Origin of the sequence: Bradyrhizobium sp. AUGA SZCCT0177, assembly GCF_018130125.1 — a bacterium.
In the GTDB taxonomy this organism is placed as follows: Bacteria; Pseudomonadota; Alphaproteobacteria; order Rhizobiales; family Xanthobacteraceae; genus Bradyrhizobium.
On the sequence record NZ_JAFCMA010000035.1, the window covers coordinates 1 to 54,942 of the forward strand.

Annotated in this window: 63 protein-coding genes (1 of these 63 only partly in view); 14 read left to right on the plus strand and 49 right to left on the minus strand. The window is 62.5% G+C overall.

Annotation, left to right across the window (positions count from 1 at the left end; translation table 11 throughout):
* Positions 1-219 precede the first annotated feature (219 nt).
* Both JQ597_RS30925 and JQ597_RS30930 read left to right on the plus strand, forming a co-directional pair.
* A complete protein-coding gene (locus JQ597_RS30925; RefSeq protein WP_212269258.1) occupies positions 220-768 on the plus strand; it encodes a hypothetical protein in 549 nt (182 codons plus the stop codon).
* A gap of 154 nt (positions 769-922) precedes the next feature.
* A complete protein-coding gene (locus JQ597_RS30930; protein ID WP_212269259.1) occupies positions 923-1,420 on the plus strand; it encodes a hypothetical protein in 498 nt (165 codons plus the stop codon).
* A gap of 48 nt (positions 1,421-1,468) precedes the next feature.
* On the opposite strand, the gene JQ597_RS30935 is transcribed toward JQ597_RS30930, so the two are convergent.
* Positions 1,469-1,816 (minus strand): hypothetical protein, encoded by a 348-nt coding sequence (locus tag JQ597_RS30935; RefSeq protein WP_212269260.1) that lies wholly within the window; start codon positions 1,814-1,816, stop codon positions 1,469-1,471.
* Between the two features lie 266 nt (positions 1,817-2,082).
* Between JQ597_RS30935 and JQ597_RS30940 the strand changes: the two genes are divergently transcribed.
* The gene (locus tag JQ597_RS30940; protein ID WP_212269261.1) at positions 2,083-3,087 is read left to right on the plus strand and encodes an alpha/beta fold hydrolase; all 1,005 of its coding nucleotides are present in this window, start codon (positions 2,083-2,085) and stop codon (positions 3,085-3,087) included.
* A gap of 73 nt (positions 3,088-3,160) precedes the next feature.
* On the opposite strand, the gene JQ597_RS30945 is transcribed toward JQ597_RS30940, so the two are convergent.
* Both JQ597_RS30945 and JQ597_RS30950 read right to left on the minus strand, forming a co-directional pair.
* Entirely contained in the window at positions 3,161-3,343 is a 183-nt protein-coding gene (locus JQ597_RS30945) for a hypothetical protein (protein ID WP_212269262.1), read from the minus strand.
* A 952-nt stretch (positions 3,344-4,295) separates the two neighbouring features.
* Positions 4,296-5,828 carry an acyl-CoA carboxylase subunit beta gene (locus tag JQ597_RS30950; protein ID WP_212269263.1) on the minus strand — a complete coding sequence of 511 codons (1,533 nt, stop codon included), beginning with the start codon at positions 5,826-5,828 and terminating at the stop codon, positions 4,296-4,298.
* A gap of 192 nt (positions 5,829-6,020) precedes the next feature.
* Here JQ597_RS30950 and JQ597_RS30955 point away from each other — a divergent pair, with 192 nt between their 5' ends.
* The 3 genes from JQ597_RS30955 to JQ597_RS30965 all read left to right on the plus strand — a co-directional run bounded on the left by JQ597_RS30955 (position 6,021) and on the right by JQ597_RS30965 (position 9,436).
* Positions 6,021-6,365 carry a DUF4260 domain-containing protein gene (locus JQ597_RS30955; protein ID WP_502754722.1) on the plus strand — a complete coding sequence of 115 codons (345 nt, stop codon included), beginning with the start codon at positions 6,021-6,023 and terminating at the stop codon, positions 6,363-6,365.
* Between the two features lie 130 nt (positions 6,366-6,495).
* The gene (locus tag JQ597_RS30960) at positions 6,496-8,367 is read left to right on the plus strand and encodes a caspase family protein (protein WP_212269265.1); all 1,872 of its coding nucleotides are present in this window, start codon (positions 6,496-6,498) and stop codon (positions 8,365-8,367) included.
* Positions 8,368-8,434: 67 nt separating this feature from the next.
* Positions 8,435-9,436, plus strand: a complete 1,002-nt coding sequence (locus JQ597_RS30965; RefSeq protein WP_212269266.1) for a dienelactone hydrolase family protein — start codon at positions 8,435-8,437, stop codon at positions 9,434-9,436.
* 155 nt (positions 9,437-9,591) lie between these two features.
* Here the strand turns inward: JQ597_RS30965 and JQ597_RS30970 are convergent, their stop codons facing one another.
* From JQ597_RS30970 to JQ597_RS30985, 4 genes are all read right to left on the minus strand, one after another.
* Entirely contained in the window at positions 9,592-10,410 is an 819-nt protein-coding gene (locus tag JQ597_RS30970; protein ID WP_212269267.1) for a penicillin-binding transpeptidase domain-containing protein, read from the minus strand.
* A gap of 216 nt (positions 10,411-10,626) precedes the next feature.
* Positions 10,627-10,893 (minus strand): EscU/YscU/HrcU family type III secretion system export apparatus switch protein, encoded by a 267-nt coding sequence (locus JQ597_RS30975; RefSeq protein WP_212269268.1) that lies wholly within the window; start codon positions 10,891-10,893, stop codon positions 10,627-10,629.
* Complete coding sequence (gene fliK, locus JQ597_RS30980) at positions 10,890-12,470, minus strand: flagellar hook-length control protein FliK (RefSeq protein ID WP_212269269.1); 1,581 nt, start codon at positions 12,468-12,470, stop codon at positions 10,890-10,892. The genes JQ597_RS30975 and fliK overlap by 4 nt, the downstream gene beginning before the upstream one ends.
* A 69-nt stretch (positions 12,471-12,539) precedes the next feature.
* Positions 12,540-13,316, minus strand: coding sequence for an ATP12 family chaperone protein (locus tag JQ597_RS30985; protein ID WP_212269270.1), 777 nt, complete (start codon positions 13,314-13,316; stop codon positions 12,540-12,542).
* 145 nt (positions 13,317-13,461) lie between these two features.
* On the opposite strand from JQ597_RS30985, the gene JQ597_RS30990 reads away from it, so the two are divergent.
* Entirely contained in the window at positions 13,462-13,917 is a 456-nt protein-coding gene (locus JQ597_RS30990; RefSeq protein ID WP_249133232.1) for a hypothetical protein, read from the plus strand.
* 4 nt (positions 13,918-13,921) lie between these two features.
* On the opposite strand, the gene JQ597_RS30995 is transcribed toward JQ597_RS30990, so the two are convergent.
* Both JQ597_RS30995 and JQ597_RS31000 read right to left on the minus strand, forming a co-directional pair.
* Entirely contained in the window at positions 13,922-15,037 is a 1,116-nt protein-coding gene (locus JQ597_RS30995) for an amidohydrolase family protein (protein ID WP_212269271.1), read from the minus strand.
* A 245-nt stretch (positions 15,038-15,282) separates the two neighbouring features.
* Positions 15,283-16,482, minus strand: a complete 1,200-nt coding sequence (locus tag JQ597_RS31000; RefSeq protein ID WP_212269272.1) for an RluA family pseudouridine synthase — start codon at positions 16,480-16,482, stop codon at positions 15,283-15,285.
* A 243-nt stretch (positions 16,483-16,725) separates the two neighbouring features.
* Here JQ597_RS31000 and JQ597_RS31005 point away from each other — a divergent pair, with 243 nt between their 5' ends.
* Together JQ597_RS31005 and JQ597_RS31010 are read left to right on the plus strand one after the other, a co-directional pair.
* A complete protein-coding gene (locus JQ597_RS31005; protein WP_212269273.1) occupies positions 16,726-17,679 on the plus strand; it encodes an alpha/beta hydrolase in 954 nt (317 codons plus the stop codon).
* 218 nt (positions 17,680-17,897) lie between these two features.
* On the plus strand, positions 17,898-18,230 hold the full coding sequence (locus JQ597_RS31010) for a hypothetical protein (protein WP_212269274.1): 333 nt from the start codon (positions 17,898-17,900) through the stop codon (positions 18,228-18,230).
* A 31-nt stretch (positions 18,231-18,261) separates the two neighbouring features.
* Here JQ597_RS31010 and JQ597_RS31015 read toward each other — a convergent pair whose 3' ends face one another.
* From JQ597_RS31015 to JQ597_RS31030, 4 genes are all read right to left on the minus strand, one after another.
* Positions 18,262-18,861 (minus strand): tetratricopeptide repeat protein, encoded by a 600-nt coding sequence (locus JQ597_RS31015; RefSeq protein ID WP_349628916.1) that lies wholly within the window; start codon positions 18,859-18,861, stop codon positions 18,262-18,264.
* Between the two features lie 107 nt (positions 18,862-18,968).
* The gene (locus tag JQ597_RS31020; protein ID WP_212269276.1) at positions 18,969-20,312 is read right to left on the minus strand and encodes a replication-associated recombination protein A; all 1,344 of its coding nucleotides are present in this window, start codon (positions 20,310-20,312) and stop codon (positions 18,969-18,971) included.
* Positions 20,309-21,700 (minus strand): DegQ family serine endoprotease, encoded by a 1,392-nt coding sequence (locus tag JQ597_RS31025; protein ID WP_212269277.1) that lies wholly within the window; start codon positions 21,698-21,700, stop codon positions 20,309-20,311. The genes JQ597_RS31020 and JQ597_RS31025 overlap by 4 nt, the downstream gene beginning before the upstream one ends.
* A gap of 74 nt (positions 21,701-21,774) precedes the next feature.
* On the minus strand, positions 21,775-22,152 hold the full coding sequence (locus tag JQ597_RS31030; RefSeq protein WP_212211758.1) for a winged helix-turn-helix transcriptional regulator: 378 nt from the start codon (positions 22,150-22,152) through the stop codon (positions 21,775-21,777).
* 205 nt (positions 22,153-22,357) lie between these two features.
* Here JQ597_RS31030 and JQ597_RS31035 point away from each other — a divergent pair, with 205 nt between their 5' ends.
* The 4 genes from JQ597_RS31035 to JQ597_RS31050 all read left to right on the plus strand — a co-directional run bounded on the left by JQ597_RS31035 (position 22,358) and on the right by JQ597_RS31050 (position 26,606).
* Positions 22,358-23,371, plus strand: coding sequence for a zinc-binding alcohol dehydrogenase family protein (locus tag JQ597_RS31035; RefSeq protein WP_212269278.1), 1,014 nt, complete (start codon positions 22,358-22,360; stop codon positions 23,369-23,371).
* A 130-nt stretch (positions 23,372-23,501) separates the two neighbouring features.
* Positions 23,502-24,479 (plus strand): Bug family tripartite tricarboxylate transporter substrate binding protein, encoded by a 978-nt coding sequence (locus JQ597_RS31040; protein ID WP_249148351.1) that lies wholly within the window; start codon positions 23,502-23,504, stop codon positions 24,477-24,479.
* Positions 24,480-24,486: 7 nt separating this feature from the next.
* Positions 24,487-25,980 carry an amidase gene (locus JQ597_RS31045; protein WP_212269279.1) on the plus strand — a complete coding sequence of 498 codons (1,494 nt, stop codon included), beginning with the start codon at positions 24,487-24,489 and terminating at the stop codon, positions 25,978-25,980.
* Between the two features lie 224 nt (positions 25,981-26,204).
* The gene (locus tag JQ597_RS31050; protein ID WP_212269280.1) at positions 26,205-26,606 is read left to right on the plus strand and encodes a hypothetical protein; all 402 of its coding nucleotides are present in this window, start codon (positions 26,205-26,207) and stop codon (positions 26,604-26,606) included.
* A gap of 105 nt (positions 26,607-26,711) precedes the next feature.
* On the opposite strand, the gene JQ597_RS31055 is transcribed toward JQ597_RS31050, so the two are convergent.
* The 33 genes from JQ597_RS31055 to rpsL form a co-directional block, all read right to left on the minus strand.
* A complete protein-coding gene (locus JQ597_RS31055) occupies positions 26,712-27,506 on the minus strand; it encodes an SDR family NAD(P)-dependent oxidoreductase (RefSeq protein ID WP_212269281.1) in 795 nt (264 codons plus the stop codon).
* Between the two features lie 307 nt (positions 27,507-27,813).
* Positions 27,814-28,230: a 50S ribosomal protein L17 gene (gene rplQ / locus JQ597_RS31060; RefSeq protein ID WP_192733846.1), complete on the minus strand. Its 417-nt coding sequence runs from the start codon at positions 28,228-28,230 to the stop codon at positions 27,814-27,816.
* 124 nt (positions 28,231-28,354) lie between these two features.
* Positions 28,355-29,386, minus strand: coding sequence for a DNA-directed RNA polymerase subunit alpha (locus JQ597_RS31065; protein WP_192733847.1), 1,032 nt, complete (start codon positions 29,384-29,386; stop codon positions 28,355-28,357).
* Between the two features lie 118 nt (positions 29,387-29,504).
* The gene (gene rpsK, locus JQ597_RS31070; RefSeq protein WP_192733848.1) at positions 29,505-29,894 is read right to left on the minus strand and encodes a 30S ribosomal protein S11; all 390 of its coding nucleotides are present in this window, start codon (positions 29,892-29,894) and stop codon (positions 29,505-29,507) included.
* A 121-nt stretch (positions 29,895-30,015) separates the two neighbouring features.
* Positions 30,016-30,384 (minus strand): 30S ribosomal protein S13, encoded by a 369-nt coding sequence (gene rpsM / locus JQ597_RS31075; protein ID WP_192733849.1) that lies wholly within the window; start codon positions 30,382-30,384, stop codon positions 30,016-30,018.
* Between the two features lie 184 nt (positions 30,385-30,568).
* Complete coding sequence (locus JQ597_RS31080) at positions 30,569-31,429, minus strand: adenylate kinase (protein ID WP_212269282.1); 861 nt, start codon at positions 31,427-31,429, stop codon at positions 30,569-30,571.
* Positions 31,426-32,634: a preprotein translocase subunit SecY gene (locus JQ597_RS31085; RefSeq protein WP_212269283.1), complete on the minus strand. Its 1,209-nt coding sequence runs from the start codon at positions 32,632-32,634 to the stop codon at positions 31,426-31,428. Before JQ597_RS31085 ends, JQ597_RS31080 begins: the two co-directional genes overlap by 4 nt.
* Positions 32,631-33,962: a preprotein translocase subunit SecY gene (gene secY, locus JQ597_RS31090; protein WP_192733852.1), complete on the minus strand. Its 1,332-nt coding sequence runs from the start codon at positions 33,960-33,962 to the stop codon at positions 32,631-32,633. The genes JQ597_RS31085 and secY overlap by 4 nt, the downstream gene beginning before the upstream one ends.
* A gap of 146 nt (positions 33,963-34,108) precedes the next feature.
* Positions 34,109-34,597, minus strand: a complete 489-nt coding sequence (rplO, locus tag JQ597_RS31095) for a 50S ribosomal protein L15 (RefSeq protein WP_212269284.1) — start codon at positions 34,595-34,597, stop codon at positions 34,109-34,111.
* Between the two features lie 83 nt (positions 34,598-34,680).
* Entirely contained in the window at positions 34,681-34,872 is a 192-nt protein-coding gene (gene rpmD, locus JQ597_RS31100; RefSeq protein ID WP_192733854.1) for a 50S ribosomal protein L30, read from the minus strand.
* Between the two features lie 41 nt (positions 34,873-34,913).
* A complete protein-coding gene (gene rpsE / locus JQ597_RS31105; protein WP_028349043.1) occupies positions 34,914-35,489 on the minus strand; it encodes a 30S ribosomal protein S5 in 576 nt (191 codons plus the stop codon).
* Positions 35,490-35,551: 62 nt separating this feature from the next.
* Positions 35,552-35,911 (minus strand): 50S ribosomal protein L18, encoded by a 360-nt coding sequence (gene rplR, locus JQ597_RS31110; protein ID WP_192733855.1) that lies wholly within the window; start codon positions 35,909-35,911, stop codon positions 35,552-35,554.
* 11 nt (positions 35,912-35,922) lie between these two features.
* The gene (gene rplF / locus JQ597_RS31115; RefSeq protein ID WP_192733856.1) at positions 35,923-36,456 is read right to left on the minus strand and encodes a 50S ribosomal protein L6; all 534 of its coding nucleotides are present in this window, start codon (positions 36,454-36,456) and stop codon (positions 35,923-35,925) included.
* 14 nt (positions 36,457-36,470) lie between these two features.
* Positions 36,471-36,869, minus strand: a complete 399-nt coding sequence (gene rpsH / locus JQ597_RS31120) for a 30S ribosomal protein S8 (RefSeq protein ID WP_192733857.1) — start codon at positions 36,867-36,869, stop codon at positions 36,471-36,473.
* A gap of 14 nt (positions 36,870-36,883) precedes the next feature.
* The gene (gene rpsN, locus JQ597_RS31125) at positions 36,884-37,189 is read right to left on the minus strand and encodes a 30S ribosomal protein S14 (RefSeq protein WP_192733858.1); all 306 of its coding nucleotides are present in this window, start codon (positions 37,187-37,189) and stop codon (positions 36,884-36,886) included.
* Positions 37,190-37,233: 44 nt separating this feature from the next.
* Complete coding sequence (rplE, locus tag JQ597_RS31130) at positions 37,234-37,791, minus strand: 50S ribosomal protein L5 (protein ID WP_212269285.1); 558 nt, start codon at positions 37,789-37,791, stop codon at positions 37,234-37,236.
* On the minus strand, positions 37,784-38,098 hold the full coding sequence (gene rplX, locus JQ597_RS31135) for a 50S ribosomal protein L24 (protein ID WP_212035207.1): 315 nt from the start codon (positions 38,096-38,098) through the stop codon (positions 37,784-37,786). Before rplX ends, rplE begins: the two co-directional genes overlap by 8 nt.
* Positions 38,098-38,466 carry a 50S ribosomal protein L14 gene (gene rplN / locus JQ597_RS31140; protein ID WP_011473865.1) on the minus strand — a complete coding sequence of 123 codons (369 nt, stop codon included), beginning with the start codon at positions 38,464-38,466 and terminating at the stop codon, positions 38,098-38,100. The genes rplX and rplN overlap by 1 nt, the downstream gene beginning before the upstream one ends.
* An 80-nt stretch (positions 38,467-38,546) precedes the next feature.
* A complete protein-coding gene (rpsQ, locus tag JQ597_RS31145) occupies positions 38,547-38,795 on the minus strand; it encodes a 30S ribosomal protein S17 (RefSeq protein WP_192733861.1) in 249 nt (82 codons plus the stop codon).
* 10 nt (positions 38,796-38,805) lie between these two features.
* Positions 38,806-39,012 (minus strand): 50S ribosomal protein L29, encoded by a 207-nt coding sequence (rpmC, locus tag JQ597_RS31150; protein ID WP_192733862.1) that lies wholly within the window; start codon positions 39,010-39,012, stop codon positions 38,806-38,808.
* A 5-nt stretch (positions 39,013-39,017) separates the two neighbouring features.
* Positions 39,018-39,431, minus strand: a complete 414-nt coding sequence (rplP, locus tag JQ597_RS31155; RefSeq protein WP_027536812.1) for a 50S ribosomal protein L16 — start codon at positions 39,429-39,431, stop codon at positions 39,018-39,020.
* Positions 39,432-39,461: 30 nt separating this feature from the next.
* Complete coding sequence (rpsC, locus tag JQ597_RS31160) at positions 39,462-40,160, minus strand: 30S ribosomal protein S3 (RefSeq protein WP_192733863.1); 699 nt, start codon at positions 40,158-40,160, stop codon at positions 39,462-39,464.
* Between the two features lie 17 nt (positions 40,161-40,177).
* On the minus strand, positions 40,178-40,564 hold the full coding sequence (gene rplV / locus JQ597_RS31165; RefSeq protein WP_212269286.1) for a 50S ribosomal protein L22: 387 nt from the start codon (positions 40,562-40,564) through the stop codon (positions 40,178-40,180).
* A 10-nt stretch (positions 40,565-40,574) separates the two neighbouring features.
* Positions 40,575-40,853: a 30S ribosomal protein S19 gene (rpsS, locus tag JQ597_RS31170; protein WP_027536815.1), complete on the minus strand. Its 279-nt coding sequence runs from the start codon at positions 40,851-40,853 to the stop codon at positions 40,575-40,577.
* Positions 40,854-40,865: 12 nt separating this feature from the next.
* Positions 40,866-41,699, minus strand: coding sequence for a 50S ribosomal protein L2 (gene rplB, locus JQ597_RS31175; RefSeq protein ID WP_212269287.1), 834 nt, complete (start codon positions 41,697-41,699; stop codon positions 40,866-40,868).
* A 12-nt stretch (positions 41,700-41,711) separates the two neighbouring features.
* Positions 41,712-42,011 carry a 50S ribosomal protein L23 gene (locus JQ597_RS31180; protein ID WP_192733866.1) on the minus strand — a complete coding sequence of 100 codons (300 nt, stop codon included), beginning with the start codon at positions 42,009-42,011 and terminating at the stop codon, positions 41,712-41,714.
* The gene (rplD, locus tag JQ597_RS31185; protein WP_192733867.1) at positions 42,008-42,628 is read right to left on the minus strand and encodes a 50S ribosomal protein L4; all 621 of its coding nucleotides are present in this window, start codon (positions 42,626-42,628) and stop codon (positions 42,008-42,010) included. Before rplD ends, JQ597_RS31180 begins: the two co-directional genes overlap by 4 nt.
* A 1-nt stretch (position 42,629) precedes the next feature.
* Positions 42,630-43,352: a 50S ribosomal protein L3 gene (rplC, locus tag JQ597_RS31190; RefSeq protein ID WP_212269288.1), complete on the minus strand. Its 723-nt coding sequence runs from the start codon at positions 43,350-43,352 to the stop codon at positions 42,630-42,632.
* A gap of 52 nt (positions 43,353-43,404) precedes the next feature.
* Positions 43,405-43,713: a 30S ribosomal protein S10 gene (gene rpsJ / locus JQ597_RS31195; RefSeq protein WP_002712302.1), complete on the minus strand. Its 309-nt coding sequence runs from the start codon at positions 43,711-43,713 to the stop codon at positions 43,405-43,407.
* A gap of 89 nt (positions 43,714-43,802) precedes the next feature.
* On the minus strand, positions 43,803-44,993 hold the full coding sequence (gene tuf / locus JQ597_RS31200) for an elongation factor Tu (protein ID WP_192733869.1): 1,191 nt from the start codon (positions 44,991-44,993) through the stop codon (positions 43,803-43,805).
* Positions 44,994-45,032: 39 nt separating this feature from the next.
* Entirely contained in the window at positions 45,033-47,105 is a 2,073-nt protein-coding gene (gene fusA, locus JQ597_RS31205) for an elongation factor G (protein WP_212035208.1), read from the minus strand.
* Positions 47,106-47,135: 30 nt separating this feature from the next.
* Positions 47,136-47,606 carry a 30S ribosomal protein S7 gene (gene rpsG / locus JQ597_RS31210; RefSeq protein WP_192733871.1) on the minus strand — a complete coding sequence of 157 codons (471 nt, stop codon included), beginning with the start codon at positions 47,604-47,606 and terminating at the stop codon, positions 47,136-47,138.
* Positions 47,607-47,621: 15 nt separating this feature from the next.
* On the minus strand, positions 47,622-47,993 hold the full coding sequence (gene rpsL / locus JQ597_RS31215; RefSeq protein WP_057849132.1) for a 30S ribosomal protein S12: 372 nt from the start codon (positions 47,991-47,993) through the stop codon (positions 47,622-47,624).
* A gap of 700 nt (positions 47,994-48,693) precedes the next feature.
* Here rpsL and JQ597_RS31220 point away from each other — a divergent pair.
* Positions 48,694-49,920 (plus strand): FAD-dependent oxidoreductase, encoded by a 1,227-nt coding sequence (locus JQ597_RS31220; protein ID WP_212269289.1) that lies wholly within the window; start codon positions 48,694-48,696, stop codon positions 49,918-49,920.
* On the opposite strand, the gene JQ597_RS31225 is transcribed toward JQ597_RS31220, so the two are convergent.
* From JQ597_RS31225 to JQ597_RS31235, 3 genes are all read right to left on the minus strand, one after another.
* Entirely contained in the window at positions 49,860-51,908 is a 2,049-nt protein-coding gene (locus JQ597_RS31225; RefSeq protein WP_212269290.1) for an ABC transporter ATP-binding protein, read from the minus strand. The genes JQ597_RS31220 and JQ597_RS31225 overlap by 61 nt on opposite strands.
* Positions 51,909-52,047: 139 nt before the next feature.
* Positions 52,048-54,102 carry an FAD-dependent oxidoreductase gene (locus JQ597_RS31230; RefSeq protein ID WP_212269291.1) on the minus strand — a complete coding sequence of 685 codons (2,055 nt, stop codon included), beginning with the start codon at positions 54,100-54,102 and terminating at the stop codon, positions 52,048-52,050.
* 309 nt (positions 54,103-54,411) lie between these two features.
* Positions 54,412-54,942, minus strand: partial view of a helix-turn-helix transcriptional regulator gene (locus JQ597_RS31235; protein ID WP_212269292.1) — the 3' portion only. The gene runs 537 nt beyond the window's last position; 531 of the gene's 1,068 nt are visible here — the last part of the coding sequence; the start codon falls outside the window, past its right edge; it ends in the stop codon at positions 54,412-54,414.

The following is a 54,942-nucleotide window of genomic DNA, read 5'->3' on the forward strand; positions in this document are numbered from 1 at the left end:
AACGACCTCCCATAAACCCCGCAACGCCCGCCTCGATCGCCCCATCTTAATCGAGGCACCGAGACTTACGACCCATAACCACCGATGCTCGTGGTTACGAGAAGTCGTCGAACACCGTTTTCTAATCGATGGGCCGCGGCGTATGGGTCCCGGCTCAAGGCCGGGACGACGAGAGATATGGGTCTGAACCTTCCAGCCGTTCACCTCGTCTAACTGCCCATGCAGCTGATTCAATCCAGTAAACAGGCTTTTCGCGCAGCCATGGCCCGCTTTGACGCCTGGACCAGCCAGCATCAGACGGCGCTCCGCACGCTTCGTCATGTGGTCTGCTCCGCCCTGCTGCTCGGCGGTGTGGCTCACGCCGCCTATCATTCCGCTTTGGCCCAATCCGCGCAGGTGTCGTGCGGTGAGATGTGTCAGGCCATGCCGGGCTTCTACGTCCTCGCCGCCACGGCCTGGGGCGGCGTGGCCGTATCAGTAGCACTGGCTTACGCAGCCGTGCTTCACGCCTTCAAACGAAAACCTCCCACGGACGGCGATATCGTCTGGGTTGCAACGGGCTTCATCCTCGCACTATTCGACACGCTGTTGGGCGCGCACAGCTATGCCCGGGCCGAGTTCTTTTTCGCATGGTGCGTGGGCGGCGTCGGCGTGGTGGATTTTTTCTGGTCGCGGCTTGCGAGCAGGCCAAACGGGAATCATGGCGCGGGCGTAGCCGTAGCTCCCTGGGGACGCTCCAGATTTAATTGGTGGATTTCAGTTAGCTGATCAAGCCTACCGCGCTTAGCGGCACTGTCCAAAGTCCGAAGGGCGCAGCGCTTGACGAGTGCGGCGAGACCGGCAAGTCTTGCCCGCAGATCGGCGCGCTATTTTGCCGATGGGTCCGGCCGCCAGGACCCTCTTCATTGGACACCAATTTATTATGCAAAACGTCATTCGATTTATTGTCAAAGCCGCCCTGCTGTCAGCCATAGTCGCCTTGCCTGATATGGCCCGTGCGCAATCAGGGAGCGCGGGCGGCAGCATCGGCAATGACGAAAAATCGCTGTCCGGTTCGCGCACGACGCCCCGGGCCGTTGAACCCGAAAAGCCGGCACGACGCAGCAAGCCCGAAGCGGAGGCACCGCGCCGGGCACCGCGAAGCAGCGGGGGCGGCGGTGGCAATCTGGATGGAGCATGGGTTCTTACCAGCGTCGGCACGCCCTGCGCCAGCTCCACCGACACGGTGGTCGTCACCAGCGGCAGGATGGTGGGGCAATACGGCACCGGTCAAGTCAGCTCGAACGGCTCGGTGTCCGGAACCGGCAGCGCCGGGAGCCTGAGTTGGACCATGTCCGGACGCCTCTCGGGCCGCAGCGGCTCCGGTTCGTTCCGGCGATCCGACGGATGCGTTGGAAGCTGGACCGGATCAAAACAGTAGTTGTTGGCCCGTACGGGCGGTTGCGTCCGTCAAGGCGACCGCCAGCCGTCAGGCCAGCTTCATCGGCGCATCACGAACCATCCGCAGGTCGATCCTGCTGATCAGATCGGAACGGAGCAGCTCTGCGGCGCCGATAGCCTCCTCCGTCTGCCGCAAGGTGCTGACATTCGATCCGAGCGAGACAATTCCGCCCAGGATCATCGCGATCGATCCGAGGGCTGCCGTTTGACCGGCCCCTAACAGGCCGAGCACCGTGACGAGCAGCAATGCGGCGCCGCCGGCGACGGCCGCCTTGGAGGCCAGGATATACTTCCGGCATCGCTCGGCGGCCTCGGCAAGCTCCTCAAGCCGCGCTTCGATCCGTGAAATCTCTTCGGTCGGGTCGTCTTCAATCATTGAACGGCAGATACCGGAATTGGTGGAAATTCACCCTACGCGCTGCGGGTGCCGGTGATCAAGGCATCGGGCTTCGAGCCTGCACGCAGGATCGGTGGCGCGATGCTGGCTCACGGTACGCGATCCCGATCAAGCGATGGTGACGTTTCGTGAAGGGCTTCCCCCTTCCACAGGAAACCATAACGTCGGTATGTCGTTGCCTGAAGTGGATATCGCGTCGTGATTCCGATGCCGCCACACACAGGCCAACGCCGTCGGAGTTCCCAATGAATCGTCTTTGTGTCGCGGCGCTGGCCAGCGCCCTGCTCGCTTCACTCTATGCACCGGCCAGCGCCGCCGCGCGCGAGCCCTATGGCATTGGGCTGGAAGGATTCGCCTATCCCTATCCGGTCAGCCTGCTGCCGCTCACCAACGACGGCGAGCAAGTGCGGATGGCCTATATGGATGTCGCCCCGGCGCAGCCGAACGGGCGCACCGTGGTGCTGCTGCACGGCCGCAATTTCCCGTCGAGCTATTGGGCGCCGGTCATCAAGACGCTCTCGGACGCAGGCTATCGCGTGGTGGTGCCGGACCAGATCGGCTTCGGCAAATCCTCCAAGCCGCAAGGCGAGCTGCATTTCGACACGCTGGCGCGCAACACGATGACGCTGCTGGATCATCTGCAAATCGCCAGGGCCGATATCGTCGCCCATTCGCTCGGCGGAATGCTCGGCGTGCGGATCGCCCGCGCCTACCCTGAGCGGGTCGATCACCTCGTGCTGACCGCGCCGATCGGGCTCGAGGATTACCGTCTCTATGTGCCGCCGACGCCGACCGAAAAGATTCTGGAGAACGAGGACAGGCTGACCGCCGACGGATACCGCAAGCAGCTCGAGACCAATTATGCGCTAAAACTGCCGGCGGACCAGGTAACGCCGTTCATCGACGCGCGTTTCAACATCAAGGGCAGCGCCGAATATCCGCGCTGGCTGCGCGCCTTCGTAAGCTCCGCGCAGATGATCTATCGCGAGCCGGTGGCGCATGAAATACCGCTCATCACGCGGCCGACCCTGTTCATCATGGGCGCCGACGATCACAACGCACCGGGCAAAGCCAACGCCCCCGAAGCGCTGCGGCCGAAGATGGGCCACAACGCCGACCTCGCCAAAGCGCTCGCCGCCAAAATGCCGAACGCCCGCGCCGAGGTGATTCCGGACACCGGGCATCTGGTGTTTCTGGAGGCGCCGGCGAAATATAACGAGTTGTTGCTGGGGTTTCTGGCGGCGCGGTAGGGACGCGTAGGATGGGTGGAGCGAAGCGATACCCATCGATTGGCGGCGTAAAGATCGAAAGATGGTGGGCACGCTACGCTTTGTCCACTCGGACGGTGAACCGTTCGGCCTCACGATCAACCATTTCGCGCGTGATCATCTCGTTTTCGAGACGAGTGTTGCCATAGACAAAGCTGCGCCGCTGCTGTTCCCTCTGTTCGGGAGTCGGCTTGGCGGTCTTGGCAGCTTCAAGCAACTCTTTTAAGCCGTCGGTCATAAGAGCAATATAGTTCGCTCAGCCAACTAACAACAGTCCTTCCCGCCCGTCATTCCGGGGCATCGCGCAGCGATGAGCCCGGAATCCATAACCACGATCGAAGGGCGGTAGGGCGGGTTAGTAGTTAGCGTAACTTAACCCGCTATCATTTGGACGAGTCGATAACACGAGCGGTGGATTACGCTTCGCTAACCCACCCTACGAACTGCTCGCTGTCAATCCTCGCGTTTCATGATGAGAGTCACGAACTCTTCCGACGGTCGGACGTTGTGTTCTTCAACGTAGTGCCGGAATCCCGCTGGCCATTCCCATCGGCCAAACCGAAATGATTCGAAACCATTCAGACAGCCGCAAACTCGACATGTTGAGTATCCGCGATAAGCTACTCTCTCGGCAATCGCCTCCATAGATGACAAGCAGGCCAAAAAGGCCGCTCGTGCAGGCCAGTGCTCGACTTGCGCTGGCCATGGCAGTTCGCTTTCCTCGTCGATACGCGTACGCCAGAATCCCTCGTATCTCGGTTCTCCAGTTTCAAATGCGCCTTGCTCTCCCTGCGTTGCAGGGACGTAGAACCACCAAGCGTCGTCCAGCGTGAGCGCCGCACATTTTACTACCGATCCCGGGGGACCTGACTCGACGACCCGCACATGGCAGGAGCGCGAGGAGTTTCGAGGATCAGGTACAACGATGTCGTGCTCGTCTACTGACGACCATGCAAAGCGCCATGGATTCCAGCCGTCAATCGATTGGGATTGAATTTCCTCTCGGGTTTTCCCTCGAGGTAATCGACCGAGTAACCGCCAGATAGCCATTGGATGCCTTGTTACTCGTCGGTCACCCGCAACAGCTCAGCTTCGCAGGGTGAGTTAGCGCAGCGTAACCCACCAAAGCCTTGGTGCGCGGTCAGTTCGGCTGGTGGGTTACGCTTCGCTAACCCACCCCACGAAGCGACTCACAACGGCAAATTGTCGTGCTTCTTCGCCGGCATCTCGACCTTCTTATCCTTGAGCATCGCAAGCGCCCGCGCGATCCGCTTTCTCGTCGAGTGCGGCATGATGACGTCATCGATGTAGCCGCGCTCGGCCGCGATGAACGGCGACAGGAAGCGGTCTTCGTATTCCTTCGTTCGCGCGGCGATCTTATCTGCATCGCCGATGTCGCTGCGGAAGATGATTTCGACCGCGCCCTTGGCGCCCATCACGGCGATCTGGGCGGTCGGCCAGGCGTAGTTCATGTCGGCGCCGATTTCCTTGGACGCCATCACGTCGAACGCGCCGCCATAGGCCTTGCGGGTGATGATGGTCACCAGCGGCACCGTGCATTGCGAATAGGCGAACAGCAGTTTTGCGCCGTGCTTGATCAGGCCGCCATATTCCTGCGCGGTGCCCGGCAGGAAGCCCGGCACGTCCACGAACGTCACGATCGGGATGTTGAAGGCGTCGCAGAACCGAACGAAGCGGGCGGCCTTGCGTGAGGCGTCAGAGTCGAGCACGCCCGCCAGCACCATCGGCTGGTTGGCGACAAAGCCGACGGTGCGGCCGGCGATGCGGCCAAAGCCGGTGACGATGTTTTTCGCAAACGTCTCCGAGATTTCGAAGAAGTCGCCCTCGTCCACGACCTTCAGGATCAGTTCCTTCATGTCGTAGGGCTTGTTCGGATTGTCGGGGATCAGCGTGTCCAGGGACATATCGAGGCGTTCGATATTGTCGAAGCTCGGCCATTCCGGCACGCCGTCGGTGTTGTTGCTGGGCAGGAAGTCGATCAGCCGGCGCATCTGCAGCAGCGTCTCGACGTCGTTGTCGAACGCGCCGTCCGCGATCGAGGAGCGCGTGGCGTGCACGGAGGCGCCGCCGAGTTCCTCGGCCGTGACCACCTCGTTGGTGACGGTTTTGACCACGTCGGGCCCGGTGACGAACATGTAGCTCGTGTTCTTCACCATGAAGATGAAGTCGGTCATCGCGGGCGAATAGACGTCGCCGCCGGCGCAGGGGCCCATGATGACCGAGATCTGCGGGATCACGCCCGATGCGATGACATTGCGGCGGAACACGTAGGAATAGCCCGCGAGGGCCGCGACGCCTTCCTGGATGCGCGCGCCGCCGGCGTCATAGAGCCCGATGATCGGCGCCCGCGCCTTCATCGCCATGTCCTGCAGCTTTGTAATTTTCAGCGCATGGGTCTCCGACAGCGAGCCGCCGAACACGGTAAAATCCTTGGCGAACACAAAAGTCTTGCGGCCGTTGACGGTGCCCCAGCCGGTGACGACGCCGTCGCCGGGGATCTTGTTCTTTTCCATGCCGAATTCGACCGAGCGGTGCTCGACGAACATGTCGAATTCCTCGAACGAGCCCTTGTCGAGCAGCAGTTCGATGCGCTCCCGCGCGGTCAGCTTGCCGCGAGCGTGCTGCGCCTCGATGCGCTTCTCGCCGCCGCCGAGCTTGGCGCCGGCGCGCCGTTCTTCGAGGGTGTCCAGGATATCTTTCATTTGCTGCCGCCCGTCATAGGTCCGAATTGGCCGGGGTTCTAACACGGCCTTTTGCGAACCGGAAACACCCCTCCATGCCCTCTGGCACCGGTGCGGAAATGCACCTATATCCGCACCTCTGCACAGGGGATGCAATTGACGGATACTGCGACCGCCGAGCCTACCGGGACCGTTACCGGGGGCCTGCGAACCATGCTCCGGCTGGAAGGCCTGGCGCTATTTCTGGGGATGACGCTGCTTTACTGGGTCTGGGACGGATCGTGGTGGGTCTACGCCGCCCTGTTCCTGGCGCCCGACCTCAGCTTCGCCGCCTATTTTTTCGGGCCGCGCTTCGGCGCGATGCTCTACAACGCCGCCCACACCTACATGGTGCCGATGGCGCTGATGACGGTCGGCTTTGTGACGGCCGAGCCTTTGGTGCTGTCGGTCGCGATGATCTGGCTCGCCCATATCGGCTTCGACCGCGCGCTGGGGTTTGGGCTGAAATATACCACCGGGTTTGGCTTCACCCATCTCGGGCGGATCGGGAAGAAATAGCCCGGCCACCGCGGCTTCCGAAACACCTTTCCCTCTGCTACCGTTCCCATCGCCATAAGGCCTGTCGGGGGCCGCGGCGATTTTCGATCTGTATTGCAAGACCTGTCCATTTTTGAACGACGGAAAACCCATGCGCTATGCATTCATGGTCGTTTGCCTGCTATTTTCATTCGTTGGCACCCCAAGCGAGGCCAAGCCGGACAAGCGGATCGCGCTCGTCATCGGCAATGCCAAATACCAACATGCATCCCAGCTCGCCAACCCGCTCAACGATGCCAGCGATATCGCGGCCTCCTTGCAGCGCATCGGCTTCACGGTGACCTCGCTTCCGAACGCCAACCACGAAAGGATGCGCCTCGCCATCAAGGACTTCACCCGGTCCGCGCAGGGTGCGGATTTTGCGGTCGTGTTTTATGCCGGTCATGGAATGGAAATTGCCGGCGAGAACTGGCTCATACCGGTCGATGCCGAATTGCAATCGGATACGGCGGCCGAGACCGAAGCGATCAATTTGAAGACGCTGATGCTCGCCGTTGGCAACACGTCGAGCCTTGGCATGGTCATTCTCGACGCCTGCCGGAACAACCCCTTTGCCGCCAACATGCAGCGAACCAATCGAACCCGCGATGTCGAACGTGGATTCAAGAGGGTCGACCCCGGCAACAACGTGCTGGTTGTCTACGCCGCAAGGGATGGTACGACCGCGGCCGACGGCACGGGCCGCAACAGCCCGTTTGCGCAGGCGCTACTGAAGCATATCGAGACGCCAGGACTCGAAGTCGTGCAATTGTTCAGGACGGTGCGCGACGACGTGCTGAAGACGACCGGAGGCCGGCAGCAGCCGTTCGTTTACGGTTCGCCCTCCGCTACCCTGATTTACTTCAAGCCTCCGATCGGCGGGCCCACCGGACTGGACGAGGCACAGTGGCGCATCATACTGAAAGCCATCGCCTCCAAGGAATTCGACACCGTGCTTTCCGTGCAAGCCAAGCATGCGCTGGAGGCGGAGGCCATGAACCAGTTCCTGCAGGCGTTTCCGAAGAGTCCGCATGCAACCGAGGCCGCAGTACGGCTAACCGAGCTCAAAAAGCTGATAGCGGCCGCCCCACCCGTTTCGATCGAAGAAGAAGGTGCATGGCGCCAACTGGCAGAGTTCAAGGCCGGCAAGACCTTCCGGGACCTGTCAGCCCGGCAACGCCTGGAGGCAGAACGAACGGCGCTGAGCGAGTTCAAGAACAAGTACCCAAAGAGCCGCCATGGGCAGGAAGTCAACGCCCGGCTGACGGAGCTGGAGGCCCTGATTGCGAAGGACACATCGCCGAGTTCGGAAGAGGCCATGGCCTGGATCTATCTGAACAGCCTTGAAACCGAGAGGACCGGTCAGAAAACACCCGATCAGAAACGGATGGTCTTCGAAGCCAACGGGTTGGACGAATTCATTCGACGGTTTCCTTCAAGTCAGCACGCCGCGGAAGCACGCTCGCGGCGTGAGCGCCTGGAAAAGCAGATTCGTACCGCGCTGCTTCCGACCACCGTCCCCGGCAGCGAAGCGCAACTGGCGGAAGACGAGAACTTTATCGCGACCCTGCGCGTACAGCCGATCCAACCGCTGACGGCACGACAACGCGAACGGCTGACCGCGATCGCCGGCAAACGAACCAGCCTCGATCTCGAAATACCCTTCGAATACAACTCTGCTGATATCGGACCGCAGGCATTGCCGATATTGCGCGCGCTGGGCCGCGTGCTCAGCAAAGATGAATTCAGGAAATCCACTATCCTGGTCGGCGGCCACACCGATGCCGCCGGCAATGACGAATATAATCTGGCGCTTTCGGAGCGTCGCGCCGAAGCGGTCAAGCGCCTCCTGATCAGGGAATTCGACCTGCCGGCGACAAATTTGATCGCCGCCGGGTTCGGCAAAGGCCATCTGAAAAACAAGAGCAAGCCGCTCGCCGACGAGAACCGGCGTGTCGGGTTCGTGAACATGAGTGCGAGATAAGGAATTTGACAGATTCCACAGCGCTTGGTCTAGTTGCCCACAACGAAAAAACACTGGGGGCACACCGATGCTGAGAGACTGGCGCTTTGCCGTTACGGCCGCAATCTTCTGCGGCGGGATTCTCCTGAGCTCGCTTGAGGCCAACGCGCAATCGATCCCGAAGGAAGTCGCCGCGCGGACCGAAATCTACGCGATCCCGTCGCTGACGATTTCGGACCAGCAATTTTTGAACGGCGACGCCAACGGCAAGCAGGTCACCGTCGCCGGTTCATTCCGCATCGCGCAAGGCACTGGAAAACTGCCGGTCGTGGTGCTGATGCACGGCTCGAGCGGCGTCGGCGCCGGGATGGATCCGTGGGTGCGTCAGCTCAACAGCCTGGGGATTTCGACCTTCGTGATCGACGGCTTCTCCGGCCGCGGTCTCACCGCTGTTGGCCCGAACCAGGGCCTGCTCGGCCGGCTCAATTTCATCGTCGATATCTACCGCTCGCTGGAGATCCTCGCCAAGCATCCGCGCGTCGACCCTGAACGTATCGTGCTGATGGGATTTTCGCGCGGCGGACAGGCCACGCTCTACGCCAGCCTCGATCGCTTCAACAAGCTCTGGAACAAGTCCGGCGCGCAGTTCGCGGCCTACATCCCGTTCTATCCGGATTGCTCGACGAGCTATGCCACCGATACCGAAGTCGCGGCGCGTCCGATCCGGATCCATCACGGCACGCCCGACGATTATAATCCGGTGTCGAGCTGCAAGGCCTATCTGGCGCGGCTACAGGAAGCCAAGCGCGACGTGGTGCTGACCGAATATCCGGACTCCCCGCACGGCTTCGATTCCGGCCTACTCGGCCTCAGCGCGACGACGGTCTCGGCCAATTCGCAGACCGCGCGCAGCTGCAAGCTCAGCGAGGGCGAAGGCGGCGTCTTGATGAATGCCGATACCAAGGCGCCGTTCAGCTACAAGGACGCCTGCATCGAGCTCAACCCGCATGTTGGCGGCAACCCGGCGACCGCCGCGGAAGCGCGCAAGGCCGTGAGCGACTTTTTGCTGGCGCTGTTCAAATTGGGGTAGACCGTTCCGCGGCCTATCCTTCGAGACGGCGCTTCGCGTGTCCTGCAGCGATGAGCTTACGCTCACGCGGGGATGAGGTCTCAGTCTCTCATGGTAAGGAGCGCGGCAGCGCCGCGCGTCTCGAACCATGCGGCCACTGCACGCGGGTCAAACCCTCAGATCGCGACAATGTCCGACAGGCATTGCTGCGTCACCGTCATGCGCGCGGCGATGTGGGCGGGCTCCTTGCAATCCATGTTCATCGCGAACACGGTCTGCATGCTGCCCTTCTCGGCCCAGCCGACCATCCAGCCCAGCGACGGCTTGCCCTGCTCGGCGCCCAGCAAACCGCTCTTGGCGCGGATCGTGGCGTCGCCGACTTTCGTTACGGGGAGGATGTCGCGCACCAGCTCCTGGCTGCGCTTGCCGACCGGCAGCACGCCGCGCCGCAGCCGGTCGACGAAATCGATCTGCTGGACGGGATCGATGCGCAGATTTCCGGTCAGCCAGAACTGATCGATGCCGCCGCCGATGTCGCGGTTGCCGTACTCGAACAGGTCGAGATATTTCTGCATCCGCTCTGAGCCGATGCGCCGGGCGATCTCCTGATAGACCGGCACCGCGGAGACCGCGATCGCCGAGCGCAGCGTGTGGTCCGTGTTCCACGCCTCGATGCTGCGGGTCACCCCGTCCCACTTGAAGATGTCCTTGTCGGGGTCCTCGACCACGCCGGTTTCCAGCGCAATCAGCGAATTCGGAATCTTGAAGGTGGAAGCCGGCAGCCTGTCCTCGCCGGAGCGGACCTTGTCGCTGGCGATCATCAGATAGTCATCGACCTTGTAGCCGACAAAGGTCCCGACCGTTCCCAGGTTGAAAAACCGTTTTGCCAGATCGTCGCGAAATTCGCTGCGCTGATAGGAGACATTGGCGAAACCGCGCGAAGGCAAAAGGCTCGCGGCGGCAACAAGTCCGAGCGCATGGCGGCGATTGATCACGGGAGGTATCCGAAACGTTTGAGGAGAGCGGCGGAGAATGCGGATGGCATCGTGGTAAAACGATGACAATAGGGATACCAGATGCTGGATTTTCCCGATGCCGCCATCCTTCGAGACGCATCGCTTTGCGATGCTCCTCAGGATGAGGTTTGAGACCCTCATGGTGAGGAGCGCGGCAAGGCCGCGCGTCTCGAACCATAAGGCCCCAAACGATAGCTAGCGAATTCGTCCCGACAGCCGCAGGACGAAGATCAGCACTTCGGCGACCGCCTTGTAGAGCTCCTCCGGAATTTCGTCGCCGATCTCGACATGCGACAGCGCGCCCGCCAGCACCTCATTCTCCTCGATCGGGATGTCGTGGGCCTTGGCGAGTTCGATGATCTTGGCGCCGATGGTGCCCTTGCCCTTGGCGACGACGCGCGGCGCGCCTTTCTTGTCGTAGTGCAACGCGACCGCAAGCTGGTTTCTCGCCTCGACGCTCATAGCGCGCGATCCAGGAAATGCCCGGCTTTGGCGGGGGCGGCCTGCGGCGGCGCGCCGTCGCGGATCACGATCTCGCCGGGCTGCAGTTCGGCCCTGGTGAGTGCCTGGCTCAATTCCGCAGCACCGGCGCGCAGCTGCGCGGCGGTGGCTGATCGTTCCGCCCACATCCGCACCGATGTTTTTTCGCCTGATAGCGACACCTGCGCATGAATCGGCCCCGTCGGCTCGACATCGAGCGAAAACCGCGCCCGCCACACCCGCTTGGCGGCCTCGGCCTCGCTGGCGCTGCCGTCGCGGGCAATCTCGAACTGCGCCATCGCGGTGCCCTGCGGCGTCACGAACGGAATTTCGAAATTCCAGCGCGGCGTCGTCGCGTCGACCTTCGGGCCTGTAACATCGATGCGGTCCGGCAGCGAGGCGACCTGCAGCAGGGTCTGCCGCGCAATCGCAGCATCGGTGTCGTCGAGCAGATGATGCGCTGTGGTGGCAAGCGGCGCGTCCGGCGCGAGCGAAGGCAACGCGACGGGCTGCGCCGTCGGCGATGCGCCGCGAAACGGCGGCGGCGGCGTATTGGTGTGAACGGTGACGTCGTCGCCGGGTGCCGCCTTCGATGGTGTTGCCGGTCGCGCGGGAGTGCCGAGCTGCTGCAGCGCCTCCTGCAGCAGGTTCATGGTCGCGCCCGCGCTCGGTCCGGAATTGAGGGCCTGGGCGAGCGCGCCCTGCAGGCCGCCGCGCGTCTGGACCTGGTCCTGAGCCACAGGCAGCCGCGCCTGCGGCAGCAGGATTTCGTGAACGTCGAGATCGGGAGTCGCGGAAGGCACGAGGCCGGGGGCGGCATTCGACAAACCGGCCTGTGCCGGCGCCGCCTTCGTGGCCACCGCCGCATCCGCGCCGAGCGCCGATTGCAACGTCTGTCGCAGCACGATCAGCGCGGCTTTGAGATCGGGCGCGCCTGACGAAGGCACCGCGCCCGAGGCCAGCGACGCCTCGAGGAAAATTCCGGATTTCTGAAACGCGGTCTTGATGTCGCCGCCGTCGAGATTCTGGTCGAGGCTGGTCTGTTGCGCCAACACCTGCGCAATCGCCGCTTGCAATTTCGGCGGCAGGTTGGCGGACGATACCGCGGCGCCGAGATTGGCGAATAAAGGCGCAAGGCTGTCCTGCTCGGTCGCCGCACTTTGCGCCGCGACCGACACCGCCGCGCGTTCCAGCGGCGTCAGGACGTTTTTCGATGGGGCCACGATTGTCGGGCGGTTGGCCGCCGCATCGACCATCGCCTGCGGCGACAGCGTGACGGCATCACCGGCAGCGCCGCCCTGCCCGACCAGTGCAAGCCGGATCCCGTCCTTGGTCTGCGACACGGCAAGTTGCAGCGACTGCCCTGCCTGCAGCGGAATCTCCGTGGCCACATCGATGGAGAGCGCTGATATCGCGATCCGCACCAGATTGGCGTCGAGAATTTTCAGGACCTGCGCATTGACCACACTGCCCTGCGCCAGCACGAGCTCGGGCGCCACGCCACCGACCTCTTGGGCGGCAAGCACCGGAAGCACTGACTTGTTGATAGAGATCGCCATATCAGAGGTCTCGGCCAGGTCATCAGGCTACCCCGGCGGCGTAAACCTCTCGTTAACCGACCACCCGATTCAGGGTTTTAGGGCCTTCAGAATGGTGACCGCGGCGGTGAAATCGACCAGCCGGGCTGCCCTGCGGGCCGCGACCTCCTCGTCGAGGCCCCATTTTTCGATGTTCCAGTCCTCATCGACATGGGCGGCGGCCCAGACCTCGTCGGCGTCGCGCACGCCGTGGAAGAGCGCCAGCGCCAGCAGCGCCGAGCCCGTCAACGTCGTCACCACATGCAGCGCCGCGACCGACCAGGGATCGGTCGGGAACACCGCGCGCGCCGCCTGGATCGCTGTTTCCGGCTGGGTGACGTGCACGATCCCCTCGGCCAGCATGAAATGGGCGCCGAGTTCATTGGCGGCCCAGAACACCACGGGGTCCCAATGCGCGGCTTCTTTTGCGACCAGCGCTTCGGGATGGCCGGCGCGATAGAACAGCAAATCCGTGCCGAGATATTTTGCGACGTCGTCGGCGACCGCGTCGACACGATCGACGACGCCTTCGCCGACGCTGTTGGCGAAGCGCGTCAACGGCATGGTCAGGGGGTTGATGGTCTCAACTTGCGCATTCCATTCCGCCGCGATCGCCTCCGCGATAACAGCGTTGGGCGCGACGACATGGCGGCCGGAGGGCGTGCGGATCGGCTTGCCGTCGAGCGTCACGGTAAAGCCGCCATCGGCCTCGCCGACCCCGGCGCTGGTATAAAAGCGCTTGCGCTGTGGCACGCGAGTCGCGCGCCGCACCGCCTCTTCGGGGTCGAACGGAGACTGGCCGGCAACTTCATCAAATAATTCACGCATCCGCGCCTTATAGCGCTTTTGGGCGAAATGGACACCGGTTCAGCGGAGAAAACAGGTCGATTCGAAGCGCGCGCAAGGCTTTCGCCTGATGTCATTTACCGGCAAAATAGGCCCGTGAAACCCGGATAAGGCCGAGACAGAGCCCATGAAAGCCGTGAAATTCCTTGCTGCGATCCTGATTTCGACGGCTGTTTTGGCCGCCCTGCCCGCGCAAGCCGGGTTCCGCACGCCGGAATCCCTGGTCCGCAATGTCTACGCCTATTACGGTAAGGGCTCGTCCGATCTGTCGAAGGGATTGCCGCGTAGCGCCGAAATCGCGGAGCAGTTTTTCGACCGCAGTCTGCGAAGCGCGTGGATCGCCCCGCGCGAGGCGCCGTACGATTTCATGGTGCAGAGCCCGAGCTGGAAAATCGGCCCGGTCTCGACAAAAATCCTGCGCACGGAATTCGACAAGACCTATGTCACCGCCAGCTTCAATAATAACGGCCGCGCCGTCACGCTGAATTTCATCGCCGTCAAGGGGCCTGACGGTTGGGTGATTTCGGACATCGAAAGCGCACAAGATTCCTTGCGGCTGTTTCTCACGCAGTTCAAGCGCTGAGCCTTCACGGCTTGCGATAGATCACCTGCCCTGCACGGATGGTGTAGGCGACTTTCGCAAGGTTGCCGACGTCAGCCATCGGGTCGCCGTCAAGGACCACGAGATCGGCGTCAAAGCCCTTTTCTACTTTACCCTTCCTGGCCGCCTTGAAATATTTGGCCGGGTTCGTCGTCAGCGTGGCCAGCACTTCCTTTTCCGAAAGCGCGCGGTGCATCAGCTCGTATTCGACCGACGTGTCATAGATCGTGGTGAAGCCGACATCGGTGCCGAACAGAATGGCGCCGCCGTTGCCTGAAAACGCCTTGATCTGCTGGACGCCGGAATCGACGAGACGCGTGGCCAGGGCCGGACCACCGATGGTCTTCACAAACAGCGACAGCGTCGGGATCAATGCAATGCCTTGCGCTTTGAATTTTGCGAGCTGCTCGGGGCTGTAGCCCGGTTGCCCGGGAATGATATGCGCCAGTACATCGACTCCGGCCTCGACCACCGTCTCCATTCCAGTCTTGTTTTGCGGATGCGCGAACACCGGCTTGCCCTGCGCATGCGCCAGGTCGACCGCCGCCTTGGCGATCGCCACGTCCATATTCACGACGGGCTTGTCGCCCATATAGACGCCGGTGAACAACTTCATGCCATCGAGGCCCATTCCCAAGTAAGCGCGCGTCATTTGCGCAGCCTCCTCCGGCGTGGCGGCCTCGGGCAGTTGCAGTTCGGGCGGCAGATAGGCGGGATGGCCGCCTTTGGGGAAAATGTTGCCGGCGAAGAATATGCTTGGGCCGAGGATTTCACCGGCATTGACGCGCTTGCGGAGAGGAAGCGAGTCACGCGGATCGGAACCGAGGTCCCATACGGTGGTGAAACCCCATTTCGTCAGCATCTCCTGCATATGGTCCTGCAGCGGCGCCGCCGGCGCGGTGCCGGCGTTTTTCCAAACGCCTTGCGTGAAGTGAACGTGGCTGTTCCAGAAGCCGGCAACGACGGTCTTGCCGGTGCAATCGATGACGCGGGCATCCTGTGGGATTTGCACTTCGCTGCGGCTGCCGATCGCGGTGATGACGCCGTCGGTCGTTACAACCAACGCATCGGCAAGCGGCGTTGCGTCGGGCGATGCGTACACGCGGCCACCCGCTAGCGCGAGAGTTTCCGCTCTGGCTGGAGCGCCGAGCGCGGCAGCCTCACCCAGAAGAAAACAGAAAAGCGCAGCGCGGAGCCAAGTCCCGATCATATGCCGATCCCTTGTTCACGATGGCAGCCTGGTGCCAAAACAAACCGGACCGGGCGATAGCTGATTAGCACGCCCTCGATTTGATCGTTCTTGCGCTCCCGGAAAATTGATCGCGGCGCGCTGACAGGTCGAACGCCTTACTCCTCCGGCGCGTTCTCGATCGGATCGAAGCGGTCGGCCTCGAGGCCGAGCAGGTTCCAGGATTGCAGCATGTGCGGCGGCAGCGGCGCGGTCGCGTCGATCACGCCGCCTCGGGGATGCGGGATCACGATCCGGCGCGCCAGGAGATGCAGGCGATTCTGGATGCCGCCCGGCAGATCCCAGTTTTCCTTGTTGAAGTATTTGGGATCGCCGACGATGGCATGGTCGATATGCGCCATATGCGCGCGCAATTGATGGGTGCGCCCGGTCACCGGCTTCAGCGACACCCAGGCGAGTTTTTGCGCCGAGGTCTCGACCACCGCATAGTAAGTCACCGCGTGGCTGGCGCCTTCATCGCCGTGCTTGGCGATCCGCATGATGGTGTCGTCCTCGCTCTCTTCCTTGGCGAGGTAGGTCGAGATGCGGCCCTGCTTCGGCTTCGGTACTCCCGCCACCATTGCCCAGTAGATTTTCCGCGCTGAGCGATGGCGGAACGAGCCGGTCAGCGCGGTGGCGGCAAAGCGCGTCTTTGCGATCAACAGACAGCCCGACGTTTCGCGGTCCAGCCGGTGCACCAGTCTTGGCTTTTGTCCCTTGGCGTCGCGCATCACTTCGAGCATGTCGTCGACATTGCGCGTGATGCCGGAGCCGCCCTGCACCGCAAGCCCCGCGGGCTTGTTCAGCACCATGACGTCGGCGTCCTCGAACAGGATCATGTCCCTGAGCGCCTGCAGCGTCTTGGTCGCGGCTTCCGAGAGCGTGCCGCCGACCTTCGGCGTATCGAGCTTGAGCGGCGGAATCCGGATGCTCTGCCCCTCCTCGATCCGGTCCTTGCTGTCGGCGCGCTTGCCGTTGACGCGCAGTTCGCCTTTGCGAACGATGCGCTGGATGTGGGAGAACGAAAGGCCCGGGAAACGCGCCTCGAGGAAGCGGTCGACGCGCATGTTGTTCTCGTCCGCGGTCACCACCACGGTCTGGACCTTGGTCGGCAGCGGCGGCGGCTCGGCGACGATCTTCTCCGGCTCCGGAACATAAGGCGCCGGTTTCGGCGCGCGGGGCGCCGCGGCCACAAAACGCGCCGGCGGCTTGCCGCCCGGACGATGGGCCGGCCGCTCGGCTTTCGAGCCCCGATAGGGACGCGCGCCCTTGGGACGGTCGCCCGCCGGGCGGAGAGGTTTTTTGACGCGACGGCTCATGATTTGGCTGGCTCCGGATAAGGCCGTTGCCTAGCGCAAAAGCAGCGAATCGTCACGGTGAATCGGCCTGTTTCGGCGAATGTCAGAGCAAAACCCGGCCGATCCGGCTTCAATTTCCGCTGCATTTGGCCTCGCGCCAGATCCACCTGATACTCGTGTGCGCGTGCGGAAGCTTGTCAGCCTTGTCGGCGGCCAGGCGGGCAGCGGCCGGATTATGGTTTAGATGCAAATGGGAGTTGCGAGATGAAATCGACGACATGGGCCGTGAAGGTGTTCCTGGCCGTGATCGCAGCCATGTGGGCAGGTTCAGCCCTCGCACAGCAGCCCTCGATGTCGGAGGATCTGGCGTGGAAGCTGCTGGAGCTCGGGCGCACCATTGACCCGCCCAAGACCGCCGCGCTCTACGCGCCGATGCAGCAAAAGGAGCCCTATGAGGGCGTCAAGACCGAACGCGACGTCAAATACGGCGCGGCGGAGCGACATCTGCTCGACGTGTTTACGCCGGACACCAATTCATCCGCCCGACCGGTGCTGATCTTCATCCACGGCGGCGGCTTTGTTGCCGGCAACAAGCGCAATCCCGGCAGTCCCTTTTACGACAACATCATGCTGTGGGCGGTAAAGAACGGCTTTGTCGGCGTCAACGCCACCTACCGCCTCGCGCCGCAATTCGTTTATCCGGCCAGCGCCGAAGACCTTGCGTCGGTGGTGCAATGGGTGACCGAGAAAATCACCGAGCGTGGCGGCGATCCGGCGCGCGTCTTCCTGATGGGGCAATCCGCCGGCGCGGTGCATGTCGCCAACTACGTATCGCACCCCGAGCTTCACAAGGTGAAGGGCGGCGGCCTCGCCGGCGCGATCATGGTCTCCGGCATCTACGACCTGACGGCATCGCCGGTCGGCGACGCCGAGATCACCTATTTCGGTTCCGATCCCTCGCGCTATGCCGAACGATCGTCGCTGCGAGGCTTGCTGGAGACAAAGATTCCATTGATGGCCACTGCCGCCGAACTCGATCCACCGCGCTTCATCGAGCAATACGAATTGCTGAAACAGGCCACCTGCAAAAGCGCCGAGGGGTGCGCGCGCACCTTCATGCTGCCGCAGCACAGCCACATGTCGGAGGTCTACGCGATCAACACGTCAGATACGCGGCTGACCGATGAGATCCTGGAGTTCGTGAAGACGGGCAAGTAGCTTTGCTCCCGGCTCTATGTGCCCGGCAATACCCGCGCTGAACCCTCACGAAACGGTCCTCCATCCGCGACGACGAAAGCGTCCGGCCGGTGTGACCTTTGTCACTGAGCTATTCCCGAAGATGCTCATGATCTGCCGAGCGTGCCCGTGGAGCTTGCCGAACGGGCCGGCGCGGCTTGCGGACGCCAATCGAAGGGATCACGGGAATGTCCATCTTCGTGGGAATTCTGATCGCCATCCTGGGTACGGCGATGATCGTCGTCGGATCAGGTTTCGTTCTCGTATTCCGAATGGCGCTCCGCATCTTCGACCAATCGCTCAGCAGCGAGTTTGCCGGCCAGGGCCGAGAGCAGGTCGAACGCATCGCGATGAAAATCAGCAATCCGTTCGTGCGGCAAATCGTATTGAAGCATGTCGTGACAGCCGGAGGAACTCTGGCCGTCTCGCTGGCACGTGGGGCCATCGAGTCGCGGAAGCGAACGGCGCTGTACCTGGTGATCGCCGGCGTGCTTACGTTCGCCCTGGCCTGCGTTCAATTCGCGAAAGGTTGATGGCCGCTCGTGCAGGCGGAACTCCGGGTGCTCACTTGCACTGCGCGTCATTTCTCAAGCGATTGAGATCGACGCTCGCGTTGCTGGATGGACGCTGCTTCATCGCCACGTCGGCCGCCGCGCAGGCAGCCTCGCGGTCGCCATTTTGCAGGCGGGCGTGGGCGAGATTGATCCAGGCGTCGCCGAAGTCCGGCGTGTCCTTGACCGCCTGCTCCAGCACCGGCTGCGCCTCCTTTGGACGCTTGGCGACCAGAAGCACGCGGCCGTAGTCCGCATTCAGCATCTTCAACGGATTGGGCTGCTTCTGCGCAATCCGGAACAATTCTTCGGCAAAGTCGAGGTCCTTGAAGCGAATTTGCGCAATCGCCGCCAGGCCGTGATAGACGACGCTCTGTTCGGGAGCGACGAGGTAGGCCTGGTTGAATCGCAGTGCAGCTTCGGGATACTTGCCCGATCCAAGCGCCCGCCAACCACGCTTGACCACTTCGTCCAGGGCCTTCTCCTTGGTCCCGGCCGCCTGCACCAGCGCCTTTACAAACTTGTCGTCCTCATTCCGCTCCGCGTCGGTCTTGGCTGCGAATCCAAAGAACGGCTGCTCCTTGCTCGGCGCCGCATAGGTACGCTTCGTCACCTGTATCCCCGGTGCAACTTCCACGGTGTCAGCCGACGCGGAATGCGCAAACCCCACTGCAAGAAGCGCGCACGCGAAAGCGAACAAGCCACGGCACTTCAGACCAATCATTCAGCGCTTCCCCCACTGCGTTCCCGCCGCAGCTTCGCCCAATAGTCCAGCCGCTTGCGGATTTCGCGCTCGAAGCCGCGGTCGGGCGGATCATAAAATGTCTGGCGTCCCAGCGCTTCCGGGAAATAGTCCTGGCCGGAAAACGCATCGGGCGCATCGTGGTCGTATTCGTAGCCGGAACCGTAGCCTTCCGACTTCATCAGCTTGGTCGGCGAGTTGAGGATGTGTTTTGGCGGCAGCAGCGAACCGCCCTCCTTCGCCGTGCGCATCGCCGCGCCAAAGGCCTTGTAGGCGGCGTTCGATTTCGGCGCGGTGGCGAGATATATCACGGCCTGCGCGATCGCCAGTTCGCCCTCGGGATGGCCGAGGAAATCATAGGCGTCCTTGGCGGCGTTGCAGATCACCAGCGCCTGCGGATCGGCAAGGCCAATGTCCTCGACCGCCATGCGCACCACCCGCCGCGCCAGGAACAGCGGGTCTTCGCCAGCGTCCATCATGCGCGCGAGATAATACAGCGCCGCATCCGGATCGGAGCCGCGCACCGCCTTATGCAGCGCCGAGATCAGGTTGTAGTGGCCGTCGGCGGATTTGTCGTAGATCGGCGCGCGGCGCTGCAGGATGTCCTGCAACTTCTCGGCGTTGAAGACCTCACCCTTGCGCGCGGCGCGCCAGACTTCTTCGGCAAGCGTCAGCGCGGCGCGGCCGTCGCCATCGGCCATCCGCACCAGCACGGCGCGGGCCTCGGCATCGAGCGGCAGCTTTTTGCTCTCGATCTTTTCGGCATGGGCGTAGAGCTGTTCCACCGCCACCGCATCAAGTGAATGAAACACCAGCACGCGGGCCCGCGACAGAAGCGCCGCGTTGAGTTCGAACGACGGATTTTCGGTGGTGGCGCCGACCAGCACCACGGTGCCGTCTTCCATCACGGGCAGAAACGAATCCTGCTGCGCACGGTTGAAGCGATGCACCTCGTCGACGAACAGCAGCGTGCCCTTGCCGGTCTCGCGGCGGGCGCGCGCGGCGTCGAACACTTTCTTCAGATCGGCGACGCCGGAAAATACCGCGGAGATTTGCTCGAAATGCAGTTCGGTGGCATCGGCGAGCAGCCGCGCCACCGTGGTCTTGCCGGTGCCGGGCGGTCCCCAGAACACCAGCGAGCCCAGCGTGCGCGTTTCCAGCATCCGCGTCAGCGCGCCGTCGGGGCCGAGGATGTGATCCTGGCCGACGACATCTGACAATGACTGCGGGCGCAGCCGGTCCGGCAGCGGACGCGGCGCGTCCTGCTCCATCCCTGCCGCGGCAAAGAGGTTGGCAGCTTCGCGTGGCTGCTTCGGGCTCATCCGCCGAGCGTCACGTTGATCTGCTGGCCGCCGCGCACCACCGTGATGCGCCAGATCCGTGCCGAGGTCTTGGACGCCTTGTCGAGATCGCTGGTCTTGGCGATCTTCTGGCTATTGACCGCGAGGATGATGTCGCCCTTCTGGAAGCCGACGCCGGCGGCGGTTCCGCCATCGGCGAGATCGATCACGACGACGCCTTCGGTCGAAGCGTCGAGCCGCAGCTCGTCGGCAACCGCCGGCGAAATGTTGGCGACCTTCGCGCCCTGGAACGGCGAGCGCGCGGTCAGCACGATCTCGTCGCGGTTGGTGTCGGGCGCGGTTTCCAACGGCACCGCCAACTTCACGGTCTTGCCGGCGCGCTGCACGTCGATCTGCGCCGAACCACCCAGCGGACGGGTGGCAAAGCGATAGTCGAACGCGTTGGGATCGTCGATCACCTGTCCATCGATGGCCACGATCAGGTCGGACAGTTTCAATCCGGCGCGCGCTGCCGGGCTGTTCGCCGCGACGTTGGCGACCAGCGCACCGGTCGGCGATTTGAGCCCCAGCGTCTCCGCGATCTCGGGCGTCACCGCCTGCAACTTGGCGCCGAGATACGGGCGCTTCACCGCCTTGCCGCCGCTCTTGGCGGACGCCACGACCACCCGCACCATGTTGGCAGGAATCGCAAAGCCGATGCCCTGCGAGCCGCCGGAGCGCGAAAAAATCGCGGTGTTGATGCCGGCAAGCTTGCCGGTCATGTCGACCAGCGCGCCGCCGGAATTACCGGGGTTGATCGCGGCATCGGTCTGGATGAAGAACTGGTAGTCGGTGATGCCTACTTGCGTGCGCGCCAGCGCCGAGATGATACCTTGCGTCACGGTCTGGCCGACACCAAAAGGATTGCCGATCGCGAGCACGACGTCGCCGACCAGCAATTCATCGGAATTGGCAAAGTCGATCGTCGTGAACTTCTCCTTGGAGTCCTTGATGCGCAGCACCGCCAGATCGGTGCGGCTGTCTTTCAGCACGATCTCGGCTTCGAATTCGCGCTTGTCGGCCAGCGATATCTTGACCTGATCGGCGCCTTCGATGACGTGGTTGTTGGTGACGACGAGGCCGGAGGCATCGACCATCACGCCCGAACCCAGCGAACGCTGCATCTGCTCGGGCTGCTGGCCGGGCACGCCGAAGAAGCGGCGGAAAATCGGATCGTCCAGCAAGGGATTGCGGTTCTGCACGGTCTTGGCGGCATAGACGTTGACCACCGCCGGCTGCACCCGCTGCACGATCGGCGCAAAGGATAGCCGCAGCTCGGCTCCCGACGACGGCACGCGGCGGTCCTGCGCCAGCGCCGGCGTGGCAACGATCGCGGAAACCAGTAGCAGGGCAAGAGAGCGAATCAACATGCAAGAAATCCCGTAATTTGGTGCGTCAGATATAGGTGCGAGGCGGCAACGAGAGAAGACAAAGCGGTACACAACTACGCTGCGCGATCGGGCGCTTTGATGGTTTCCGGCGCAGGTCCACAGGACAGCCTGTCCCGATGGCTCTCCCCCCACGCCTTCAGCGTATCGATCACGGGGCGCAGGCTCTCGCCGAGCTCCGAGAGGGTATACTCGACCCGCGGCGGCACCTCGGCATAGACCTTGCGGACCACCAGTTTGTCATCCTCCAGCGCGCGCAGCTGCTTGGTCAGCATGCGCTGGGTAATGCCGGGCATCCGTCGCCGCAACTCCCCAAATCGCTGGGTGCCGGCCTGCAGATGGAACAGGATCACGCCCTTCCACTTGCCGTCGATCAGGTCGAGGGTGGCTTCCACCGAGCAGCCGGGCCGATGGGCAAAATTCCGCCTTTTCATGCGTTATTTTCCAATAGTATCCAAACAGGGACTAGTTCCCCGATTTTACAGTACTTGCCAAATTGACGCCAGCGCGACAGGTAGGGCCACAGCGTTTTCAACCGAAGCATGCCCGCGGAATTGCTCCGTGGGTGGCGACCGGTTCACTCCCGGAAAACGCATCAAGTTTGGACCACCTGTTTTGAACAGTCAGGAGACAGCAGCCATGAAGGCCGTCGGATACCAAAAATCGCTCCCGATCGAGGACGCGAATTCGCTGATCGATTTCGAGACCGCCAAGCCGGAGCCGAAAGGCCGCGACATCCGCGTTGCCGTGAAGGCGATCTCGGCCAACCCCGTCGATTACAAGGTGCGCAAGCGCGCCGCGCCGCCCGAAGGCGAGACCAAGATTTTGGGCTATGACGCAGCCGGTGTCGTTGATGCGGTCGGGCCTGAGGTGACGCTGTTCAGGCCGGGCGATGAAGTGTTCTACGCCGGCTCGATCCTGCGCCAGGGCACCAATTCGGAATTCCATTTGGTCGATGAGCGCATTGTCGGCCGCAAACCGAAATCACTCTCCTTTGCGCAGGCCGCCGCGCTGCCGCTGACCTCGATCACCGCCTGGGAGTTGTTGTTCGACCGGCTCGGCGCGGTGCCGGGCAAGAGCGTCGATCCGCGCACGCTATTGATTACCGGCGGCGCCGGGGGCGTCGGCTCGATCCTGATCCAGCTCGCGCGCCGCCTCACCGGCCTCACCGTGGTTGCCACCGCGACCCGGCCGGAATCGAAAAAGTGGTGCCTCGATCTCGGCGCGCATGCCGTGATCGATCATGGCAAGCCGATGAAGGAGCAGATCGAGCAGTTAAAAGTGCCGCCGGTTGGCTTGGTCGCCAGCCTCACCTACACCGATCAGCACTACAAGGGAATCGCCGACCTGATGGCGCCGCAGGGCAAATTTGGTCTGATCGACGATCCCCCGGAATTCACCATGAGCGCCTTCAAGGGCAAGGCGATCTCGGTGCATTGGGAATCGATGTTCACACGCTCTTCGTTCCAGACCCCGGACATGATCGCCCAGCATATGCTGCTGAACGACGTTGCCGACCTCATCGACAAGGGCGTGCTGCGCACCACGCTCGACCAGACCTTTGGCAGCATCAACGCAGCCAACCTCAAACGCGCGCATGCGCTTTTGGAGAGCGGCAAGTCGCGCGGCAAGATCGTGCTGGAGGGATGGTAGCGGGCCCATAATTGGGTTGATCGGGGACCCGATTCAAGGGAGCTTGTCCCTCATCGATCCGGGACGGCTGTCGCCGAAGACCCCGGCGCGAATTGCCGGGGTTTAGGTAAGACAGGAGTACGTGTTCGACATGATACGGATGTTTCTATTGGCCGCGATGGCGTCGGCCGGCCTGATCGGAAGCGCCAACGTGGCGGTGGCGCAGGCGAACTATCCCGAAAAGCAGCTCCAGTTGATCCTGCCCTTCCCGGCCGGCGGGGCCTCCGATGTCGTCGGCCGCATTATCGCCAGCGAGCTGGAAGCCCGGCTCCGCAAGCCGGTGATCGTCATGAACCGCCCCGGCGGCGGCACCACCATCGGCGCGCGGGAGGCGGCCAATGCCGCGCCGGATGGTTATACGTTGTTCTTCTCCTCGAACTCTACCTTCACCCTGCAGAACGCGGTGAAGGAGACCGTGCCCTTCGACAGCGCAAAGGACTTCGAGCCGATAGGCCAGATCGGCACCATCGGCATGGTGCTGGTGACCCATCGCGACAACCCGATCAAGGATGTCGCCGCCCTCGTCGCCGCCGCCAAGGCCAATCCCGACAAGCTGTCGCTGGCTTCCTTTGGCGCGGCGACCATTTCCCATTTTGCCGGCGAACTGTTCAAGTCGAGCGCCGGCATCAAGATGGTGCACCTGCCCTACAAGGGCAGCGCGCCGGCGATGAACGATCTGATCGGCAAGCATATCGAGTATCACGTCGACACGGTGATCGCGGTCAAGCCTCAGACCGAGGCAGGCACCGTACGGCCGCTCGCCATCTTCTCTGCCAAACGCTCGACGTTCCTCCCGGATGTTCCGACGCTCGCCGAACTCGGCTATCCCAAGGCCGACATCATCTCCTGGGGTACATTGGTCGTGCCAAAGGGAACGCCCGCCGCGATCCGCGACAGGCTGGCGGGGATGCTTGAAGAGGCGATCGCGACCCCGGCGGTGATCGAGCGCTTCCAGAAGGTCGGATTCGAGCCGGCGTTCAAGCGCTATACGGACTGGCCGGGATTCGTCGGCAAGGAAATCGCCGAGATGAAGGCGCTGGCGCAGGCAGCCGGCATCAAGGAAGAGTGATCCTGATATGACCGAACCCTGCGACCTCTCCGCGGTGACGGCGCGGGCGCTGATCGGGGAGCGCAAGCTTTCGCCGGTCGAACTGCTCGATAGCTGCATCGGCCGCATCGAGGCGATCGATCCGGCGGTGAACGCCATGATCGCGCGTGGGTTCGATTCTGCGCGCGAGACGGCGCGACAGAGCGAGGCCGCTGTGATGCGCGGCGATCAGCTCGGGCCGCTGCACGGGCTGCCGCTGGGGGTCAAGGACCTGATCGACGCCAAGGGGCTGCCGACGAGTTTCGGCAGCGTGCTGTTCGCCGACAATGTTGCCAGGAGCGACGAAGCCGTCGTCGCGATGCTCAGGCGCGCCGGAGCGATCGTCGTCGGCAAGACCAACGTCCCCGAATGGGGCGCGGGCGGCAACACCCGCAACGCGCTGCACGGCGCGACGGGTAATCCCTTCGACCCCGATCGGTCCGCAGCCGGCTCGTCCGGCGGATCGGCGGTGGCGCTTGCCACCGGCATGGTGCCGCTCGCGACCGGCTCCGACACCGGCGGATCGGTGCGCAATCCCGCCGCCTTTTGCGGCGTGGTGGGATTCCGTCCCTCGCCCGGGTTGATCGCAAGCAACAGCCGCAACATGGCCTGGCTGCAGATCTCGCAGCTCGGCCCGATGGCACGCACCGTTTCGGACGCCTGCCTGATGCTGTCCTGCATGCTGGACCGCGACGCGCGGGATCCGCTTTCTGCGATCCTTCACGCCGGCGGCTCGCCAGCGCCATCAGCCTATCGCGATCCACCGACGACCGACCTCGGCGCTCTGCGAATTGCGGCGACGACCGACTTCGGCTTCGCGCCAACGGAGCGCGCGATCGCCGAAACCTTCAAGACCAGGCTTGCAACCTTCGGATCGGCGTTCCGCAGCGTCGAATGGACCCATCCGGATTGCAGCGATGCCGACGAGGTATTCGCGGTCCTGCGCGCAGTCGCCTTCCTCGGCCGCCACCGCGAGCTTGCGGAAAAACACCCGGACAAGGTCGGCCCCAACATTCGCGACAACGTCGCCGAGGGCCTCGGCTATTCGGCGCTCGACGTCGCGCGCGCGCTGTCGATGCAGACCGAGATGTACCGGCGCTGGCAGGAGTTTTTCGGCGAGCACGATTTCGTTCTCGCGCCCGCGATCACGATCAGCCCGCGGCCGTGGTCGGAATTGTACCCGGCCGTCATCGATGGCCGCCCGACAAAATCCTATTTCCATTGGCTGGCGATGGCCTATGCGGTCACCAATGTCGGGCATCCCGCGGTGGCGATACCGGCGGGCCGCGACGGCGCCGGAATGCCGTTCGGTATCCAGGTGATCGGACCGCGAGGCGGCGATCTTGCGACGCTGTCGGTGGCCCGCGAGATCGAGGCGCTGCTGTCAGCCAATCCGGCGACCGCCCGCCCCGTTCCCGACCTCGCCTGGCTGGGCCGCCAGAAGCCGATTGCCGGCAAGCCGGGATTCCGCGATTTCGACTGACGATGCCGGCATCGCGGGCGCATTCACGCCGGCGCCACCCCCTTCACAAACATCAGCCGGCGCTCCATGTGCCTTGCGACGGCGGCACTGAAAGCCGCCTGAACCCCCGTTCATGAATATTAAATCTGCCGCCCGGCCGTCCGGCCGCTTGCCGCGTGCAACGAACTTCACTTGAATGTGTTTATTGAGCGTCTGCTTTACGGATTTGCGGAAAGGAGTGTTCCATGAGGAAAGCACCTTTGATCCTGGCACTTGCGGCCGTCCTCGGCCTGACGGCGATCGCGGCACCCTCGCCCGCGGAAGCGCGCTGGCGCGGCGGCGGATTTTTCCCGGGGATCGCTGGCGGACTGCTGGCGGGAGCGGTGATCGGCGGAATTGCGTCGAACGCTTACGCCTACGGTCCGGGCTACGGGTACGGCCCAGGCTACGGGTATTATGGCGGCGGCTACGCGCCAGCATATTACGGCGGCGGGTACGCGCCCGCCTATTATGGTGGTTACGCACCGGGCTACTACGGCGGCTACTATGGTGGCCCCTATGTTCGCCGCGTATATCGTCCGGTCTACGCCTACGGTCCGCGCTTCTACGGTCCGCGGTACCATCGCGCCTACTACCGCCGCTGGTAGTTGCACTAAAAAGGGCCGCGCGAAATGGCGGCCCTTTTTGTCTTAGGCAGTTCGCGTTAGTCGGATATGCGACGCCGCGCGCCGTGCACACACGCCGGCACCGCCTCACGCGATGGTTTGCACGATCCCGCCTTCGACACGGAGCGCGGCGCCGTTGGTGGCGGAGGCTTCCTTCGAGCTGACATAGACCACCATGTTGGCGATCTCCTGAACGCTGGCAAAGCGCTGCAGCAGCGAGGTCGGGCGATGCTGTTTCACAAAGCTGGAAGCCGCCTCCTCGACCGACTGGCCATTCTGCTTTGCCAGATCCCTGACGAAGGTCTCGACACCCTCTGACATCGTCGGCCCTGGCAATACCGAATTGACGGTTACGGCGGTGCCGCGGGTCAGTTCGGCGAGGCCCCGCGCGACCGCAAGCTGCGCCGTCTTGGTCATGCCGTAATGGATCATCTCCTTTGGAATGTTCAGCCCGGATTCGGAGGAGATGAAAACGATGCGTCCCCAGTTGCGCGTCAACATGCCCGGCATATAGGCGCGCGACAGCCGCACGCCCGACATCACATTGACCTCGTAGAAGCGGCTCCAGTCCTCGTCGGGAATATCGAAGAAGCCCTTGGGCTCGAATATCCCGGCATTGTTGATCAGGATGTCGATGCTGGGCAGCGCGGCCAGCAGCGCCTTGCATCCCTCGGCGGTCGAGACATCGGCGGCCACGCCGCGGACCTTGGCGCCGGGCACGGCCTTGGTGATTGCCCCTGACGCGGCATCGACCTTGGCTTGCGAGCGTCCATTGACGACCACGCTGGCGCCGGTTGCGGCGAGGCCTTTGGCGATGGCGTGTCCGATGCCGGCGGTCGAGCCGGTGACCAGCGCGGTTTTTCCCGAAAGATCGATGTTCACTGGATATCTCCCTTCATTGATGATGGAGATATCGGAAGCGGCGGGCGCAAGCGCAATTGGTGGGCCGGCATGGCTGACACAACTCTATCGTCGTCCCGGCGAAGGCTCAGATGCGCAATTGCGCATCGGGGGACCCATACCGCGTGATCTCTCGATAAGGCAGAGTGGCTAATGCCTTGCCGCAAAACCACTTCCTGTGGTTATGGGTTCCCCGATGCGCAATTGCGCATCTGAGCTCAAGGCCGGAACGACGAAAACAAAAAAGCGGCGCCGAAGCGCCGCTTTTGGAAACTGATTTCGGAAAACCTTACGCCGCTTCGGCGGACTTTTCCTGCACCGGGCCGGAGTCCTTGCCCTTGGCGTCGACGTCGCGGTCGACGAATTCGATCACGGCCATCGGGGCGTTATCGCCATAGCGGAAGCCGGCCTTGATGATGCGGGTATAGCCGCCCTGGCGGTCCTTGTAGCGGGACGCCAGCACGTCGAACAGCTTGCGAACCTGGTCCTTGTCGCGCATTTCGGAGATCGCCTGGCGGCGCATGGCGAGACCGCCCTTCTTGCCGAGCGTGACGAGCTTCTCGACGATCGGCCGCAATTCCTTGGCCTTGGGCAATGTGGTGACGATCTGCTCGTGCTTGATCAGCGCCGCGCACATGTTGGCGAACATCGCTTTGCGATGCTCGGCGGTGCGGTTGAGCTTCCGATGAACCTTGCCGTGACGCATGTTGAATTCCTCAATACTTGATCTGTCGCGACGGTTCGTCGGACTTGTTGCTCAGGTGGGCCGCCTGCGTTCGCCCAAAATGCAATGGCCGCGCTTTCGCCCGGCCATCGCGGTCATTGCTAAATCAATAGTGGTCTTCGAAGCGCTTGGCGAGCTCGTCGATGTTCTCCGGCGGCCAGCCCGGCACTTCCATGCCGAGATGCAGACCCATCTGGGCCAGCACTTCCTTGATCTCGTTCAGCGACTTGCGGCCGAAGTTCGGGGTACGGAGCATTTCCGCTTCCGACTTCTGCACGAGGTCGCCGATGTAGACGATGTTGTCGTTCTTCAGGCAGTTTGCCGAACGCACCGACAACTCCAGTTCGTCGACCTTCTTGAGGAACGCCGGGTTGAACGCGAGATCGGGGATGATCTCCTGCGCCACTTCCTTGCGCGGCTCTTCGAAGTTCACGAACACGTTGAGCTGATCCTGCAGGATGCGGGCGGCATAGGCCACCGAATCTTCCGGCGTGATCGCACCATTGGTTTCGATCGTCATGGTCAGCTTGTCGTAGTCGAGGATCTGGCCCTCGCGGGTGTTCTCGACCTTGTAGGAGACCTTGCGGACCGGCGAGAACAGGCTGTCGACCGGGATCAGGCCGATCGGCGCGTCTTCCGGACGGTTACGCTCGGCGGCGACATAGCCCTTGCCGGCAGCGACCGTGAATTCCATGCGGATTTCCGCGCCCTCGTCCAGCGTGCAGATCTGCAGGTCGGGATTGAGCACCACGACGTCGCCGACGGTCTGGATGTCGCCGGCGGTGACGACGCCCGGGCCCTGCTTCTTCACGACCATGCGCTTGGGGCCTTCGCCCTGCATCTTGATCGAGATGTCCTTGATGTTGAGCACGATGTCGGTGACGTCCTCGCGAACGCCCGCGATCGAGGAGAACTCGTGCAGCACGCCGTCGATGTGCACCGACTGCACCGCGGCACCCTGCAGCGACGACAGCAGGATGCGGCGCAGCGCGTTACCGAGGGTCTGGCCGAAGCCGCGCTCGAGGGGTTCTGCGACAACGGTCGCAAACCGGGCCGCATCGGTGCCCGGCGTTACCTGCAGCTTGTTCGGTCGGATAAGTTCTTGCCAATTTTTCTGGATCGTCACTGTGTCACCCATGTGTCAGTCCTTTGGGCCAGTCGTGCCCGCAACTGACGTTGGAGATCGCGGATCAGCCCGCGGCTGTCGAAATTCCAAGGCAATCGCGCGGCGGATAAATCCGCCCGCGACCAAAAAATCAAACGCGCCGACGCTTGCGCGGACGGCAACCATTGTGCGGGATCGTCGTCACGTCGCGAATCGATGTGACGGTGAAGCCCGCCGCCTGCAGCGCGCGAAGCGCCGACTCACGGCCCGAACCGGGGCCCGCAACTTCCACTTCCAGCGTGCGCATGCCGTGTTCCTGCGCCTTCTTCGAAACGTCTTCGGCCGCGACCTGCGCGGCATAGGGGGTCGACTTGCGCGAACCCTTGAAGCCCATCGTGCCAGCCGACGACCAGGCAATGGTGTTGCCCTGCGCGTCGGTGATGGTGATGGTCGTGTTGTTGAACGACGAATTCACATGCGCGATGCCTGAGGCGATGTTCTTGCGTTCGCGGCGGCGTATGCGGGTGGCTTCCTTGCCCATTCCAAAACCTTTCCTGTGATCTCAAACGCCGCCGTAGTGCCAGCGGCTACACCTAAAACGCGAAAAGCAGACGGTGAGGAGCGAATGGAAATTCGCCGCCTCGCGTCAGCTGTTCGCGAGCTTATTTCTTCTTGCCGGCAATCGACTTGGCCGGGCCCTTGCGCGTGCGCGCATTGGTGTGGGTGCGCTGGCCACGCACCGGCAGGCCGCGGCGATGACGCAGACCGCGATAGCAGCCGAGGTCCATCAGACGCTTGATGTTGATGCCGACTTCACGACGAAGATCGCCCTCGACCAGATAGTCGCGGTCGATGACTTCGCGGATCTGCAGAACTTCTTGGTCGCTGAGCTGGCTGACGCGGCGCTCGGCGGGAATCTTCACCTTCTCGATGATCTCGGCCGCGTTCTTCTGGCCGATGCCATGGATGTACTGGAGCGCGATCAAGACGCGCTTGTTGGTCGGGATATTCACGCCGGCAATACGGGCCACGGACTTCTCTCCTGTCACCGATCCCTCGCGGACCGGGCTATGTTCTTGCTAACTCGGGCAGGTGTCCGCAAACGCGAACACGACGCCCGTCCCCTCAGATTCTTTGGGGCCCGGCATCGTCTGAAACTATCCGACTTGGATGCGGGGCTTATTAAAGGATTCAACTCGGTTTCGTCAACCGTCTCTATCGTTTAGCTCGCTTTTTCGTGACCTTTTTCACGGCCTTCTTGGCGGGCTTTTTGACCGCCTTTTTGGCCGTTTTCTTGGCAGTTTTCTTGGTCGCCTTTTTGGCCTTTTTCGCCCCTTTGGAGGCCGTTTTGGCGGCCTTTGGAGCGGATTTGGCGGCTTTCCCGGCGGATTTGGCAGCTTTTTTGCCCGCGGGCCTGGCGGTCTTCCTGGCGCCTGCCTTGGCCTGTTTGGCCGGTGCAGCTGCCTTCGCTGAAGCTTTGGGTTCCACCGCGCCGATCGCGGACAGGATCCGGTTAATTTCCCGGGTGACGTGCTCGATGGTCATCATGCCATCGACCGTGAGCAGCTTCCGCCGCTCCGAATAGTAGTGAATCAGCGGCTCGGTCAGGGTCCGGTAGCTCGCCAGCCGCTTCGACAGCACCTCCGGAGTGTCGTCGATTCGCACCTCCTCGCCCCTCGCCCGCATCTCGGCGACGCGACTCTCGACGCGGTCGAGCAGCGCGCTCTCGTTGACGCGCAGTTCGATCACGGCGTCGAGCTTGATGTGCTTCTTCTTCAGCAGCTCATCGAGGGCGGCGGCCTGCGGCACCGTGCGCGGAAAGCCGTCGAGGATGAAACCGTTCTTCATGTCGGGCTGGTCGAGGCGGTCGGAGATGATGCCGATCACGATTTCATCCGGCACCAGCGACCCGCTCGCCATGATGTCCTTGGCCTGCAAGCCGATCGGCGTCTGGGCGGCCACCGCAGCGCGCAGCATCTCGCCGGTGGAGAGCTGGATCAGGTCGTGTTTGTGGACCAGCCGTTGCGCCTGGGTCCCCTTGCCCGCACCCGGCGGCCCCAAAAGGATCAATCTCATGACAATTCGCCCCCCGGCTTGGTGAGCGAATGCCCGCGCACCTGCGTTTTGATATCAAGGATAGTGCAAACCACAATCAGCGCCGACCCACCACCAAAAAGAAAGGGCAGCTCACCGTAAGCCACCAGGGCTTCCGGAATCAGCGACACGGCCACGAGGTAGACGGCTCCGATGAAGGTCGTCAACGTCACGACGCGATCGAGATGGTCGGCGGTGGGTTCGCCCGGCGCCACGTCTGTAATAGCGCCGCCCCGCTTGTGCAAGACCTCGGCGATGCGCGCGGGATCAAGCACATAGGCGGTATAGATGAAAGCCAGCACGAAGACCGCAATGGATCCGAGGATCATGTGGACCGGCCGGGCGAACTGGATGTGGTCGTAGGCGGCGGCGAGCGTCGGTGTCTGGCCAAAGGCCAGGGTCGCAAGCACCAGCGGAAGATAGAATATCCACGGTGTCACGGTGGCCGGGATCAGGAACCCGGCGCTGTTGATCTTGATCGGCAGCACCGAGGAGCGCGCCGGAAGCAGGCGTGTTCCCGCCTGGCGCGCGGCATATTGCACCGGCACGTTCCGCCGCGCGCCTTCGACGAGGACGATGACAGCGACGCCCACGACCGCGAGGATGGCCAGCAGCAGCAGAAGGCTGCCGGAGATCGCGCCCTGTCCCAGCAGCTGGAAGGTGGCGGAAATATCTGCCGGAAGCGAAACGATGATGCCGACGAACAGAATGAGCGCGAGCCCGTTGCCGATCCCGTAGCGGGTGATTTGTTCGCTGAGCCAGACCAGGAAGAACACGCCGCCCACCATCGTTGCAGTGGCCGACAGCAGGAACCAGGCGCCGGGCTCGGTGACGAGGCCGGGAACGTCCTGAAGACTGGACGCGACGCCGAAGGCCTGGAATGCCGCAAGCAGCAGCGTCAGGATCAGCGTGAAGCGGGCAATCTTGCGGCGGCCGGCTTCACCCGATCGTTCGAGCGCGCTCAGCCGGCCCCACACCACAGCGACAAGCTGCGTGACGATCGCGACACTCAGATAGGGAATGATGAAGAGCGCGAAAATTGAAATGCGGGCGGCAGCGCCCGATGAAAGCAGCAGGCCGGCCTGCATCTGTGGCGAGAGGCCCGCAAGCGGGACATGACTGCCGAGCCGGAAGATGAGCAGCGCGCCGATCGTGATAGCGATCCGGCGCGGCAGCTCAGATTTCATCGACGGCGGCCCTTGAGCTTGGATTTACGAATCAGCCCTTCATACTGATGGGCGAGCAGATAGCCCTGCACCTGCGCCACCGTATCCATCGTCACGCTGACGACGATCAGAAGCGAGGTTCCGCCAAAGTAGAACGGCACCGCGGCATAGGAGATCAGAACTTCGGGAATCAGGCAGACGATGGCGAGATAGATCGCGCCGAGCACCGTCACGCGCGACAACACGTAGTCGATATATTCGGCGGTACGCTCGCCCGGACGGATGCCGGGGATGAAGCCGCCATGCTTCTTCAGATTGTCCGCGGTCTCGGTCGGATTGAACACGATCGCGGTATAGAAGAACGCGAAGAACACGATCAGCGCGAGATAACAGAACAGGAAGAGCGGACGGCCGTGGCTGAGCTGGGTGTTGAGCCACTGGAACCACTCCGGACCCTTGCCGGCGTTGAAGTTGGCGACCGTGGTCGGCAGCAACAGCAGCGACGAGGCGAAGATCGGCGGGATCACGCCCGAGGTGTTGAGCTTGAGCGGCAGATGCGAGGACTGGCCCTCGAACATCTTGTTGCCGACCTGGCGCTTCGGATACTGGATCAGGAGCCGCCGCTGCGCGCGTTCCATGAACACGATGAAGGCGATCACGACGACCGCCATCACGATCACGACCAGGATCAGGGCGGTCGACAGCGCACCCTGACGGCCGAGTTCGAGCATGTTGGCGAGCGCCGAGGGCAACTCGGCGACGATGCCGGCCAGGATGATCAGCGAAATACCGTTGCCGATGCCGCGCGAGGTGATCTGCTCGCCAAGCCACATCAGGAACATGGTGCCGCCGGTCAGCGTGATCGCGGTGGAGATCAGGAAGAACGGCCCGGGCTCGCTGACGACGTTACCGGCGCCTTGCAGGCCGACCGCGATGCCGTAGGACTGGAACGCGGCGAGGATCACCGTAAGATAGCGGGTATACTGGTTCAGCGTCTTGCGGCCGGCCTCGCCTTCCTTCTTCAGCGCCTCGAGCTGCGGCGAAACCGTGGTCAGAAGCTGGATGATGATGGACGCCGAGATATACGGCATGATGTTCAGGGCGAAGATCGCCATGCGGTTGATACCGCCGCCGGCGAACATGTTGAACATGCCGAGGATACCGCCGGCCTGCGACTTGAACACCTGCTCCCAGGCCGCGGGGTCGATGCCGGGCAGCGGAATGTAGGTGCCGAGCCGATAAACAAGCAGCGCACCCAGTGTGAACCAGATGCGCTTCTTCAGTTCGTCGGCTTTGCCGAGCGCAGAGAAATTGAGGTTTGCCGCAAGTTGTTCTGCTGCTGAGACCATGTCTAGGCTTTCTCCCGCCGTCCCTCACGCCTCTAGCCCCGAGCGGGGCCATCGGCAGACGCCGGACATTATTTGGTGCTCGGCTTCGATAAGTCCATCGTTCAATCGGCGCATTGCCCGCGCCGCGGCGGGCAATGACGCAGATGTTACGCCGCCTCGCCTTCTTCCTTCTTGGCCGGAGCCAGAACCTTTACCGTACCGCCGGCCTTTTCGACCGCCGCAATCGCGGATTTCGAGGCGCCATGCACCTCGATGGCGAGCTTGGCCTTGATTTCGCCGCGGCCGAGCAGCCGCAGGCCGTCCTTGGCGCGGCGCAGCACGCCGGTCTTCACCAGCGATTCAGCGGTGACGGTTTCGTTGACATCGACCAGCTTGGCATCGATCGCGTCCTGCAGGCGGTCGAGATTGATCTCGGCGAAATCGAGCTTGAAGATGTTGTTGAAGCCGCGCTTCGGCAGGCGCCGATGCAGCGGCATCTGGCCGCCCTCGAAGCCCTTGATGCGCACGCCCGAACGCGCGGTCTGGCCCTTGCCGCCGCGGCCCGCAGTCTTGCCCTTGCCTGAACCGATGCCACGGCCGACGCGCATGCGCTTCTTGCGCGAGCCGGCGTTGTCGGCGATATCGCTGAGCTTCATCGCGAAATTCCCTTATCTATGGAGCATGATCTTGACCGAAAACCGGTCCCCACTTTTCGGGATCATGCTCCTCCCTGTCTTGCTTACTCGCCGACGACGCGGACGAGATGTTGAACCTTGCTGATCATGCCGCGAACTTCAGGCGTATCCTGCAGCTCGGAAACCCGGCCGATCTTGTTGAGCTTGAGGCCGATCAGCGTCGCACGCTGCGAGTGGTGGCGGCGGATTGCGCTGCCAGTCTGCTCGACCTTGATCATCTTTGCGGCCTTGGCCATCGTCTTGACTCCGAGCGGCGCGGGAAGCTGCGCCTGATTGTTTATTCAGCCACCACTTCGGCATCGCCACCGACGCGGCGCGACTGCAGCGTGGACACCTTGATGTTGCGGCGTGCCGCCACCGAACGCGGCGAATCCTGATGCTTCAGCGCGTCGAAGGTTGCGCGAACCATGTTGTAGGGGTTCGACGAACCGATCGACTTCGCCACCACGTCCTGGATGCCGAGCGTTTCGAACACCGCGCGCATCGGACCGCCCGCGATGATGCCGGTACCGGCGGGGGCTGCGCGCAGATAGACGCGGCCCGCACCGTGACGGCCGGCGATATCGTGATGCAGCGTGCGGCCTTCGCGCAGAGCAACGCGCGTCAGGTTACGCTTCGCCGATTCCGTCGCCTTGCGGATCGCCTCGGGAACTTCGCGCGCCTTGCCGTGACCGAAACCGACTCGACCCTTCTGGTCGCCGATCACGACCAGCGCCGCAAAGCCGAAGCGCTTGCCGCCCTTGACGACCTTCGCCACGCGATTGATGTGGACCAGCTTGTCGACGAACTCGCTGTCGCGCTCTTCGCGATCCCTGCTCCGTTCGCGTCCGCCGCGTTCGCGTTCACCTGCCATGGTGTTTTCCAATCTCAGGGAGCCTAACGCCCCTGTCCTTAATCTTGGTTCAAAACCGGTTGTTAGAAGCTCAATCCGCTTTCGCGGGCTGCATCCGCGAGCGCCTTGACGCGCCCGTGATACAGATACTGACCGCGATCGAATATCACTTCCTTGACGCCCTTCTGCACGGCGCGTTCCGCCAGCAGCTTGCCGACGGCCTTGGCCGCATCGATGTTGGCGCCCGTGTTGCCGCTCTCGCGCATCGTCTTTTCCAGCGACGACGCGGAAGCCAGCGTCTCGCCCTTCAGGTCGTCGATGACCTGGGCATAGATATGCTTCGACGAGCGGAACACCGACAGACGCGGACGTCCATTGGCGGAGCGGCGCAGTGAATTCCTCACACGCTGCTTGCGCCGGGCATTTGTAACTTTCAGTGACATGGCCGGCTCCGTTACTTCTTCTTGCCTTCCTTGCGGAAGATGAATTCGTTGGCGTACTTCACGCCCTTGCCCTTGTAGGGCTCCGGCGGACGATAGGCGCGGATTTCGGCCGCAACCTGACCGACGCGCTGGGAATCATTGCCCGTGATCGTGATCTCGGTCGGCTTCGGCACCGCGATGGTGATGCCATCGGGGATCGCGTAGACGACGTCGTGGCTGTAGCCGAGCGCGAGCTGCAGGTTCTTGCCCTGCAGCGCGGCGCGGTAGCCGACGCCGGTGATCTCGAGCTTCTTCTCGAAACCCTTGGTGACGCCCTCGACCAGGTTTGCGACCTGCGCGCGCGCCGTGCCGTACATGGCCTGCGCCCGGTTGGTTTCGAGCTTCGGCGCGACCTTGACCGCGCCGTCCTCGAACTTCACCTCGACGTCGTCATGCACGACGAACTGAAGCTGACCCTTCGGCCCCTTCATCTTGACGGTCTGCCCTTCGACGGTCGCCGTCACACCGGACGGGATCGGCACGGGCCGTTTGCCAACACGTGACATGCTAGAATCCTTCCTCAGAACACCGTGAAGAGAACTTCGCCGCCCACGTTCGCTTCACGCGCTTCGTGGTCAGCCATGATTCCCTTCGGTGTCGACAAGACCGAAATACCGAGACCGTTGTTCACGCGCGGCAGGTTCTTCACCGAGGCGTAAACCCGACGGCCTGGCTTGGACACCCGCTCGATTTCGCGAATGACCGGCTCGCCGTCGAAATATTTCAGTTCGATCTCGAGTTCGCTGCGGCCGGACGAATGCTCTACGCTGGCGTAGCCGCGGATGTAACCCTCGGACTTCAGCACTTCGAGCACGTTGGCGCGCATCTTCGAGCCCGGGGTCGAAACCTTGGACTTCGAGCGCATCTGCGCGTTGCGGATGCGGGTGATGAGATCGCTGATCGGATCGTGCGTAGACATCTGACGACCCTCCCTTACCAGCTCGACTTCACGAGCCCGGGAACCAGGCCCTTGGAGCCGAGTTCACGCAGCGCGATGCGGCTGAGCTTGTTCTTGCGATAGACCGAACGCGGACGGCCGGTGAGTTCGCAGCGGTTGCGGATGCGCGTCGCCGACGAGTTGCGCGGCATCTCGGCAAGCTTCAGCGTCGCCGCGAAGCGCTCTTCCATCGGCTTGGTCTTGTCGGCGATGATCGCCTTCAGCTTCGCGCGCTGGGGTGCGGCGTTCTTGGTCATCCGCTTGCGCCGGTTGTTCTTCTCGATTGAACTCTTCTTTGCCATGCTTGGCTCCTGGGTTTCCGCGTTTGAGAGGCTTTAACTGCGTCTCACTGCCGGAACGGGAAATTGAAAGCGGTCAACAAGGCACGCGCCTCGTCGTCGGTCTGCGCCGTGGTGCAAACCGTGATGTCCATGCCGCGGGCTTCCGAAACCTTGTCGAAGTCGATTTCGGGGAAAATGATGTGCTCCTTGAGGCCGAGCGAATAATTGCCGCGGCCGTCGAAGCTCTTCGGATTGAGGCCCCGGAAGTCGCGTACGCGCGGCAGCGCCACGTTCACCAGGCGGTCGATGAACTCGTACATCTTGGTCTTGCGCAGCGTGACCTTGCAGCCGATCGGCTGGTTTTCACGCAGCTTGAAGGTCGCGATCGCGACGCGCGAATAGGTCACGATCGCCTTCTGGCCGGCGATCAGCGACAGGTCGCCAGCTGCGGTCTCGGCCTTCTTGCGGTCGTTGACGGCGTCGCCGACGCCCATGTTGAGGACGACCTTGTCAAGACGCGGCACCTGCATGACGTTGGCATAGCCGAACTGTTCAGTCAGCTTGCTGCGGATGCTCTTGTCATACTCCACGCGCAGGCGCGGCACATAAGCGGTTTCAGCCATCGATCTCTGCTCCCGAGCTCTTGGCAATGCGTACCTTCTTGCCATCAGCCTGAATCTTGAAGCCCACGCGGGTCGGTTTGCCGTCCTTGCCGACATACGCGATGTTGGACAGGTGGATCGGCGCCTCCTTGGAGATGATGCCGCCTTCCTGGGCCTGGGTCTGCTTCTGGTGACGCTTCACCAGGTTGACGCCGCGCACGAGAGCCTTGTTCTCGTCGGGACGAACCTCGAATACTTCGCCGGTACGGCCCTTGTCGCGGCCGTTCAGCACGATGACCTTGTCACCCTTGCGGATCTTGGCAGCCATCACAGCACCTCCGGCGCAAGTGAAATGATCTTCATGTGGTTCTTGGCGCGCAGCTCGCGCGGCACGGGCCCGAAGATACGGGTGCCGACCGGCTCCGACTGATTGTTGATCAGCACGGCGGCGTTGCGGTCGAAGCGGATGACCGAGCCGTCGGCGCGGCGGATGTCCTTGCGGACCCGCACCACGACAGCCTTCATCACGTCGCCCTTCTTCACCTTGCCGCGCGGAATCGCTTCCTTGATCGACACAACGATAACATCGCCCACGGTGGCATAGCGGCGCTTGGAGCCCCCAAGCACCTTGATGCACATGACACGGCGTGCGCCTGAATTATCGGCCACGTCGAGGTTGGTCTGCATCTGAATCATTGATGCACCTCGTCCTCTTTCTGATGCGCTGGAACGCGCTTAAAATTTCCCAAAACCGGTCAGGCTAAGCCCGACCTGCTTCAGGCCGTTTTCTTCTGTTCGCCCCGGACAACCGTCCAGCGCTTCAACTTCGAGATCGGCTTGCTCTCCTCGATCCACACCATGTCGCCCGGCTTGAACTCGTTGTTCTCGTCGTGCGCGTGGTAGTTCTTGGAGCGGCGGATCGTCTTCTTGTAGATCGGGTGGGTGAAGCGGCGATCGACGCGCACCACTATCGTCTTGGCTTGCTTGTCGCTCACGACCACGCCCTGAAGGGTTCGTTTCGGCATATCCGGCCTCTTACTTCTTCTTCGCGCGCGCTTGCGCGGCGATGGTCTTGATGCGGGCGATATCGCGGCGGGCTTCACGCAGCCGCGTGGTGTTCTCCAGCTGCCCAGTGGCCCGCTGGAAACGCAGGTTGAAACGCTCTTTCTTCAGGTTGAGGACGGCGTCCTCCCTCTGATCGTCGCTCATCGCGCGAATGTCGGCGGTTTTCATCTCGGCCATGACGGTTACTCCGCAATGCGCGCGACGAAGCGCGTCTTGATCGGCAGCTTGGCGGCGGCGAGCGAGAGCGCTTCCTTTGCGGTCTGCACCGTGACGCCGTCGATCTCGAAAATCACGCGGCCAGGCTTGACCCGGGCCACCCACAATTCCGGCGTACCCTTGCCCGAGCCCATGCGGACTTCGGCGGGCTTCTTCGACACCGGCAGGTCCGGAAATATGCGGATCCAGACGCGGCCGGCGCGCTTCATGTGACGGGTCAGCGCGCGGCGTGCGGCTTCGATCTGACGGGCGGTGATGCGCTCGGGCGCCATCGCCTTCAGGCCGAACTGTCCGAACGACAACGTCGCGCCCGAAGTCGCAACGCCGTGGATACGGCCCTTATGCGCCTTCCGGAACTTCGTTTTCTTTGGTTGCATCATGGCTTACGCCCTCAAACCTTCTCTAATGTCTCAAGCAGCGTCGCGACGCGGACGGGTATTGTCGCCTTCGGCCATCTTCTTGTCCTGGGCCATCGGATCGTGCTCGAGGATCTCGCCTTTGAAGATCCAGACCTTGACGCCGCAGGTACCGAATGTCGTGAACGCAGTCGCCACGCCGTAATCGACGTCGGCGCGCAGCGTGTGCAAGGGAACGCGACCTTCGCGATACCATTCCATACGCGCGATTTCGGCGCCGCCGAGACGGCCCGAGCAGTTGATACGAATGCCTTCAGCGCCAAGACGCATCGCCGACTGCACCGCGCGCTTCATGGCGCGGCGGAATGCGACGCGGCGCTCGAGCTGCTGGGCGATCGATTCGGCGACCAGGGTGGCGTCGAGTTCCGGCTTGCGGATTTCGACGATGTTGATGACGACGTCGGAAGCCGTGATGTCGGCAACCCGCTTGCGCAGCTTGTCGATGTCGGCGCCCTTCTTGCCGATCACGACGCCCGGACGCGCCGAATGGATCGTCACGCGGCACTTCTTGTGCGGACGCTCGATCACGATGCGGGCGACGGCTGCCTGCTTGAGTTCCTTGTGCAGGATCTCACGGATCCTGACGTCCTCATGCAGCAACTTGCCGTATTCGTTCTTGCCGGCGAACCAACGGGAATCCCACGTACGGTTGATGCCGAGACGCAGTCCGATTGGATTGATTTTTTGACCCATCGTCTTCTCCTGCGCTCTTAAGCGCCAGCCTCGGCCTCGACCTGACGAACCACGATGGTCAGGTGTGCGAATGGTTTGTAGATACGACCCGAACGGCCACGGCCGCGCGGCGAAAAACGCTTCATCACGATGCCGTTGCCGACATGGGCCTCGGCGACGACCAGATCGTCGACCTCGAGGTCGTGGTTGTTCTCGGCGTTGGCGATCGCCGATTCCAGGCACTTCTTGACGTCGACCGCTATCCGCTTGCGCGAAAACTGCAGGTCGGCCAGTGCCGCAGACGCCTTCCGGCCGCGGATCAGCTGCGCGACAAGATTAAGCTTCTGCGGGCTCACGCGCAGCATCCGGGCCACAGCCTTGGCCTCGTTATCCGCGAGCACTCTTTCGCGCTTTGGTTTGCTCATCGCTTATTCCTCAAGCCTTCTTGGCTTTCTTGTCGCCAGAATGGCCATGGAAGGTACGGGTCGGCGAGAATTCGCCGAACTTGTGACCCACCATTTCCTCGTTGACCGATACCGGCACATGCTTCTGGCCGTTGTAGACACCGAAGACCAGGCCGACGAACTGCGGCAGGATGGTCGAGCGGCGGCTCCAGATCTTGATGACGTCGTGACGGCCGGACGCACGCGCGGCATCTGCTTTCTTGAGCAGAGAGCCTTCGACGAACGGGCCTTTCCAGACTGAACGAACCATGTCCGGCGTTCCTTACTTCTTCCGCTTGTGGCGGCTTAGGAGGATGAATCTGTTGGTCGACTTATTCGAACGGGTCTTCTTGCCCTTGGTCGGCTTGCCCCACGGGGTCACCGGGTGGCGGCCGCCCGAGGTGCGGCCTTCGCCGCCGCCGTGCGGATGGTCGATCGGGTTCATGACGACGCCGCGGTTATGCGGACGCCAGCCCAGCCAGCGGGTACGGCCGGCCTTGCCGATCGAGATGTTCATGTGATCGGGGTTCGACACCGCGCCGATGGTGCCGCGGCAACGGCCGTGCACCAGGCGCTGTTCGCCCGAGTTCAGACGCAGAATGACGTAGTCCTGATCGCGGCCGACGATCTGCGCATAGGTGCCGGCGGAACGTGCGATCTGGCCGCCCTTGCCGATCTTCATCTCGATATTGTGGACGATGGTGCCGACCGGCATGTTGCCGAGCGGCATGACATTGCCGGGCTTCACGTCGACATAGTTGCCGGCAACGACGGTGTCGCCCGCGGCCAGCCGCTGCGGCGCCAGGATATAGGCCTGCTCGCCGTCGGCATACTTGATCAGCGCGATGAACGCGGTGCGGTTCGGATCGTATTCCAGGCGCTCGACGGTCGCGGCTACGTCGACCTTGTCGCGCTTGAAATCGACCATCCGGTAGGCCTTCTTGTGGCCACCGCCACGAAAGCGAACCGTGATACGGCCGGTGTTGTTGCGGCCGCCATTGCTCTGCTTGCCCTCGGTCAACGCCTTGACCGGCTTGCCCTTGTACAGCGCCGAACGGTCGACCATCACCAGCTGGCGCTGGCCCGGCGTCGTCGGATTGTATGTTTTCAATGCCATCGTCGTAACGCCTTATAGTCCGGTGGTGACGTCGATGCGGTGGCCCTCTTCGAGGGTCACGATCGCCCGCTTCACATCCGACTGCGAACCGAAATTACCGCGGAACACCTTGGTCTTGCCCTTGCGGACCAGCGTGTTCACGCTCTTCACCTTGACGTCGAACAGCTTCTCGACGGCTTCCTTGATTTGCGGCTTGGTCGCCTTGGAGGCGACCTTGAACACAACCTTGTTGTGCTCGGACGCTACCGTTGCCTTTTCGGTCACCACCGGGGCAACGATCACGTCGTAATGGCGCGGATCGATATTCTTCATTTGAAGCGCGCCTCCAACGCATCCACCGCCGACTTGGTCAGCACCAGCTTGTGACGGCGCAGAATGTCATAGACGTTGATGCCCTGGATCGGCAGCACGTCGATGTTCGGAATGTTGCGGGCCGCGGTCGCGAAACCGGTGTTGACCTCGGCGCCGTCGATGATGAGCGCATTGGTCAGGCCCAGACCCGAGAAATGCCCGACCAGAGCCTTGGTCTTGGCGGCCTCGAGCGTCGCCGATTCGATCACGATCAGCCCGCCGTCCTTTGCCTTGGCGGAGAGCGCATGGCGAAGTGCCAGTGCGCGCACCTTCTTCGGCAAGGCGAAGGCGTGCGAGCGCACCACCGGACCGAACGCACGGCCACCGCCGCGGAACTGCGGAACGCGGGCCGAACCGTGACGAGCACCGCCGGTGCCCTTCTGCTTGTACATCTTCTTGCCGGTGCGCCAGACATCGGCGCGGCCCTGCGTCTTGTGCGTGCCGGCCTGACGCTTGGCGAGCTGCCAGTTGACGCAGCGCTGGATGATGTCCTTGCGCGGCTCCAGGCCGAAAATCTCATCGGACAGCTGGACCGAACCGGCTTCCTTGCCCTCAAGGGTCGTGACTTTCAGTTCCATCTCACGCGCCCTCCTGCTCGGCCGGCGCTTGAGCCTGCTCGGCACCGCCGACAACCCTGAACTTGCCGGGCTTCGGAGCTTCCTTCGGCAACGGCTTCTTCACCGCATCACGCACCGAGATCCAACCGCCCTTGGAGCCGGGAACGGCGCCCTCGACGAGGATCAGGCCGCGCTCGACGTCGGTCTGCACAACGCGCAGGTTGAGCGTGGTGATGCGATCGACGCCCATGTGACCGGGCATCTTCTTGTTCTTGAAGGTCTTGCCGGGATCCTGACGTCCGCCGGTCGAACCGATCGAACGATGCGAAACCGACACACCGTGGGTGGCGCGAAGACCGCCGAAGTTCCAGCGCTTCATGCCGCCGGCAAAACCCTTACCGACCGAGGTGCCGGTGACGTCGACGAACTGGCCGACCACGAAATGGTCCGCCTGAATTTCGGCGCCAACCGGGATCAGCGCGTCCTCAGACACGCGGAACTCGGTGACCTTCCGCTTGGGCTCGACCTTGGACACCGCAAACTGGCCGCGCTCTGCCTTGGGCAGATACACGGTCTTGCGGGTGCCGGAACCGAGCTGCAGCGCAACGTAACCGTTCTTCTCGGTCGTGCGGTGGCCCAGAACCTGGCAATTGCCCAGCTTCAGCACGGTCACAGGGATATGTTCACCGGTCTCCGTAAAGACCCGCGTCATCCCGACCTTTTGTGCGATCACTCCGGAGCGCATCGGCGTGCTTCCTGTTCTTTCTGTCCGCTAACTTCGGACGATCTAAAAAAATCTAGAGCTTGATCTCGACGTCGACACCGGCGGCCAGGTCGAGCTTCATCAAAGCATCGACGGTCTGCGGGGTCGGGTCGACAATGTCGAGCAGGCGCTTGTGGGTGCGCATCTCGAACTGCTCACGGCTCTTCTTGTCGACGTGCGGCGAACGGTTGACGGTGAACTTTTCGATGCGGGTGGGCAGCGGAATGGGTCCGCGAACCTGAGCACCGGTACGTTTCGCCGTGTTCACGATCTCGCGGGTCGACGTATCGAGAATTCGATGGTCGAACGCCTTGAGACGGATGCGAATATTTTGGCCGTTCATTGCCGCTGTCTTTCTTTGTCGTCGTATTTGCGAATGGTGGCTAGCGAGTAGCGAATGATTTCATCCGCCACTCGCCAATTCCTGTTCGCTTACTCAATGATGGCGGAGACGACACCCGAGCCGACGGTGCGGCCACCTTCGCGGATCGCGAAGCGGAGCTTCTCTTCCATCGCGATCGGCACGATCAGGTGCACTTCCATCGCGATGTTGTCGCCCGGCATCACCATTTCGGTGCCTTCGGGCAGATGCACGACGCCGGTCACGTCGGTGGTGCGGAAGTAGAACTGCGGCCGGTAGTTGGTGAAGAACGGGGTGTGACGACCGCCCTCTTCCTTGGTCAGGATGTAAGCCTCAGCCTTGAACTTGGTGTGCGGCTTGACCGAACCCGGCTTGCACAGCACCTGGCCACGCTCGACTTCCTCGCGCTTGGTACCGCGCAGCAGCGCACCGATGTTGTCGCCGGCCTGGCCCTGATCGAGCAGCTTGCGGAACATTTCGACGCCGGTGACGATGGTCTTCTGGGTATCGCGCAGACCGACGATTTCGATTTCCTCGCCGACCTTGACGATGCCGCGTTCGACACGGCCGGTCACCACGGTGCCGCGGCCCGAGATCGAGAACACGTCTTCGACCGGCATCAGGAACGGCTGGTCGATCGGACGCGCCGGCTGCGGGATGCTTTCGTCGACAGCCTTCATCAGTTCGAGAACTGCGTCGTGGCCGAGCTTCTTGTCCTTGTCTTCGAGGGCGGCGAGAGCCGAACCCTTGATGATCGGGATCGTGTCGCCCGGGAATTCGTACTTCGAGAGCAGTTCGCGGACTTCCATCTCGACCAGTTCGAGCAGTTCCGGATCGTCGACCATGTCGCACTTGTTCAGGAACACGACGAGTGCGGGAACGCCGACCTGACGGGCGAGCAGGATGTGCTCGCGGGTCTGCGGCATCGGGCCGTCGGCGGCCGACACCACCAGGATCGCGCCGTCCATCTGCGCCGCACCGGTGATCATGTTCTTCACGTAGTCGGCGTGGCCCGGGCAATCGACGTGGGCGTAGTGCCGGTTCGCGGTTTCGTATTCGACGTGAGCGGTCGAGATCGTGATGCCGCGCGCCTTTTCTTCGGGCGCCTTGTCGATCTGGTCGTACGCCGTGAACGTCGCACCGCCGGTTTCAGCCAGCACCTTGGTGATCGCTGCGGTCAGCGAAGTCTTGCCATGGTCGACGTGACCGATGGTTCCGATATTGCAGTGCGGTTTGTTACGTTCAAATTTTGCTTTGGCCATTTGACTCTCCGTTTAATCGTTGACTGCCGCCAACGACAATCAGGCAAACTTCTTCTGGACTTCTGCGGACACGTTCGCGGGTGCTTCCGCGTAGTGATCGAATTGCATCGTAAAGGTCGCGCGTCCCTGGCTCATCGAGCGCAGGTTATTCACGTACCCGAACATGTTCATGAGCGGCACCATCGCATTGATGACGTTGGCGTTGCCGCGCATGTCTTGACCCTGGATCTGGCCGCGCCGCGAATTCAGGTCGCCGATGACCGAACCGGTATAGTCTTCCGGGGTCACCACTTCGACCTTCATGATCGGCTCGAGCAGGACGGACTTGCCCTTCGTCAGCGCTTCGCGGAATGCCGCGCGCGATGCGATTTCGAAGGCCAGCGCCGACGAGTCGACGTCGTGATACTTGCCGTCGACCAGCGTCACCTTGACGTCGACCACCGGGAAGCCGGCGACGACACCCGAGCCCATCACGCTGTTGAGGCCCTTTTCGACGCCGGGGATGTATTCCTTCGGCACCGAACCACCAACAACCTTGGACTCGAACTCGTAGCCCTTGCCGGGCTCGTTCGGCTCGACCACGATCGACACTTCGGCGAACTGACCGGTACCGCCGGTCTGCTTCTTGTGCGTGTACTTGACCTCGGCCTTTTTGGTGACGCGCTCACGGAACGCCACCTGCGGCGCGCCAATGTTCGCATCGACCTTGTAGGTACGGCGCAGGATGTCGACCTTGATGTCGAGATGAAGTTCGCCCATGCCCTTGAGGATGGTCTGGCCGGACTCCTGGTCGGTCGACACGCGGAACGACGGATCTTCCGCAGCGAGCTTCGCCAGTGCGACGCCGAGCTTTTCCTGGTCGGCCTTCGACTTCGGCTCGATCGCGATTTCGATCACCGGCTCCGGGAATTCCATCTTCTCCAGGATCACCTGCTTGTCGGGATCGCACAGCGTGTCACCGGTGCGCGCTTCCTTCAGGCCTGCCAAGGCAACGATGTCGCCGGCATAAGCTTCCTTGATGTCTTCGCGGTTGTTCGCATGCATCAAAAGCATGCGGCCGATACGTTCTTTCTTCTCGCGGGTCGAGTTGACCACGCCGGTACCGCTCATCAGCACACCCGAATAGATGCGGCAGAAGGTGATGGTGCCGACGAACGGGTCGTCCATGATCTTGAACGCGAGCAGAGCCAGCGGCTCCTTGTCGTCGGCCTTGCGGGTGACTTCGTTGCCGTCTTCATCGATGCCCTTGATGGCGGGCACGTCGACCGGCGACGGCAGATAGTCCACGACCGCGTCGAGCAGCGGCTGCACGCCCTTGTTCTTGAACGCCGAACCGCACAGCACCGGGAAGAACGCGCCGGTCAGCACGGCCTTGCGGATCATGCGCTTCAAGGTCGCGACATCGGGCTCCTTGCCGTCAAGATAAGCAGCAAGCACGTCGTCGTCGAGTTCGACGGCGGCTTCCAGCAGCTTCTCGCGATATTCATTGGCCTTCTCGACCATGTCCTCGGGAATATCGATGTCGACGAACTTGGCGTCGAGCTTCTCTTCTTCCCAGACCACGCCCTTCATGCGGACGAGATCGACCAGGCCCTTGAAGTTGTTTTCGGAGCCGATCGGAAGCTGGATCGCAATCGGCTTGGCGCCGAGGCGATCGACAATATCCTGCATGCATTTGTAGAAGTCGGCGCCGGTCTTATCCATCTTGTTGGCGAAGACGATGCGCGGAACGCGGTACTTGTCCCCCTGACGCCAGACGGTTTCGGTCTGAGGCTCGACGCCCTGGTTGGAGTCGAGCACGCATACCGCACCGTCGAGCACGCGCAGCGAACGCTCGACTTCAATGGTGAAGTCGACGTGGCCGGGGGTGTCGATGATGTTGAGGCGCTTGCCTTCCCAGAACGCGGTGGTCGCAGCCGACGTAATCGTAATGCCGCGCTCCTGCTCCTGCTCCATCCAGTCCATCGTCGCGGCACCTTCGTGCACTTCGCCGATCTTGTGGCTCTTGCCGGTGTAATAAAGGATGCGCTCGGTGGTCGTGGTCTTGCCGGCATCGATATGCGCCATGATACCGAAGTTGCGGTAGTTCTCTATGGCATGAACGCGGGGCATGGGTTGTTCCTTAAAATCCGTGTTTCGCCGTTACCAGCGATAGTGCGAGAAGGCGCGGTTGGCTTCAGCCATCCGGTGCACGTCTTCACGCTTCTTGACGGCGTTCCCCCGGTTATTCGACGCGTCGAGCAACTCGGCCGAGAGCCGCTCCGTCATGGTCTTCTCGTTGCGATCACGCGCCGCGGTGATGATCCAGCGAATGCCCAGCGCCTGACGGCGGACGGAACGCACTTCAACCGGCACCTGATAGGTGGCGCCGCCGACGCGGCGCGAACGCACTTCGATGGTCGGCATGACGTTTTCCAGCGCCTGCTCGAACACCGGCAGCGGGCCCTGCTTGGTCTTGGCCTCAATCATGGCGAGCGCGCCGTAGACGATGCTCTCGGCGGCAGACTTCTTGCCGTCGTACATGATCGAATTCATGAACTTCGTAATGATGATGTTCCCGAACTTCGGATCCGGGTTCACTTCACGCTTTTCAGCTGAATGGCGACGAGACATCTTGGCTGTTCCCGCTTACTTCGGACGCTTCGCGCCGTACTTCGAACGACGCTGCTTACGGTTCTTGACGCCCTGGGTATCGAGGACGCCGCGGAGAATGTGGTAGCGCACGCCGGGCAAATCCTTGACGCGGCCGCCGCGGATCATGACCACCGAGTGCTCCTGAAGGTTATGGCCTTCACCCGGGATGTAGCCGATCACTTCGAAGCCGTTGGTCAGGCGCACCTTGGCAACCTTACGAAGCGCCGAGTTCGGCTTCTTCGGGGTCGTGGTATAGACGCGCGTGCAAACGCCGCGCTTCTGCGGCGACTGCTGCAGCGCCGGCACCTTCTTGCGCGACTTCTGCACGGTACGCGGTTTTGCGATCAGCTGGTTGATCGTCGGCATGTCAGCCTTCACCCTTTAGTTCGCGCGAAACCGGAGATGGCTTCGCAAATTCTTCTCGGGACTAGCCGCCCCGTTCGGCCGCCTTGCACGGGAAAAGACCCACGCAAAACGAAATCGCGCCAACCACTCATTGCTGAGCGGAAAGCGCTTCGACGCCACAGAGGACCGCGACTGAAGGCCGATCAGCGTTCGCTGTTCGGCCTGCTACCGAGGTCATGCATCCGAGTTCACTCTCAAGAGAACGTGCTCAAGAGAACTAAAATCGCACTGGCATTGCCTAGCTATATGATCGACAGCGTTTGAGCGGCATTCGTCGAGGTTGGTGCCCGTCTCAGTCCAGAAGGATTTGGGTCCATAAGGATTTGAAGGGTGTTCCGTTCCGACGCTGGCGACGCTCACCGCCTGTCGTGAAGTGGGGGTCTTCTATAAGCCGTGGGTAGCTAAGTCAAGCGAAACGACAACGCAGGAAACGCCTATGGCACGGGCAGATTCAGAGCTTCGCGTGAATCGGTGCGTACCGAAATTGGCGGCACTCCCCGCTTCTTCGAATCGAACGGTGCCGGCGATTCTCGCTTATTTTATCCGGGTAAATATATCCAGAAACATAATTCCCCGGGTTCCCGTCCAAAGCGGATTGCCAAGCTAAGCCTTTATTTGCCTTTCCCGGCGCAAAACTAGCCCTTCAAGGCCGGAAATTCCTATGCAGTACACGGACATTGCAATTATCGGGGGCGGCCTCGCCGGCTCGACCGCGGCCGCGATGCTCGGACGCGCCGGGATTCCGACGCTCCTGATCGACCCGCATGAAAATTATCCGTTCGATTTTCGCGTCGAAAAGCTGAGCGGCGGCACCCAGGTCGACCTTTTGTACAAGACGGGATTCGCCGATTCGCTGCTGCGTTCGACCACCCATGACGGCGAAAACTGGATCGCGCGGGCCGGCTATCTGCTCGACAAGCGGCCGAGCCAGCAGTTCGGCATCATGTATGACGCGCTGATCATGGCGATTCGGGCCGAAATCCCCAAACCTGCCGAACTGGTCTACGCCAAGGTCACGGATGTCTCGACCAGCGACGATCGCCAGAAGCTCACGCTCTCGAACGGCGAAACGATCTCGGCGCGGCTGGTGGTGCTGGCCAATGGGTTGAACATCGGGCTCCGCCGCAATCTCGGCATCGAACGCCAGATCATCAGCGCGTGTCACTCGATCTCGATCGGATTCGACCTTGCGCCCGCCGGTCGCGCCGCTTTCGAATTTCCCGCGCTGACGTATTTCTCGGAACGTCCGAGCGGCCGTATCCCCTATCTGACGCTGTTTCCGGTCGGCACGAAGATGCGGGCGAATCTGTTCGCCTATCGCGAGGCCGACGATCCCTGGCTGCGCGAGATGCGGCAAAAGCCGGTCGAGACCATGAATGCCGCGCTGCCGCGGCTACGCCGCATCACCGGCGAATATACCGTGTCAGGCGACGTCAAGATCAGGCCAGCGGATATCCACGTCAGCACAGGCTATCGGCAGCCCGGCATCGTCCTGGTCGGCGACGCCTTCGCCACCACCTGCCCCGTCACGGGCACCGGCACAGACAAGGTACTCACTGACGTCACCCAGCTCTGCAACGTCCATATTCCCGCCTGGCTGGCGACCGAGGGCATGAACGTGGCCAAGATCGCGTCGTACTACGAAGATCCGGTCAAGCAGGCCTGCGACGCCTGGTCGATGGCGAAGGCCTTCAGCTTCCGCAAGGTCACCCTGGACCGCGGCATCTACTGGCGCGCACAACGCCTGGCGCGATTCCTGGCGTGGTTTGGCGAAGGCAATCTGCGACGGTTACGCAAGGCAATCAGCGCGGAAGCAAAAACCCACGCTCACTCCTCGTCGTCCTCGTCCTCATCATCATCGTCGTCTTCATTGTCGTCGTCGGCCTGACCGGCCGCATTGTGCGGCTTGTGGCCCTGGTCGTCCCAGAGCTTGCGGTAGGCGCCATTGCGGGCAAGCAGCTCCGCGTGCGAGCCGCGTTCGATCGCCTTGCCGTTTGAAATCACGATGATTTCGTCCATCTCGACCACCGACGTCAGGCGGTGCGTCGACCAGATCATGGTGCGTCCCTCCGCGACCTTCAGCAGCGTGCGATTGATCGCAGCTTCCGTGGTCTGGTCGAGCGCGGACGTCGCCTCATCGAGCAGCAGGACGGACGGGTTGCGGATGACGGCGCGCGCGATCGCGATGCGCTGGCGCTGGCCGCCCGACAGCGTGTCGCCGCGTTCGCCGACCGGCGTGTCGTATTTCTGCGGCAGGCTCATGATGTACTGGTGAATCTCGGCCTTCTTGGCGGCCTCCACGACCTCTTCGTCGCTCGCGCCTTCCTTGCCGAGCCGGATGTTTTCGCGGATCGACATGTTGAAGAGCATGTTCTCCTGGAACACGACCGCCATGCTCCCGCGCAGCGATTCCAGGGTGACGCGGCGGACGTCGACGCCGTCGATGGTCAGGCGCCCCTCGTCGGGCTGGTAGAGCCGCAGGATCAGATTGAGCAGCGTGCTCTTGCCGGAGCCGCTGGGTCCGACGATGGCGATACGCTTGCCGGCATTGAGCTTGAGGCTGAGATTGTCGAGCACCGGCGTCTCGCTGCCCTCGTACTGGAAGGTCACGCGATCGAAGGTGATGTCGTTGGTGATGCGCGGCAGATCGGGCGCGCCGGGGCGGTCGGCGCCGCGGGTCGGCTCGTCCAGCAGTTCCTGCATATGCCGCACCGATGCGGCCGCCTGGATCGACACCGGAATGAAATGCATCAGATGGGCGATGTTGTAGGACACCTCCCAGAACGCGCTCTCGAAGGTCACGAAGGTGCCGATGGTGATCTGGCCCGTGGTGGCGAGATAGGCGCCGATCGCGAGCACCACCAGATGCAGCAACAGCACTGAGATCGTGACGGTGCGTTCCACCATGGTCGACAGGAACACCGCGGACGCGGTCTTGGTGCGCACATCCTGGTTGCGCAGGGAGAACCAGCCGAACGCGCGGCGCTGCAAGCTGAACGCTTTCACCACCGCCTGGGCCGCGACGTTTTCCTGCACCATGCCGAGCAGCGCCGATTCATTCAGCTTCTGCTCGTAATTGGCCTGCACCGCCTTTGGCGTCAGAATCCGCGGGCCGATCAGCGTGATCGGAAACACCAGAAGCGCGACGGCCGCGAGCTGCCAGTTCAGGAACAGCATCAGGATGATGCCGGCGATCAGCTCCAGGAACGGCAGCGCCGCGCTGTTGGCAAAGGTCTTGACCGCCCCCTCGAAGGCCGAGAGGTCGATGGAGAAGCGCGAGAGAATTTCGCCACGCTTGGTGCGGGCGAAATAGCCCGCCGGCAAGCTCTGGACATGCTCGAACAACCGGGTCCGGACATCGGAAATGATGCCGGCTGCCAGCCGCGCATCCCAGCGCTCATACCAGATCGCGACGATCGAGGTGATGATGCCGGCGACCGCGAGCACGCCGAGGATCTTGTAGAGCGCCTGGAAATCCTCTTCGCCGAGCGCGTCGTCGATCAGGAACTTCAGGCTGAGCGGCATGATGACGTTGAACAGCGTCTCGACCAGCACGCCGAAGGTGACGATCGCCAATGGCTTCCTGTAATTGCCCAGATAGGGCTTGACGAAGCCGTAGACCGTCGCCATCGCGCCGGCGGCTTCCTTCGCGGTGAAGACGACGAGGTCCTCGTCATCATCGTCGTCGAGCTCCAGCTCGTCGTCGTCCTCGTCCTCGTCTTTCTTGGCTTTTTTGTCTTTTATGCCGTCATCGGCGGCGGGCAAGCCGGCCGGCTTGCCACTGGCGATAGCCTCGAGCGCGAGCTTCTTCGCAAGCTCAGGATCGTCCGCTGGCGCGGGATTCTGATCATCCGAAGAAGGAGGCTTTGGCGCCATGAAACCAACCGATGCTGCACGGCCGGCATGACCGCAAATCGAAACGCGATAGCGGTGGACGCTACCGCGCCGATCCTATGCGATCAGGATGAATTCGGCAAAACAATTGGCAAACAATCCGAGTACCGGAAGCTGCCGATCAGTCTTCGGACTCCACCTTGTCGAAGAACGAATAGCGCAGGCTGTCGGAGTCGGCGTACCACTGTCCCGGCCCCTTGTTGGCGGCAAGCGTCGCCGCCCACAATGCATCGGTGACGTCGCGGCGATGCATTGAGAGGTCGAATCCGTTGCCGAAGAACAACTCCGACCATTCCCACCAGGTGCTGAGCTTCTTCACCCCGCGCAGCAGGTCGTAGCGGTCGATCAGCGCCGGCGGCGTGTCCGACGTGACGGAGCCGAACAGCAGTCCGGTCTTGATCACCCGGTTCAGTTCGCGCACGGCGCGCGGGACCTGCTTCTCCGCGACGTGGCACAGGCTGGTCTCGAACACGAAATCGAACTCGCCGTCCTTGAACGGCATATCGACGATCGAGCCGAGCTTGTTGAATTTCTTCAGCGCCTTCGGCGTCCGGGCATGGATGGCGCGGTTGTTTTCGATGCCCCAGGCGTCGATGCCGCGCTCGCGCAGCGCGCCGACCAGTTCGCCGCTGGCCGAGCCGGCGATCAGGAGCTTGTAGCCCCTCGCCCGGTTCCAGACGATCTTGATCAGGTCCGTCAGATAGGCCGGGTCGGTAAACTCGCTCCAGACCTCGCTGTAGGGGCCAAGCCCGCGATAATTCTGGAAATAATCGCGATCGATCTTGTCGGAGAGCGACCCGCCCGCCTGCGCGCGTGCGCGGCGCAGCCGCATCATCTCGGAGACGATGATGTCGGTGGCGGCGTCGGAGGAGTCGAGCAGTCCGTTCAGCGTGGAGTCGAACAGATAGTCGCCGACCACGACGATCCCCGGATGTTCCTTCGGCTCGGGCCGGTGGTTGGTCATGACGTCGCGCACCGGCAAGCCGCCCGGCAGCGCGTTCACCGACGACAGCCAGCGATGGATCTTGCCTTCCTTGAAATAGTCACGGGCGTTGCCGAGCGCCGCCGGCAGCGACTTCAACGCGGCGTCGATCAGTTCCTGATCGCTGAGATTGGCAAATGCCAGCGCATCGGAACCCGCGATCAGCCAGTTCAGGACGCCATGCTTGCCCACATCATGACGCGCGCCCTCGTTGTAGACGCAGCAGCCGCCGAATGCCTCCGACATGAACCAGGCGCCGGGGATCTTCTCGCCCCAGAACGGTTCGTCGAACAGGATCGAGACCCGCAGATAATGCGCGGGCCGGTCGAAATAGGCGACGTGCTTGACCATCGACTTGCGCAGCTGCTCGCCGTTCCAGCGCATCGTGCCGAGCCAGGAATGCGGCAGGCACATCACCACAAGATCGAAGTCCCGCGTCTCCGGTCCCTTGCCGTTCATCATGTTGAGCTGATAGCGGCCGGAGGACGTCTTGCCGACCTGGAGCACCCGGTGATTGAGCTGGATATCGGCCGTGACTTCGCTGCGCAGGCAATCGACCAGTTGTTCGTTGCCGTTCTGAATCGAATACAGCCCGATATAGCCGTCGACATCCATCACGAAGTTCTTAAGCGCGTTCAGCCCGTTGGTGTTGTGGGGCTCGGTCGCGATGTCCGAGCGGGCCATCACCTTGAAGAAGCGCTTGGCGGTATCGTCGTCGACGAACTTTTCGAGCAGTTCCTCGGCGGTCATGTAGGCCCACGGATGCTCGTTGTCGTGGGCGCCGACGCCTTCGTAATATTCGAGCGGCGACACCATATCGCTGCAGCGCTTGCGGAAGCCCTCAATCGCGGCTGCGGTCTTCGCGCCGTATTTGCGGCGCATGCCCGGCACGTCATTGAGGAGTTCGCCGTCGAACTGCACCTGCTCGGCGTCCATCGGAATCGTCTGCAGGCCGAAATGCTGGATCAGCTCGCGCAGCGGATCCGGGCCGGTCATCGAGTAATCATAGATCTCGGCAACGCCGGCCTCATACATCGCCGGCGCCGAATCGAATTTGCGCGTGACGATCTTGCCGCCGACCCGGTCGGATGCCTCGTAGATCGTGATGCGGCAGAGATCGCCGAGCTTCTTTTTCAGATACCAGGCGCTCATCAGCCCGCCCGGGCCGCCGCCTACGATTGCAAGATCGAGCATGTGTTTTCCGCAAGTTCCCGCCTGCCCCCAAGTGCAGCCGGTTTAAGTCTCCTTAGCAAAAGCGCTTTTCACCCTGAAGGGAAGATGAACAAAGCAGGTCCGCGCGTCGCAGCAATGCCGGAAAGCGCCAAGGAGCCCGCCATAACTGCGCTTTTTTCATCCGAATCCGTACTCTTACGGGGGTTTCGGCGCCGGTGGTTGATCGGGCGTCGCCATGTGTGAATTCGCAGCCACGGTAGCGGCAAGCGGCTCCGCCGGCCTTATTCCCGCAGACGTGGAGTGCGCTTTCGGATTCCCGCGGACATTTCGTTATTCCGGGAACGCCTTGCCGGCGAGCAGACTGATCAGTTCCTGCTGCCGCGAAAGGCCTGTTTTCGCGAGCACGGACTTGAGCTGAGAGCGCACCGTTTCACGGCTGACACCAAGCGTCCCTGCGAGTACTTCGATCGTGCGGGCCTCGCTGATGCCGCGCGCCACACGCGCTTCCGCCGGCGTCAGGTCGAACAGGCCTTGCAGAACTTCGGCGGTCGGCACCGCGGCGCGATCGACTGGCGTCACCACAAGCAGCACGCTCGCTTGCGTGAAGATGTCGCGCGCGGCCCCGCGGACGGGAATGACGTGCAAGACCATCGGCAGATAATTGGCCGTCGCGGCAACCGGTATGGACTTGATGATCCGGCCATCCCCAAGAGGCCGCGCGGCGAGCGCTTCGGCCAGCAGCGCATCCGCCGTCACATCCGTCATAGTCACGCGCTCGGCACGGTCTTCAAACAGCGAAGGCATCAACGCCTCGAACAGGCCGTTGGCCGCGAACACCTGGCCGCGCGCACGTAGCACCGC

Coding starts and splice junctions, on each gene's coding strand:
- JQ597_RS30925 (WP_212269258.1), top strand. CDS start 220: ATGCAGCTGATTCAATCCAGTAAACAGGCTTTTCGCGCAGCCATGGCC.
- JQ597_RS30930 (WP_212269259.1), top strand. CDS start 923: ATGCAAAACGTCATTCGATTTATTGTCAAAGCCGCCCTGCTGTCAGCC.
- JQ597_RS30935 (WP_212269260.1), bottom strand. CDS start 1,816: ATGATTGAAGACGACCCGACCGAAGAGATTTCACGGATCGAAGCGCGG.
- JQ597_RS30940 (WP_212269261.1), top strand. CDS start 2,083: ATGAATCGTCTTTGTGTCGCGGCGCTGGCCAGCGCCCTGCTCGCTTCA.
- JQ597_RS30945 (WP_212269262.1), bottom strand. CDS start 3,343: ATGACCGACGGCTTAAAAGAGTTGCTTGAAGCTGCCAAGACCGCCAAG.
- JQ597_RS30950 (WP_212269263.1), bottom strand. CDS start 5,828: ATGAAAGATATCCTGGACACCCTCGAAGAACGGCGCGCCGGCGCCAAG.
- JQ597_RS30955 (WP_502754722.1), top strand. CDS start 6,021: ATGCTCCGGCTGGAAGGCCTGGCGCTATTTCTGGGGATGACGCTGCTT.
- JQ597_RS30960 (WP_212269265.1), top strand. CDS start 6,496: ATGCGCTATGCATTCATGGTCGTTTGCCTGCTATTTTCATTCGTTGGC.
- JQ597_RS30965 (WP_212269266.1), top strand. CDS start 8,435: ATGCTGAGAGACTGGCGCTTTGCCGTTACGGCCGCAATCTTCTGCGGC.
- JQ597_RS30975 (WP_212269268.1), bottom strand. CDS start 10,893: ATGAGCGTCGAGGCGAGAAACCAGCTTGCGGTCGCGTTGCACTACGAC.
- fliK (WP_212269269.1), bottom strand. CDS start 12,470: ATGGCGATCTCTATCAACAAGTCAGTGCTTCCGGTGCTTGCCGCCCAA.
- JQ597_RS30985 (WP_212269270.1), bottom strand. CDS start 13,316: ATGCGTGAATTATTTGATGAAGTTGCCGGCCAGTCTCCGTTCGACCCC.
- JQ597_RS30990 (WP_249133232.1), top strand. CDS start 13,462: ATGAAAGCCGTGAAATTCCTTGCTGCGATCCTGATTTCGACGGCTGTT.
- JQ597_RS31000 (WP_212269272.1), bottom strand. CDS start 16,482: ATGAGCCGTCGCGTCAAAAAACCTCTCCGCCCGGCGGGCGACCGTCCC.
- JQ597_RS31005 (WP_212269273.1), top strand. CDS start 16,726: ATGAAATCGACGACATGGGCCGTGAAGGTGTTCCTGGCCGTGATCGCA.
- JQ597_RS31020 (WP_212269276.1), bottom strand. CDS start 20,312: ATGAGCCCGAAGCAGCCACGCGAAGCTGCCAACCTCTTTGCCGCGGCA.
- JQ597_RS31025 (WP_212269277.1), bottom strand. CDS start 21,700: ATGTTGATTCGCTCTCTTGCCCTGCTACTGGTTTCCGCGATCGTTGCC.
- JQ597_RS31030 (WP_212211758.1), bottom strand. CDS start 22,152: ATGAAAAGGCGGAATTTTGCCCATCGGCCCGGCTGCTCGGTGGAAGCC.
- JQ597_RS31035 (WP_212269278.1), top strand. CDS start 22,358: ATGAAGGCCGTCGGATACCAAAAATCGCTCCCGATCGAGGACGCGAAT.
- JQ597_RS31040 (WP_249148351.1), top strand. CDS start 23,502: ATGATACGGATGTTTCTATTGGCCGCGATGGCGTCGGCCGGCCTGATC.
- JQ597_RS31045 (WP_212269279.1), top strand. CDS start 24,487: ATGACCGAACCCTGCGACCTCTCCGCGGTGACGGCGCGGGCGCTGATC.
- JQ597_RS31050 (WP_212269280.1), top strand. CDS start 26,205: ATGAGGAAAGCACCTTTGATCCTGGCACTTGCGGCCGTCCTCGGCCTG.
- rplQ (WP_192733846.1), bottom strand. CDS start 28,230: ATGCGTCACGGCAAGGTTCATCGGAAGCTCAACCGCACCGCCGAGCAT.
- JQ597_RS31065 (WP_192733847.1), bottom strand. CDS start 29,386: ATGGGTGACACAGTGACGATCCAGAAAAATTGGCAAGAACTTATCCGA.
- rpsK (WP_192733848.1), bottom strand. CDS start 29,894: ATGGGCAAGGAAGCCACCCGCATACGCCGCCGCGAACGCAAGAACATC.
- JQ597_RS31080 (WP_212269282.1), bottom strand. CDS start 31,429: ATGAGATTGATCCTTTTGGGGCCGCCGGGTGCGGGCAAGGGGACCCAG.
- JQ597_RS31085 (WP_212269283.1), bottom strand. CDS start 32,634: ATGAAATCTGAGCTGCCGCGCCGGATCGCTATCACGATCGGCGCGCTG.
- secY (WP_192733852.1), bottom strand. CDS start 33,962: ATGGTCTCAGCAGCAGAACAACTTGCGGCAAACCTCAATTTCTCTGCG.
- rplO (WP_212269284.1), bottom strand. CDS start 34,597: ATGAAGCTCAGCGATATCGCCGACAACGCCGGCTCGCGCAAGAAGCGC.
- rpmD (WP_192733854.1), bottom strand. CDS start 34,872: ATGGCCAAGGCCGCAAAGATGATCAAGGTCGAGCAGACTGGCAGCGCA.
- rpsE (WP_028349043.1), bottom strand. CDS start 35,489: ATGGCAGGTGAACGCGAACGCGGCGGACGCGAACGGAGCAGGGATCGC.
- rplR (WP_192733855.1), bottom strand. CDS start 35,911: ATGTCACTGAAAGTTACAAATGCCCGGCGCAAGCAGCGTGTGAGGAAT.
- rplF (WP_192733856.1), bottom strand. CDS start 36,456: ATGTCACGTGTTGGCAAACGGCCCGTGCCGATCCCGTCCGGTGTGACG.
- rpsH (WP_192733857.1), bottom strand. CDS start 36,869: ATGTCTACGCACGATCCGATCAGCGATCTCATCACCCGCATCCGCAAC.
- rpsN (WP_192733858.1), bottom strand. CDS start 37,189: ATGGCAAAGAAGAGTTCAATCGAGAAGAACAACCGGCGCAAGCGGATG.
- rplE (WP_212269285.1), bottom strand. CDS start 37,791: ATGGCTGAAACCGCTTATGTGCCGCGCCTGCGCGTGGAGTATGACAAG.
- rplX (WP_212035207.1), bottom strand. CDS start 38,098: ATGGCTGCCAAGATCCGCAAGGGTGACAAGGTCATCGTGCTGAACGGC.
- rplN (WP_011473865.1), bottom strand. CDS start 38,466: ATGATTCAGATGCAGACCAACCTCGACGTGGCCGATAATTCAGGCGCA.
- rpsQ (WP_192733861.1), bottom strand. CDS start 38,795: ATGCCGAAACGAACCCTTCAGGGCGTGGTCGTGAGCGACAAGCAAGCC.
- rpmC (WP_192733862.1), bottom strand. CDS start 39,012: ATGGCCGAGATGAAAACCGCCGACATTCGCGCGATGAGCGACGATCAG.
- rplP (WP_027536812.1), bottom strand. CDS start 39,431: ATGATGCAACCAAAGAAAACGAAGTTCCGGAAGGCGCATAAGGGCCGT.
- rpsC (WP_192733863.1), bottom strand. CDS start 40,160: ATGGGTCAAAAAATCAATCCAATCGGACTGCGTCTCGGCATCAACCGT.
- rplV (WP_212269286.1), bottom strand. CDS start 40,564: ATGAGCAAACCAAAGCGCGAAAGAGTGCTCGCGGATAACGAGGCCAAG.
- rpsS (WP_027536815.1), bottom strand. CDS start 40,853: ATGGTTCGTTCAGTCTGGAAAGGCCCGTTCGTCGAAGGCTCTCTGCTC.
- rplB (WP_212269287.1), bottom strand. CDS start 41,699: ATGGCATTGAAAACATACAATCCGACGACGCCGGGCCAGCGCCAGCTG.
- JQ597_RS31180 (WP_192733866.1), bottom strand. CDS start 42,011: ATGAAGAATATCGATCCGCGCCATTACGACGTGATCGTTGCCCCGGTG.
- rplD (WP_192733867.1), bottom strand. CDS start 42,628: ATGGAACTGAAAGTCACGACCCTTGAGGGCAAGGAAGCCGGTTCGGTC.
- rplC (WP_212269288.1), bottom strand. CDS start 43,352: ATGCGCTCCGGAGTGATCGCACAAAAGGTCGGGATGACGCGGGTCTTT.
- rpsJ (WP_002712302.1), bottom strand. CDS start 43,713: ATGAACGGCCAAAATATTCGCATCCGTCTCAAGGCGTTCGACCATCGA.
- tuf (WP_192733869.1), bottom strand. CDS start 44,993: ATGGCCAAAGCAAAATTTGAACGTAACAAACCGCACTGCAATATCGGA.
- fusA (WP_212035208.1), bottom strand. CDS start 47,105: ATGCCCCGCGTTCATGCCATAGAGAACTACCGCAACTTCGGTATCATG.
- rpsG (WP_192733871.1), bottom strand. CDS start 47,606: ATGTCTCGTCGCCATTCAGCTGAAAAGCGTGAAGTGAACCCGGATCCG.
- rpsL (WP_057849132.1), bottom strand. CDS start 47,993: ATGCCGACGATCAACCAGCTGATCGCAAAACCGCGTACCGTGCAGAAG.
- JQ597_RS31220 (WP_212269289.1), top strand. CDS start 48,694: ATGCAGTACACGGACATTGCAATTATCGGGGGCGGCCTCGCCGGCTCG.
- JQ597_RS31225 (WP_212269290.1), bottom strand. CDS start 51,908: ATGGCGCCAAAGCCTCCTTCTTCGGATGATCAGAATCCCGCGCCAGCG.
- JQ597_RS31230 (WP_212269291.1), bottom strand. CDS start 54,102: ATGCTCGATCTTGCAATCGTAGGCGGCGGCCCGGGCGGGCTGATGAGC.